The 57,671-nt window shown below is 47.7% G+C and carries 46 protein-coding genes (2 of these 46 cut by a window edge); 2 read left to right on the top strand and 44 right to left on the bottom strand.

The window, feature by feature from the left end:
• Window positions 1-1,687, bottom strand: the 5' portion of a protein-coding gene (locus tag HB364_RS20175; protein WP_167290131.1) for a S9 family peptidase. 629 nt of this gene lie to the left of the window's left edge; the window shows 1,687 of its 2,316 coding nt (coding positions 1-1,687); the start codon lies at window positions 1,685-1,687; its stop codon lies off the left edge, out of view.
• Between the two features lie 220 nt (window positions 1,688-1,907).
• On the opposite strand from HB364_RS20175, the gene HB364_RS20170 reads away from it, so the two are divergent.
• A complete protein-coding gene (locus HB364_RS20170) occupies window positions 1,908-2,804 on the top strand; it encodes an alpha/beta fold hydrolase (RefSeq protein WP_208420028.1) in 897 nt (298 codons plus the stop codon).
• Window positions 2,805-2,834: 30 nt separating this feature from the next.
• On the opposite strand, the gene HB364_RS20165 is transcribed toward HB364_RS20170, so the two are convergent.
• The 40 genes from HB364_RS20165 to HB364_RS19970 all read right to left on the bottom strand — a co-directional run bounded on the left by HB364_RS20165 (window position 2,835) and on the right by HB364_RS19970 (window position 51,701).
• Window positions 2,835-4,964, bottom strand: coding sequence for a family 43 glycosylhydrolase (locus HB364_RS20165; RefSeq protein WP_167290130.1), 2,130 nt, complete (start codon window positions 4,962-4,964; stop codon window positions 2,835-2,837).
• Window positions 4,965-5,190: 226 nt separating this feature from the next.
• Window positions 5,191-6,384 (bottom strand): DUF3570 domain-containing protein, encoded by a 1,194-nt coding sequence (locus tag HB364_RS20160; RefSeq protein ID WP_167290129.1) that lies wholly within the window; start codon window positions 6,382-6,384, stop codon window positions 5,191-5,193.
• A 29-nt stretch (window positions 6,385-6,413) separates the two neighbouring features.
• A complete protein-coding gene (locus HB364_RS20155) occupies window positions 6,414-6,635 on the bottom strand; it encodes a DUF4266 domain-containing protein (RefSeq protein ID WP_167290128.1) in 222 nt (73 codons plus the stop codon).
• Window positions 6,632-7,579, bottom strand: a complete 948-nt coding sequence (locus HB364_RS20150; RefSeq protein WP_167290127.1) for an FAD:protein FMN transferase — start codon at window positions 7,577-7,579, stop codon at window positions 6,632-6,634. Before HB364_RS20150 ends, HB364_RS20155 begins: the two co-directional genes overlap by 4 nt.
• Window positions 7,563-8,003 (bottom strand): thioredoxin family protein, encoded by a 441-nt coding sequence (locus tag HB364_RS20145; RefSeq protein WP_167290126.1) that lies wholly within the window; start codon window positions 8,001-8,003, stop codon window positions 7,563-7,565. Before HB364_RS20145 ends, HB364_RS20150 begins: the two co-directional genes overlap by 17 nt.
• A 114-nt stretch (window positions 8,004-8,117) precedes the next feature.
• A complete protein-coding gene (locus tag HB364_RS20140) occupies window positions 8,118-11,861 on the bottom strand; it encodes a PKD domain-containing protein (RefSeq protein ID WP_167290125.1) in 3,744 nt (1,247 codons plus the stop codon).
• A 457-nt stretch (window positions 11,862-12,318) separates the two neighbouring features.
• Entirely contained in the window at window positions 12,319-14,892 is a 2,574-nt protein-coding gene (locus HB364_RS20135; RefSeq protein WP_167290124.1) for a PA14 domain-containing protein, read from the bottom strand.
• 18 nt (window positions 14,893-14,910) lie between these two features.
• The gene (locus HB364_RS20130) at window positions 14,911-17,340 is read right to left on the bottom strand and encodes a T9SS type B sorting domain-containing protein (RefSeq protein ID WP_167290123.1); all 2,430 of its coding nucleotides are present in this window, start codon (window positions 17,338-17,340) and stop codon (window positions 14,911-14,913) included.
• Between the two features lie 53 nt (window positions 17,341-17,393).
• Window positions 17,394-19,394: a polysaccharide biosynthesis protein gene (locus tag HB364_RS20125; protein WP_167290122.1), complete on the bottom strand. Its 2,001-nt coding sequence runs from the start codon at window positions 19,392-19,394 to the stop codon at window positions 17,394-17,396.
• 39 nt (window positions 19,395-19,433) lie between these two features.
• Window positions 19,434-20,591 (bottom strand): DegT/DnrJ/EryC1/StrS family aminotransferase, encoded by a 1,158-nt coding sequence (locus HB364_RS20120; RefSeq protein WP_167290121.1) that lies wholly within the window; start codon window positions 20,589-20,591, stop codon window positions 19,434-19,436.
• 5 nt (window positions 20,592-20,596) lie between these two features.
• A complete protein-coding gene (locus tag HB364_RS20115; RefSeq protein ID WP_167290120.1) occupies window positions 20,597-21,262 on the bottom strand; it encodes an HAD family hydrolase in 666 nt (221 codons plus the stop codon).
• Entirely contained in the window at window positions 21,246-22,211 is a 966-nt protein-coding gene (locus HB364_RS20110; RefSeq protein ID WP_167290119.1) for an ATP-grasp domain-containing protein, read from the bottom strand. Before HB364_RS20110 ends, HB364_RS20115 begins: the two co-directional genes overlap by 17 nt.
• Window positions 22,208-22,825 (bottom strand): sugar transferase, encoded by a 618-nt coding sequence (locus HB364_RS20105; protein ID WP_167290118.1) that lies wholly within the window; start codon window positions 22,823-22,825, stop codon window positions 22,208-22,210. The genes HB364_RS20110 and HB364_RS20105 overlap by 4 nt, the downstream gene beginning before the upstream one ends.
• The gene (locus HB364_RS20100; protein ID WP_167290117.1) at window positions 22,788-23,978 is read right to left on the bottom strand and encodes a glycosyltransferase family 4 protein; all 1,191 of its coding nucleotides are present in this window, start codon (window positions 23,976-23,978) and stop codon (window positions 22,788-22,790) included. The genes HB364_RS20105 and HB364_RS20100 overlap by 38 nt, the downstream gene beginning before the upstream one ends.
• A gap of 139 nt (window positions 23,979-24,117) precedes the next feature.
• Complete coding sequence (locus HB364_RS20095) at window positions 24,118-25,116, bottom strand: GNAT family N-acetyltransferase (RefSeq protein ID WP_167290116.1); 999 nt, start codon at window positions 25,114-25,116, stop codon at window positions 24,118-24,120.
• Entirely contained in the window at window positions 25,088-26,122 is a 1,035-nt protein-coding gene (locus tag HB364_RS20090; protein WP_167290115.1) for a polysaccharide deacetylase family protein, read from the bottom strand. The genes HB364_RS20095 and HB364_RS20090 overlap by 29 nt, the downstream gene beginning before the upstream one ends.
• A 31-nt stretch (window positions 26,123-26,153) precedes the next feature.
• Window positions 26,154-27,347: a hypothetical protein gene (locus tag HB364_RS20085; RefSeq protein WP_167290114.1), complete on the bottom strand. Its 1,194-nt coding sequence runs from the start codon at window positions 27,345-27,347 to the stop codon at window positions 26,154-26,156.
• A complete protein-coding gene (locus tag HB364_RS20080; protein WP_167290113.1) occupies window positions 27,347-28,525 on the bottom strand; it encodes a glycosyltransferase in 1,179 nt (392 codons plus the stop codon). Before HB364_RS20080 ends, HB364_RS20085 begins: the two co-directional genes overlap by 1 nt.
• 11 nt (window positions 28,526-28,536) lie before the next feature.
• On the bottom strand, window positions 28,537-29,667 hold the full coding sequence (locus HB364_RS20075; RefSeq protein WP_167290112.1) for a glycosyltransferase family 4 protein: 1,131 nt from the start codon (window positions 29,665-29,667) through the stop codon (window positions 28,537-28,539).
• Window positions 29,664-30,872, bottom strand: coding sequence for a glycosyltransferase family 4 protein (locus HB364_RS20070; protein ID WP_167290111.1), 1,209 nt, complete (start codon window positions 30,870-30,872; stop codon window positions 29,664-29,666). The genes HB364_RS20075 and HB364_RS20070 overlap by 4 nt, the downstream gene beginning before the upstream one ends.
• Window positions 30,829-31,680: an FkbM family methyltransferase gene (locus HB364_RS20065; RefSeq protein ID WP_167290110.1), complete on the bottom strand. Its 852-nt coding sequence runs from the start codon at window positions 31,678-31,680 to the stop codon at window positions 30,829-30,831. Before HB364_RS20065 ends, HB364_RS20070 begins: the two co-directional genes overlap by 44 nt.
• 35 nt (window positions 31,681-31,715) lie before the next feature.
• Complete coding sequence (locus HB364_RS20060) at window positions 31,716-32,630, bottom strand: glycosyltransferase (protein WP_167290109.1); 915 nt, start codon at window positions 32,628-32,630, stop codon at window positions 31,716-31,718.
• 42 nt (window positions 32,631-32,672) lie between these two features.
• On the bottom strand, window positions 32,673-33,521 hold the full coding sequence (locus tag HB364_RS20055; RefSeq protein WP_167290108.1) for a glycosyltransferase family 2 protein: 849 nt from the start codon (window positions 33,519-33,521) through the stop codon (window positions 32,673-32,675).
• Between the two features lie 15 nt (window positions 33,522-33,536).
• A complete protein-coding gene (locus HB364_RS20050; protein WP_167290107.1) occupies window positions 33,537-34,367 on the bottom strand; it encodes a glycosyltransferase family 2 protein in 831 nt (276 codons plus the stop codon).
• Window positions 34,330-34,920: a GNAT family N-acetyltransferase gene (locus HB364_RS20045; protein WP_167290106.1), complete on the bottom strand. Its 591-nt coding sequence runs from the start codon at window positions 34,918-34,920 to the stop codon at window positions 34,330-34,332. The genes HB364_RS20050 and HB364_RS20045 overlap by 38 nt, the downstream gene beginning before the upstream one ends.
• Before the next feature lie 14 nt (window positions 34,921-34,934).
• Window positions 34,935-35,717 (bottom strand): phytanoyl-CoA dioxygenase family protein, encoded by a 783-nt coding sequence (locus tag HB364_RS20040; protein WP_167290105.1) that lies wholly within the window; start codon window positions 35,715-35,717, stop codon window positions 34,935-34,937.
• Between the two features lie 52 nt (window positions 35,718-35,769).
• On the bottom strand, window positions 35,770-36,453 hold the full coding sequence (locus HB364_RS20035) for a WbqC family protein (protein WP_208420027.1): 684 nt from the start codon (window positions 36,451-36,453) through the stop codon (window positions 35,770-35,772).
• Window positions 36,454-36,537: 84 nt separating this feature from the next.
• The gene (locus HB364_RS20030; protein ID WP_167290103.1) at window positions 36,538-37,371 is read right to left on the bottom strand and encodes a glycosyltransferase family 2 protein; all 834 of its coding nucleotides are present in this window, start codon (window positions 37,369-37,371) and stop codon (window positions 36,538-36,540) included.
• Window positions 37,372-37,418: 47 nt separating this feature from the next.
• Window positions 37,419-37,967, bottom strand: a complete 549-nt coding sequence (locus tag HB364_RS20025; RefSeq protein ID WP_167290102.1) for a GNAT family N-acetyltransferase — start codon at window positions 37,965-37,967, stop codon at window positions 37,419-37,421.
• Window positions 37,964-38,923 carry a hypothetical protein gene (locus HB364_RS20020; protein ID WP_167290101.1) on the bottom strand — a complete coding sequence of 320 codons (960 nt, stop codon included), beginning with the start codon at window positions 38,921-38,923 and terminating at the stop codon, window positions 37,964-37,966. Before HB364_RS20020 ends, HB364_RS20025 begins: the two co-directional genes overlap by 4 nt.
• Entirely contained in the window at window positions 38,920-39,627 is a 708-nt protein-coding gene (locus HB364_RS20015) for a WbqC family protein (protein ID WP_167290100.1), read from the bottom strand. The genes HB364_RS20020 and HB364_RS20015 overlap by 4 nt, the downstream gene beginning before the upstream one ends.
• 3 nt (window positions 39,628-39,630) lie before the next feature.
• Complete coding sequence (locus HB364_RS20010; RefSeq protein WP_167290099.1) at window positions 39,631-40,710, bottom strand: DegT/DnrJ/EryC1/StrS family aminotransferase; 1,080 nt, start codon at window positions 40,708-40,710, stop codon at window positions 39,631-39,633.
• Between the two features lie 10 nt (window positions 40,711-40,720).
• On the bottom strand, window positions 40,721-42,514 hold the full coding sequence (locus tag HB364_RS20005) for an ABC transporter ATP-binding protein (RefSeq protein WP_167290098.1): 1,794 nt from the start codon (window positions 42,512-42,514) through the stop codon (window positions 40,721-40,723).
• A 48-nt stretch (window positions 42,515-42,562) separates the two neighbouring features.
• Complete coding sequence (locus tag HB364_RS20000; RefSeq protein WP_167290097.1) at window positions 42,563-44,683, bottom strand: GumC family protein; 2,121 nt, start codon at window positions 44,681-44,683, stop codon at window positions 42,563-42,565.
• Between the two features lie 14 nt (window positions 44,684-44,697).
• Window positions 44,698-45,507, bottom strand: coding sequence for a polysaccharide biosynthesis/export family protein (locus HB364_RS19995; protein WP_167290096.1), 810 nt, complete (start codon window positions 45,505-45,507; stop codon window positions 44,698-44,700).
• Between the two features lie 10 nt (window positions 45,508-45,517).
• Window positions 45,518-46,516 carry an SDR family oxidoreductase gene (locus HB364_RS19990; RefSeq protein ID WP_167290095.1) on the bottom strand — a complete coding sequence of 333 codons (999 nt, stop codon included), beginning with the start codon at window positions 46,514-46,516 and terminating at the stop codon, window positions 45,518-45,520.
• Window positions 46,517-46,528: 12 nt separating this feature from the next.
• The gene (locus HB364_RS19985; RefSeq protein WP_167290094.1) at window positions 46,529-47,815 is read right to left on the bottom strand and encodes a nucleotide sugar dehydrogenase; all 1,287 of its coding nucleotides are present in this window, start codon (window positions 47,813-47,815) and stop codon (window positions 46,529-46,531) included.
• 9 nt (window positions 47,816-47,824) lie between these two features.
• Window positions 47,825-48,319, bottom strand: coding sequence for a UpxY family transcription antiterminator (locus HB364_RS19980; RefSeq protein ID WP_167290093.1), 495 nt, complete (start codon window positions 48,317-48,319; stop codon window positions 47,825-47,827).
• 381 nt (window positions 48,320-48,700) lie between these two features.
• Entirely contained in the window at window positions 48,701-49,936 is a 1,236-nt protein-coding gene (locus HB364_RS19975) for a hypothetical protein (protein WP_167290092.1), read from the bottom strand.
• A gap of 208 nt (window positions 49,937-50,144) precedes the next feature.
• Window positions 50,145-51,701, bottom strand: a complete 1,557-nt coding sequence (locus HB364_RS19970; protein WP_167290091.1) for an MFS transporter — start codon at window positions 51,699-51,701, stop codon at window positions 50,145-50,147.
• Between the two features lie 107 nt (window positions 51,702-51,808).
• Between HB364_RS19970 and HB364_RS19965 the strand changes: the two genes are divergently transcribed.
• Entirely contained in the window at window positions 51,809-52,786 is a 978-nt protein-coding gene (locus HB364_RS19965; RefSeq protein ID WP_167290090.1) for a GlxA family transcriptional regulator, read from the top strand.
• Between the two features lie 5 nt (window positions 52,787-52,791).
• On the opposite strand, the gene HB364_RS19960 is transcribed toward HB364_RS19965, so the two are convergent.
• The 3 genes in view from HB364_RS19960 to HB364_RS19950 are tightly spaced (at most 22 nt apart) and all read right to left on the bottom strand, a layout consistent with a single transcriptional unit that may run on beyond the window.
• Complete coding sequence (locus HB364_RS19960; protein WP_167290089.1) at window positions 52,792-53,577, bottom strand: YncE family protein; 786 nt, start codon at window positions 53,575-53,577, stop codon at window positions 52,792-52,794.
• 12 nt (window positions 53,578-53,589) lie between these two features.
• Complete coding sequence (locus tag HB364_RS19955; protein WP_167290088.1) at window positions 53,590-55,077, bottom strand: SusD/RagB family nutrient-binding outer membrane lipoprotein; 1,488 nt, start codon at window positions 55,075-55,077, stop codon at window positions 53,590-53,592.
• A gap of 22 nt (window positions 55,078-55,099) precedes the next feature.
• Window positions 55,100-57,671, bottom strand: the 3' portion of a protein-coding gene (locus HB364_RS19950) for a SusC/RagA family TonB-linked outer membrane protein (RefSeq protein WP_208420026.1). It continues 884 nt past the right edge of the window; only the last 2,572 of its 3,456 coding nucleotides appear in the window; its start codon lies off the right edge, out of view; the stop codon is at window positions 55,100-55,102.

The raw sequence follows: 57,671 nt of genomic DNA, 5'->3' as shown, positions 1-57,671 counted from the left end.
TGAAACCCAGTTCTGCGAGGCTTTGCATTTCACTGTAGGGCGTGAAGTTCTTGGGTACAAAGGCATCATGCGGACCAGCATAGATGTTTTCCAGCACCGGGTATTTTTTAGCAGGATCATAATCAGAAGGTTTGCTCACAATGCCCCAGATGTCTGTAACGCCATCCCGCGCTTTCGCTACAAATACTTCGGGTGGGCTTACGCCTGCCAGCTTGTATATGGAAAGATCGGCTTCTTCCAGCAGCATGATCTCTTTGGCATCGGCTGTGCGCCCCAATACCGTTCTTGGCGCTATGTTTACCTGCGAATACGTATCGGTAAAGTAAGTTTTATCATCAGAGAAGACTACGGTATGATTGCCCGGGGCTGGCGTGAGGGATGTAAGTTTTTTGCCATCGAATCCTATGCGATAATAATGGATGTTGTAGGGATCTTCGCCGGCGTTCATACCACTGGCGCGGAACCAGATCTCTTTTTTAACTGCGTCAATGCTGTCTACCCCGCGCACCACCCAGTTGCCTGTTGTAACCGGCTGTTCTTTACCGGTGATGAGGTCAACGAGGTAGATATGGTTCCAGCCATCTTTTTCAGAAGTACGCAGCAGTTGATTGGTAGCGGTGAGGTAATGCGTATAGTTCCGGCTATTGTAGATGAAGGTGCTGGTTTGCTCATCTATTACCGTGCGGGTGGAAGCATTGGCTGCATCCACTTCTATGACGCGGAAACGCTGGTGGCCGCGGTCCATTTTTTCATAGGTGAAGTAGCGGGCATCACCCTTGCGCCAATGTGGTTCCGGCGCATTTAAGAAGTCAATGGGTTCCGCCTTTACTTTCATGGCCTTCTGCTGCTCTATATTGAACAAGAAAGGCGCGTAAAGTGTCCAGGCATCGCCGGGTTGTTTGTAGGGTTGTGAACGCAGTTGCCCGCGCATGGTGCCAGACAGCGAGGTAAGTATATAGTATACCGAAGAATCCCTGACGAGGTTGATGTGATAGCCTGCGAGGTATTTGCTGTCGGGACTCCAGTAAGCCGCTCCATAAGGTTTATCGGGCGTGCCATCGGTGGTGAATTGTATGGGCGTGCCGCCACCATTGGCGGGCTTTATAAAGAGGTTACCTTTTTCTATGTAGGCTTCCCACTGCTTATCGGGTGAGGTACTGCCGGCAGGAAATGGATTGTTGAACCCACCACGGAAACGTCCCTGCCCGCTACCAGCCGCTGGTTCGACAGGCATCGGTATCCTGGTGCAGGTATAGTTATTTAAGTTGCATTCGATACGCTGACCCTGCACGGTGAACCGCAGGAGTGGCTTGCCTGCCGGCAGTTCTATTGCAGAGAGAAAAGGCCGGAGGGAATCAATGGTAATGCCTGCCTGTTGTAACCCTTCAGCCAGCCGCTGCCGGTGGAACAAGGATTGTTTCTTTGCTTTCACCACATCCACATAGATGTATTCCTGCACACTATCTTTCAATAGATTCCGGTACCAGCATGATTTCCCACCGGGCAGCCATACGGCCGTTACGCTGGTTTTGAATACGGCATTTTTGGTGGCGCTGTCTATCCGTGACGCGCGCAGGTAGCGCTGCACCATTTCGGGGTGGGTAGGTTGAAAACGGGTAACTGTTTGCGCGGTGATGAGCTGGCTGTATAGTATTGCGGCCAGTGTGACAGAATGTATTTTATGCATAGTGAGCAACTTCTTTATCGCGATAAAATTATTACTAATGCGCCGGTAAACAGGTATTAATGTTTAACAGATCATATCCGGTTCTTAGCTGATAATAACCCGCCCGGGTCGCAAAAATCCCCCTTATTGGTCGCTTCTGCACATTATTGATGAGCCTTGTGTGATCTATGTTTGTATTGTTAATATTCACCCATTATAAACATGAAAAACAAATAAAGCAATGAAAACAATCAACACCCGTTTACAGGCAATTGCATTCATGGCATGCCTGTGTATGTTATCCATTGGCACCGTCCATGCTCAACAGGTAATGAAACCTACTTCATCGGGCTATGCGCCGGTGAATGGTTTGAAAATGTATTATGAAGTGTATGGCCAGGGGAAACCCATTGTATTGCTGCATGGCAGTTATATGACGATCGGATTGAACTGGAGCCAGCTTATCCCGGAACTCGCTAAATCACATAAAGTGATCGCGCTGGAAATACAGGGACATGGCCATACGGCCGATATTGACCGGACGCCTTCCTATAAAGCAATGGCCAGCGATGTGGCAGGTGTATTAAAGCATTTGAAGATTGACAGCGCTGATGTACTGGGCTATAGCCTGGGCGGTACAATCGCTTATCAACTGGCCATTGATAACCCTGGCCTGGTGAGTAAGCTGATCATTGTTTCCTCTGTTTATAAATACAAAGGATGGCAGCCTGAAGTGCTGAATGTGTTAAAGATGATGACCCCTGAATTTTTAGACGGTACGCCTTTGAAAACCGAGTATGAAAAGGTAGCTCCCCGTCCGGGCGACTGGCGAAAGTTCCTTGCTAAGTTTATCGCTTTCGACAAGGAAGATTTTGACCTGGGAGATGACAAGATCAAAGCCATTCAATCGCCGGTACTGCTGATCAATGGCGACAATGATGGGGTAGATAAGGAACATGTGATCCAATCGTATAAGCTATTTGGCGGAAGCGTATTTGCCGATATGAATGGTTTCCCGCGTTCCCGCCTCGCTATTGTGCCCGCTACCTCCCACGTAACCCTGATGATGGAAACGCAAAAGCTGTGGGCCATTATACAACCTTTCATTGATAATGTGCCGCCGATGACGATGCATTGAGGAAGAAGGCAACGAGGATGCCCGGGCCGGTTACTTCGTAACCGGCTTAATGCCTTTATGGGTAGGAATTGTTTGCAGGATATTACCCTGTGCATCAAATTCCAGTTTGTCTATGCATACTTCCCGGTGAAAACCTCCTGCATCTCCCATGGTTATTCCTTTAGGGAAATTGAACCGGTGGTATACAATGTACCATTCATCTTTGCCGGGGATCTGCAATACCGTATTGTGCCCGGTAGCATAGATGCCTGTTGTGGTATCTTTTGCAATAACGAGGTTATTGGCCGGAACGGTGATTGACCCATCGGGCTTATCAGCCGTACCATACCGCACGCGGTAGTTAACGCTGCGGGTATCATCTTCGGACCACAGGAAGTAGTATTTGCCATTGCGGAAGAAAACGGTGGTGCCTTCGCGGAAGGTGTTATCGGGTGTAATGACTTTGGTAGTGCCGGGCTTCAGGGAGATCATGTCATCTTCCAACTCTGCACAGGCCATGTAGCCATTGCCCCAGTAGAGGTAATTTTTCTGTGTTTGCGGATCAGTAAATACTTCGGGATCTATTTCCTGTCCGTGTTTCACTCCTTCCGGGTGTTTATCCACCAGTGGCTTATCCGTTGCACGGAATGGTCCGGCCGGATGATCACTTACCGCCACACCGATCTTTTGTGCCCCCGTAAAATAGAAATAATATTTGTAGCCGTTGCCCGTCTTCTTTTCGATGATACAGGGCGCCCAGGCATTTCTTTTGGCCCAACTCACGTCTTTCACCAGGTCGAGTATGACGCCTTCGTCTTTCCAGTTGACAAGGTCTTTTGAAGAGAATGTTTTAAAGTAGGTGCCTCCCCAATTATGGAACCCATCACTGGTTGGGTAGATGTAGTATTTCCCGGTTTCGTTGGAGTACAGCATATCGGGATCGGCATAGTAACCGTCCAATACAGGATTGCCTGCCTGTGCTGCTTCTACACGCCACACCTGTGGTTGCTGTCCTTTGATCTGCACCGTGTACGGAACAAGTCCTTTTGTAAAATCCTGCGGCGTATTGGGTTTTATGGTGACGCCGGGGATAGTTGAAAAGCCGGGATTGAATGCCCGCAGGTTGGTACCTGGTTTTACCGGCAGGTAAAGTTGCTTTTTAAGGGTGTCTATTTGCAGGTTGTATTTTTTGATGGCAGGCGCCTTTACGGAAGAGAGTATGTCTTCCGGACGTCCCCATTTGCTCATGAGCCTTTCTGCTTCTGCCTGCGTAATGGCGATTACTGTTCCATGACGGGGATGAAAGTTCATAGACACCAGGGAGTCCATTACCTTAAAATGTTTGAAGTCGCTGGTGCGGGTAAACTGGTACCTGCCCTTGGTATATACATCATACATGAGGATGTAATCCTTGCTGTTGTTGAGCTTGAACACGCCGGCCCCTTCCACCGGATCGGTGGTTTGCTGTATGTATTTCTCCTGCGGTACGTAACCGCCGGTGAGTTTATCTGATACTGCCACTTTGATACCCGGGCTTCTGTCCTCTGTTTTAAAGAAGAGGTAGCATTTACCGTCTTTCTGTATGATATCGCCATCAATACAGGCATCGTTGGTGGGGCTGAAGAAGAGTTGTTGCGGGGCGGTCTCCAGATCGGTAAAGTTGGCATTGGCATAGGCATAGTAGATCTTATCGGGGTCATTACCATGTTTCATAGACCAATAGATCATGTATTTGCCTGCTTTGGCATCATAGATGGTTTGCGGAGCCCATACCCGCAGCAGTTCTTCATTGCCGGGAAACCGTTGCTGCATGTTGACCACTGCCGACTTCCAGTTGACGAGGTCGGTTGACCGCATTAATACCATCGCCCTGTTGGAATTCCATCCATTGGCCGATACCATGTCGGTAGCCACCATGTAAAAGGATTTTCCATCGGCTCCCCGGAGTATATGCGGATCGCGGATGCCACCGGTAGAACTGATGTCCGCAGAAGGAATGACCGGCTTGTTGTTGTTGAGCGCTCTGAAAGCGTAACCGTCGGTACTGAGGGCAAAGCGGATGGCTTCTTCCTGTTTTGCGTTGCCTGTAAAGTAGGTGAACAGGTAGGCTGTCATTTTTTCCTGGGCCTTTGATACCTGTAATGATCCGGTCAGTAGTAATGCCAATACAATATTCTTCATACAGTGTGCAGCAATAAGATGTGCTAGTTTCTGGATTATCGAAAAAGTGTCTATTTTACAATTAATAGCCCAAATTAACAGCGTGAAGTTAATAGCCTAGGGGGACATTCAAACACAAAAAAGGGGATAAATTCGTATTATCCCTCCTGACCTGTTAAAAGATGTTAATTTTTTCAAGGATAATTAAACTCCCGTTGCCTATCCGGGAGCACCTTTACGCTGGTGTTTACTTAAACCTGATATTAAGCGACAGGCTGTTGGCATTCATATTGTTACTCCTGGTGTAACGTCCGTACCGCAACTCGATCATATTGAAATGCTGCATACCGAGTATACCTTTGGGCGGCGCCAGCCGGATACCGGCTCCCAGGAAGTTACTATTGAACTCCGACAGGTCGTAGTTGCTGGTAAAATATTTATCCGTGGAAGTATGCTCCTGGTAAGGCGCAAACCAGGTAGCGGCTGTTTGGGTGTAGAACCGGTAAAAAGGACTGATGGACACAAAAGGCGTGATCTTTACCGGCACTTCCAGGTTGGCTGTATGAGCGGTAATGCCCCAATCGTCATGATAAAAACGATAGTAGGTCCTGATAATAACCTTGTCGCCTAAAAAATAATTGGCCCTGAAACCCAGCGGGATTTTAAACCGGCTGCCAGGCAGTTTCTCCTGGTGTACAGTTCCATCATTAAAGTATACACGATAAAAAGGAAGGCTCAGGAAGCCCTGTTGGTGCACCAGATCGGCCAGTACCATTACCTGCAGGTTTTTATTGATCACCTGCGACCAGGAGAGTGAACCCGCCACAGTGGTCCGGTTATCGGTATCATAACCATCGCCGCCTCCCCCGCCTGCACCAGACCTTAATTCTATTGGTGTTAGCAGTTTTACCTGATCAAAGTATCCTTGCAGGCGGACGCTGAACTCCCCATTCCTGTCCCTGGTCTTTTGTGTAAAACTGATATTGGCGCCAAAAGAGTGGTAATCGAACTCAGCCGAAGACGAAAGACCGATGCCGAAGCTACGCCCTTTCTTTTCGTTCTCCACTGTCCATGTCAAAGAAGGATAAATCCTGGTGTCGGACCAGGAAGCGGATGAATTAGCTTTCAGGTCTATTTTATCGTAGGAAGCAGAGGAGAAATGATCGATGCCCACTTCCAGGCCGAAAGTATGCTTGCGCAATTTGCGATCGTATTTAGCGAGCCGGATGTCAAATACGTTGGCTATATCGGTTAGCTTTTGTGCACCCAGGCCGCCGGTAACAGCCCCATGATCGCCTGTTTGCCCATAATAGCTTGACACCAGGTTTACTTCTTCTATCTTCAGCTTCCTGTTCTCATACCCCGTTGTATCGGGCGCCTGTTGCGTGTACGACTTCAGCAGGGCGAGTATCCCCAGGGCAGTTAAAAACACCTGTTTCATACAATACCTTTAATCAATAAAATGTTACTTCAGTTACAACCGCAACCGCCGCCACTTTTACCGGCATTGGCACCGGAAGCGCCTTCCCGGTACGATTGGAAATTGAGCTCTGTTTTCTCCACCTTCCGGTTACTCAGGATCATTTCTGCATCATTGAGTTTATTTTTCTGGTACTCTTTTACTGTAGTACAGGAGACAGCTCCTATCACCAGTACTGCTGCCAGTGTCATTATACTTTTTGTGTTGCTCATGACAAATGGATGTTTTTTGAAGAATAGATCTTATTATGATCGTCTACAATGATACAGCCCAAGTGATCGATCTGGTTAAGGAGGTGAAGGCCTGCCTGCACACCCATTACCATCACCGGAGTGGCCATGGCATCGGCGATCTCCGCATAAGGGCTGATGATGGTGACGCTTTTGATACCCGATACCGGCATCCCTGTTTTTGGATGGATGGTATGCGAATATTTTTTGCCATCGATCATTACGTACTTCTCATAATTGCCGGAGGTAGCAATGGCCAGGTCAGCAATATTGAGCCAGGAAAAGGCAGCCCGTGCATCATCCGGATGGGCAATACCAATGGTCCAGGGCTTGCCATCGGCCTGCGTGCCCCAGGTGATGAGATCTCCGGAAGCATTGACAATGCCGCTTTGCACACCTTCTTTCACCAGTAATGCTTTGGCCCTGTCGGCCGCATAGCCTTTACCAATGCCGCCAAAGCCGATGCGCATGCCTTTTTCTTTCAGCATCACACTTCCTTCGACTTCGTTCAGCAATACATGGCGGTAATTGATCAGCTTTACCGCCGCTCTGGCGGTTTGCGGATCGGGCAATTGCTTCATGTTCCGGTCAAAATTCCACAGGCATTTGTCTACTGAACCGTAGGTGATATCAAAGGCACCCTCTGTAACCGCTGATATTTTGAGGGAACGCCGGATCAGTTCAAACACTTCCCGGTCTACCTGCACCGGACGGATGCCTGCGTACCGGTTTATCCTGTTGGTCTGGCTGTGCTCATCAAAGGTTGTCAGGAGCTTTTCGATCCGCCTGATCTCCGCAATGGCCAGCGCTATCTTTTCACGCGCCCAGGCCTCCTCCCGTGCTACCACGGTTATTTCGAAGGTATTGCCCATCAGCCTTTCTGACTGCCTGTACTCAACCAGGGGCGTATCAGTGATGATGAGCATCGTATACGGATTTTATCTGTTCGATAAACAGGGTGCTGTTGCCCTGGTAGCCGTCCCATGTTCTTACCACTTTCCCCTCCGCAGTCAGTAACAGGGTAAAAGGGAATTTACCTTGTGGGTTATATTGATCGGCCAGGGCATCATTGCGCTTTTGCAGATCTTCGGGCAACTGGTTCTTTTTATTACGGGGGAAATCCGCCTCGTACAGCACCAGCGAACTGTCGGACATTGTTGTGAACGCATCGCTGTCGAATACTTCTTTGTGTAACCGGATGCAGGGACCGCACCAGTCGGAGCCGGAAAAATTCAACAGTATCAACCGGTCCTTTTCTTTAGCGATCTTTTTAGCAGTCTCAAAATCTGCCTGCCATCCGGTGAACGACAGCCCCATGCCAGTCAGCAGCGAAAAAAGGATCAGTTTCATGAGCAATCCATTTAATAAAATTATCAGCCGGATCAAAAAAGCTCCTCCCGTCAGAACGGGAAGAGCTTTGTATATAAGCATGTAGGTTAAAATAAACCTGTTCAGGCCGGCAGCCTATATCTTCATCAGGGTGGCCAGCCTTCTTATACTTCCCTGTTCTACCACGATATAGTAGGTTCCCTGCTGCCAGCTTGAGCCTACACTCAAGGTGATACTGGTACCGGTCCTTTCGATACGCTCTACCAGGTTACCCCGGCTATTGTATACACCAATGACAATGGGAGTACTGCCGTTAGTGCTGGTGATCTGCAGGGTAAAAGTACTGTAGGATGGATTAGGCCCCGCCTTCAGCGTAAGGACTGTTGATCCTTCTGACGGCTGTGCTTTCACGGTGATCGTTACATCATCCTGTGCCGTTGACCCTTTGCTGTCTTTTACCTGCAGGCGGAAAACATATACGCCTTCCACGAGGTTGGAGAGCACAGGAGAAATGGCATCCGGGGTGTTCAAGGTATACTGTGAAGGGCCGCTTACTTTTGTCCAGGTATAAGATATGATCGTACCATCCGTATCCTGGGAAGCCGATCCGTTCAACACCGTTACATTGACCGGCAGGCTGATAACAACATCAGAACCAGCATTGGCTACCGGCGGCTTATTCGCCACGTCGCTAACCGTCACTGTAACATCATCCTGGTGGGTAGCGCCTTTACTATCGGTTACTTTTAAGCGGAACACATACACACCTGCCACGAGATTGGTCAGCGCCGTAGTGGCTGCTGCCGGGCTGGCAATGGTGAATTGTGTGGGGCCGCTCACTTTTGACCAGGCATAGGCTGCAATGCTGCCATCCGGGTCTTTGGAAGCCGAACCATTGAGCGTAGTACTGTTGACCGGCAGGGTAAGCGTAATATCTGTTCCTGCATTGGCCACCGGCGATTGATTAGCTGCCGCATTGACTGTTACAGTAACATCATCTTCATGGATAGCGCCTTTATCGTCTGTTACTTTCAGCCGGAATATATACGCCCCTGCCGCCAGGTTGGTCAAGGCAGTAGTAGCAGCGGCGGGATTGGAAATGGTAAACTGTGTGGGGCCGCTCACTTTTGACCAGGCATAGGATGCAATGCTACCATCCGGGTCTTTGGAAGCCGAACCATTGAGCGTAGTGCTGTTGGCAGGCAGGGTGAGCACAATATCAGTTCCTGCATTGGCTACCGGCGTTTGGTTGGCCGTTGCATTCACGGTTACAGTAACATCATCTTCATGGGTAGCGCCTTTGTTATCGGTCACTTTTAACCGGAACACATAGGTTCCTGCCACCAGGTTGGTCAAGGCAGTAGTAACTGCTGCCGGGCTGGCAATGGTGAATTGTGTGGGGCCACTCAGTTTTGACCAGGCATAGGCAGTAATGCTGCCATCGGGATCTTTGGAAGCCGAACCATTGAGCGTAGTGCTGTTGGTTGGCAGGGTGAGCACAATATCCGCTCCTGCATTGGCAATGGGCACCTGGTTGGCAGGGGCAACTACCGCATCACTGTATAACTGGCTTTGTGGTACATATTCCAGTGCCAGGCTGGGACTGGTCCACAGTAAACCCATACCTGTACCGCCACTCGTGTTAAAATACTCCAGTTTAATATCATAAAGTTGTCCTGCCACGAGTGTGATGGGAATGGATTTGAAAGAATCCGGGTAATGCTCCACCCAGCTATCCAGTATCAGTTTGCCATCTATCCAAAGCCGGTGACCACCACCGGAACCGAGGTAAAAGGTATATGCTTCTGAATACTGGGGCATTATTTTTCCTGTCCACCTTACAGAATAGGTGCTGCCTGTAATGGCATAATGCACGCCGGCGCTCCATTCGGTAAAGCTCACATTGGAGTCAATACGCGTCATGGCCGCGTTGGTGAAGCTGGCACTGTTGAAGTATTCCCCTTTTAATCCTTTGCCCGTGCCCCATATCGTAGGAGCGAAGGCAGCTATATTACTTGTTCCTGACTGGGTGATCTGGTAAGACTGTCCGGATTTGGGCTGTACCCGGATGGTTTCCCCTGCTGCTGCATCTTTGTGCAGTGAGATGGCCCCGGTGACGGTACACTGAATGAGATCGGTAGAATGCACTTCCGGCGCCGCGGAATCGAGGATAGCGGCTACCTTACATCCCTTGATGGTGAGGTTGCGCATGAATACAGGACGGTCACCAGGCAAGGGGCTATGGATAACCTGGATACCATAATCAATGATACCAGCGCCATCAATGGTAATGTTTTCCAATCTTACGCGGTTGGTATTGGCAGAGGCTGCTTTGACCTCTATACCATTACCATAAAAGTATCCTCCATTGTAGGTATAGCTATTGGCATAGGCACCATGGAACATTCCCCAATTGTTATGATAGGCAATAAAATCATCTATGACGTGGTTCCGGGTAGAGTTTTGCCATACCCGCAGGCCACAACCGCAATTGTGGGCCATGTTATTAGTAAAGATCCATACGCCTTCATTGATCACGGCCTCCCAGTTATAGGCACCTCCATCGGCATGATCACCTTCACCCCCGGCTACCACTACATTGTTCCTGGCAATATTACCATCGCCGGTATTGAGGCCAAAACCACTGGATGAAAAAGTAGGCGCGTCTTCTGCATTCATGTTTAATGAACCGCCCAGGTATTTACAGATGGCCACAATATTATGGTCATAGATCACATCATGCGTAGGATCGCCCGGATCCCACCAGAAGGCAGTCTCCATTACATTATACGCTACGTTATCTATGAATTTGATGCCGTGCGACACGTGTGGCACATAGCTGTGGTTGCCGGTATCCCTGACCACATTACCTTCTATGACAGAACCCCGGCTACCATCCATGGAGTGATGGAAGTGCATACCATACCTGCCTGCCACCAACTCCGTAGCGGTGGAACCTCCCCTATCTTTGCGGGGACCCATATACCGGATGGCAACATATTTAATGGACTGCGTTTGTGTGGACCGGATGTATATATGCCCTTTGCCAGTAGATGTTCCTTCAATCCTTACATTGCGAGTAAGGTTCATCACTTCTGCAGCCCACTGGTTATTCACTACGGGATGTGAACGGCTGGCGCCACTGCTGAGGGTAATGGAATTTCCGGATACACTTTTGATCGTTCTTTCCTCAAAACCTGTGGAGAAAGCAGCACCCACTGTAGGAGGTTCGGTAGGCGTAATGCTGATCTCATCGCCCACCTGCCAGCCTGCTGCCCCTTCTACTGCGACTGTGGTTGCACCAGCAGCCACGGCACCTGAAACCCTTGTCCAGGACGTTTTAGCAGTGCCTGCAAGGTCCAGCTTACCGGCGCCCATGACCCATAGGCCCACATCGGTAGCCAGTACATCCATACCGCCACCTATAAATTTAGTTTCATCAATGCCTGTAAAACGCAGTGTTTGAATCACTGCAGCCGTAGCAGGACGCATCTCTAACTTTCCCTGTACCACCACATTGGCCGTTGTTTGTAAGGTAGTGGATTGTGCAGGATCGAATGAAAGTACACCGCCGCTGTTGATGTTAATCCCTGCCACCGTAACTTGCGTCACATCATATATAACTGTATGTCCGGCAGCAATGAGTGGTGTATCAGTGGCAGCAGGCACCTTGCCTCCCCATGTTGCAGGGTCGGACCATTTACCTGATTGTACACTGCTCACTGTACCTGTAAGCGCGAACATTTTTTGGGGAGCACAAGCAATAGTAGAAGAACGACGGGTACTTTTTTTGTTAGCGCCAACCGGAGGGGGAAGTAGAACCATACCGGTGGCAGTCAGAGATACGCTTTGCAGAAAGCGTCTTCTGGTGTTTTTCATAAAGGTGATTAATTTATTAGGTTTTTCTCTTAAGAAATCAGTGGCTAGATTGACACAAGTATGGTGCCTGAAATGCCAACTTTTAGAAGAATCACTATCTGTAAAGGATTTTATTCACATGCACAATATGTGTAAAATTGACGCGCATCAAGCTTTTGATGGCGAGTAATAACAATTGAATAACGAATGAACGTTTGCCTGGATGGAATAGAAAGAGAAGAAATGTAAGAGATGGAAAGTGAAGATGGGCGTGCGTTTGCTTCGATAGCAGATGACAAGAGAAGAGAAAGACGTTACTGGTTCGTGAGGACACGAACCAGGGCGGGTTGGACACAAGTACGCCAGGCACATGGCTGAGCTGCATACTTGCGCCAGAGTAGGGAAATAGAATGAGAAGGAAATGTAAAGAAATGAGAAGGGAAGAACCGGCAATACATTAAAATGACAAGAGGGGGGATTACATTTTGATGAGCTTGTAGGCTTTCCTGATACCGTTTAGTTTCAGGAATAAAGCTCCCTTGCTAAAGTGAGAGACGTAAATGTAATTGGTGCCCTGTATGAGTGCGCCACGTTTCAAGAGGCGACCAAGTGGATCATAGAGTTGATAAAATGAATTATCCGGGCTTTGTATTTCTATATAATTCTGTACAATGCGGCCCACTACTATTGTTTCCTGCACGGGTGGCAGTGGTGTGGGAGATGTGATGGCCTCCGCATACAACTGGCTTTGGGGCACATATTCCAGGGGCAGGCTGGGGCTGCTCCACAGTAATCCCATACCAGTGCCTCCTGTCGTATTAAAGTATTCGAGCCTGACCGCATATTTTTCTCCTGCTACCAATGTTACCGGTGCAGCGCGGTATACATCGGGATAGTGCTCTGTCCAGCTATCTAATATGAGCTTATTACCAATCCACAAGCGGTGCCCTCCACCGGAGCCGAGGTAGAAGGTGTGGGTTTCGGAGAACTGCGCTTCGATCAGGCCTGTCCACCGCACTGAATAGGTATTGCCGGTGATGGTATAATGCACGCCAGCACTCCATTCTGTAAAGCTGATATTAGAATCAATGCGCGTCATGGCAGGATTGGTAAAATTGCTGCTGTTGAAGTATTCGCCTTTCAGCCCCTTGCCGGCGCCCCAGATCGTAGCTGCAAAAGGTGTAATGTTGGTTGTTCCGGATTTGGTGAGCTTGTAGGCTTGTCCTTCCCGGGGTTGTACCCGTATGGTCTCTCCTGCTGCTGCATCTCTATGTAAAATAATGGCGCCTTCCATGGTGCATTGAATAAGATCGGTGGAGTGTACTTCAGGTGCAGCCGAATCTACAATAGCAGCCACTTTACATCCCCGGATGGTGACGTTGCGGATGAATACAGGACGATCGCCGGGCAAAGGACTATGGATCACTTCAATGCCATGAGCAATAATGCCTGCGCCATCAATGGTCATGTTCTCTACCCGTACCCGGTTGGAGTTGGAGGAGGCTGCTTTTATGTAGAGGGCATTACCATATAATATACCACCATTGTAGGTATAGCTGTTGGCATACGCCCCATGAAAGATGCCTACACCATTATAATAAGCAATGAAGTCTTCCACTACATGGTTACGGGTGGAATTTTGCCATACCCGCAGGCCATTGCCATTGTTGTGCGCCATATTGCCTGTGAAGGTCCATATACCTTCATTGATGACCGCTTCCCAGTTGTAGGCGCCACCATCGGCATAATCGCCCTCACCGCCGGCCACCACAACATTGTTCCTGCAAATGTTGCTATCGCCGCTATTGAGGCCAAAGCCGCTGGAAGAAAAAGTGGGTGCATTCTCTGCATTCATGTTGAGGGAGTCACGGACAAACCCGCAAATGGCCACTATGTTATGATCATAGATCACATCATGGGTAGGCTCGCCGGGGTCCCACCAGAAGGCGGTCTCTAATATATTATAGGCTATGTTGTCTACGAATTTGATGCCGTTTGATACGTGCGGTACGTAACTATGGTTACCGGTATCCCTGATCACATTGCCTTCCACCAGCGAGCCGCGGCTGCCATCGAGTGAATAGTGAAAGTGCATACCATACCTGCCTGCCACCAGTTCGGTAGCATTGGACCCCCCCCTGTCTTTGCGCGGCCCCATGTACCGGATGGCTGTATACACAATGGTTTGCGGACTGGAAGAGCGGATGAAGATATGCGCTCTTCCCTTCTCTGTGCCTTCAATCCTTACATTGCGGGTGAGGTTCATGACCTCTGCCGTCCACAGGTTGTTGACCATTGGATGCGGCCGGCCGGCGCCGCTGCTGAGGGTGATGGAAGTACCGGATATGCTTTTAATTGTTCTTTCCTCGAAGCCTGTTGTGAAAGCAATACCCACCGTGGGCGGCTCAGTAGGTGTAATGCTGATCTCATCGCCCACACGCCAGCCAATAGCGCTCTCTACCGGAACTGTTGCAGCACCGGCATTGATAGGACCAGTGGCTCTTGTCCACGATGTTTTGGAAGTACCTGCCAGGTCCAGTTGACCCGCGCCCATGACCCATAAGCCCACATCGGTGGCCAATACATTCATACCACCACCTACAAATTTATTTTCATTAATGCTTGTAAAGCGCAATGTTTGAATAACAGCCGCTGCAGCAGGACGCATTACTAATTTCCCTTCCACTACTACATTGGCCGTGGTTTGTAAGGTAGCAGACATCCTATCGTCGAACAAAAGCACTGCACCACTGCTGATATTGATCCCAGCTACCGTGTCTTGTGCTATATCATATATTATGGTATGTCCTGTAGTAATAACCGGCGTATCTGCATTGCCCGGTATTTTTCCTCCCCAGGTAGCGGGGTCGGACCATTTGCCTGATTGTACACTGCTGACAGTGCCGGTGATGCCTGTAACGCTATCGGCTCCGGTGGGTGAACAACCCATGGCAAAGCGCCGCAGCTTTCTTTTCCGCGCGCCTACGCCTGGTATGAGGAAGAGGCAAACAATTGTTAGTAAAATGTTCCGGAGAAAGTTTCTTCTGTTCATAATACACGGTTAATGAACTCAGCGAATAAGTATAAAGAGTCCTTTATGCAATATTTTTTTGCCTGACGCTTCATCGAGGTAGGATACCATATATATATAGGTACCGGCAGGTTGCTGTGCACTGCCCAGGTAACCATTCCATCCTTTGGATGGATCGGTGGTTTGAAATAGTAATTGTCCCCACCGGTTGAATACCTGCAGGCTGAAGGTTTTGAGCCCTGCAGCATTGAGTACGCGGAAGGTATTGTTGCTGGTTTTGTCCGGTGTGAATGCATTGGGAATAGCGAGGCGACAGGAACCTTTCCTGATGACGACTTCATCACGTATAATGCCGCATTCACTGGTTATTGATACCGAATAAACACCAGGTTCTGTTACTGTAAAAGAAGGTTGGGTACTTCCGTTTTGCCAGGTATAGGGAATGCCGCTAATGCCGGGATCAAGCACCAATACCTGCCCCGGGCACATTTCTTTATCAGGCCCCAGGTCGGGTCTTGGCGTTATTTTATAGCTTATTGAAATGGTGTCGGACCGGCTGCAGCCAGCCTTGCTCACTGTTACATGATACATACCACTGTTATTTATGCGGTACCGGGGTTGTGTGGAACCATTCTGCCACAGGTATTGGTCGCCTGCATTACTGACATCCAATAGCAAGGTATTTCCCTCGCATAGTATGGAATCGTTGCCCAAAGAAAATACAGGCAGTGGCCGTATGGCCACCCGGATGCTATCGCGCCAGGGACATCCTGCCGGGTTAACCCCTTCACACCAATACAAGCCGCTATCTGTAACGATGATGTTATCCGACTGGCTGCCATTACTCCAGGTATAAGCCGCAAAGCCGCCGGCAATGCCAAGCGGTAACTGCTGCTGCTCACATATTGATGTATCGTTGCCCAAATTGAAAGTGGTAACGGGCCTGGTGGTTACCCGTATCGAATCCCTGGCCAAACAGTCATTGAGTGCGGCTTCCAGCCAGTAAGTGCCCTGGCCGGTGACGAGGTAATTGTTATTGACGGAACTATCCTGCCACAGGTAGGTGGCACCGGGAATGGTTTGCTGCAGCCACAAGGGATAATTATTGGCGCAGAGGGCAGTGTCTTTCCCCAGGTTGATCACTGGTTTTGGACCCCAGATGACCTGCAGGGTATCCCGGTAAATGCAGTTGTTGTGGTTAATTTCCACCCAATAGGTACCAGGCGCTGTGATGACCAGGGAATCCCTGGTTGATCCATCCTGCCATAGAAAGGTGGTGCCAGGTAAACGCACCCTGGCAACCACCCTTCCCCCTTCACAAAGCGTCGTATCCTCACTTAATAAAGTCCGTTTGTATCCTGCTACTGAAGTGGGTAATCCAACACCGCTGATCGTTCCGGGCGACAGGCCCACATATTGCCTGACATGGCCACATCCCAGGCCCTCTATATCAGGATTGGTAATAGCGCCCAGGAAAGGCTGCTGGTCATAAGCAATGTAGATCTTGCCATCGGGGCCCAGTTGCAGCGCTCCGGCAGCATTGGCATATCCCGAATCAACGGCTGTCCGGGAATCAACGATGTCCGGCGTATCAATTTTATACTGGAAAATAAAGAAGGCGCCGGAAGCATTGTTGTTGTAGGATTCACTTACGTACAAGAGTTTTGAGTTGCCGGAAAATTCAATACCATAAGGACCGGTGATGTTGTTGGGATTGGCCACAATGATACGCGGGTTGGTAATGGCGCCCGTTAATATATCAAAGTCGAATACTTCTACTACAGAAGTAAAGCCGGCCATGGCCAGTGTAGTACCATCGGGCGATGCTTTGAGGTAACCGATGGAGTTGGTTATCCTATCGGCCATATTACCAACAGCCATGATGCGGGGTGTGGTATTGAGGCCCGCACAATTGATTTCATATACATAAAACTCATTGGTGCCGAACTTATGTGTGATGACCCATATATCATTGGCGTTGCCGTGCTTTACGGCAGTGACTTTTTCACATACCGGGGTGAGCAGCGGTATATTCTTTTGTGCTACCACCACATCGCCCAGCCCACCGTTGAGCTTCCTGTTAACAAGCGTGTACTGAAGTCCTTTCGGTTCGGTCTCTTTCGCTACCGTAAAGATATAGAAGAGGGAATCATTGCCCGGATAACCGGTAATGAGCGCCGATTGTGTGCAAAGGGTATCTCCTGAGAGGTTAGCACCATTGGGCATTACCTGGTGCAGCTTATCCCATACGGCAATACCATCTGTATAGAACAGCAGGTTGCCATTCCTGTCACTAATTGACGAGCATCCTTCCCAGCTCCGTAAGCTACCGGGTGTTGCTACCGGAGCGCCGCTGCTAAAGTTCAATCCGCCATTGTATCCAAAAAACCAGTTGTTAATTTCCTGCTGTGCATAGGCCGCCTGAATGACACACATCTTCATGATCAAAAAAAGCAGGCACGCTTTCATGATATGGTTATTGGCTTGACATCAGTATAATGATTTTGAATGCATTTCAACCATTAATAAGCGGCTTCCCGTCGTATGTAGCCTCTTTTTAATGGTATATGGTCCAGTTCTTCAAATTCGGAGTTGTTGCTCATAAATTCCGGCACCAGCTCTTTCATCTTTTTCACGAGCGCATAATCATCTCCATGCCTGCTGATGCTGATAAGTTCTTCTATTTCTATCACCGCCTCATCACAACAGGGTACTACCCGCGCAATTTTTATTTTATCGTGATGGGTAGGCAATGTTTTTTCTTCCCTGTTGAGTAATTCTTCGTAGAGTTTTTCGCCGGGCCTCAAACCTGTATATACGATCTTTATATCTTCCTCCGGCACCAGACCGGCCAGCCGGATCATTTTCTTTGCCAGGTCAACAATTTTAACCGGCCGCCCCATGTCAAATACAAAGATCTCTGACCCTTTGCCCATGGTAGCCGCTTCCAGCACCAATTGTACTGCTTCGGGAATGGTCATGAAAAAGCGGGTGATCATGGGGTGGGTAACAGTGACCGGTCCGCCTGCTTCAATCTGCGCATGGAACCGGGGAATGACAGAGCCGTTCGACCCGAGCACATTACCAAAGCGGGTGGTGATGAATTTTGTTTGGGAGTGCATGGCATTAAAAACGAATTGCCGGCTCCAGGAGTTATGAATGTGAACGATATCATCGGCCGATTTATTCTGTACCATGTTGCTGAGCGATTGCACATACATTTCAGCAATACGTTTGGAGGTGCCCATTACGTTGGAAGGGTTCACGGCCTTATCGGTAGAGATCATCACAAATTTATGCACGTTGAAGAAGACGGCCAGGTCGGCCACGATCTTGGTGCCCATCACATTGGTCAGGATAGCTTCTGCCGGATGTTTTTCCATCATGGGCACATGTTTATAAGCCGCTGCATGGAATACGATATCGGGATGGTATTCCCGGAAAGGGATCTCCATGCGGTTGCGGTCCCTGATGCTGGCAATAAATATTTTGATGTTGACATCAGGATATTTCCCTTCCACTTCCAGTTGCATTTCATGCAGGTCCGATTCGGCCTGGTCACAAAGGATGACTGTATGCGGCTGATAAGACAATACCTGGTGCACAATCTCGGCCCCGATAGAACCGGCAGCTCCTGTGATCAGGATACGTTTGCCACACAGGTCACTGCTTATGTTCTGGTCATTGATGACAATGGGCTCACGTTGCAGCAGGTCTTCAATGCTCAGTTCCTGGATCTGCCGTATGCTTAGCCTGCCATACACCCATTGATCGGCAGGCGGCACGGTGAGCACTTTGATTCCCACCTGCAGGCATCTTTCAATAACGGCTTTTTTATCCTGGCTGGTCAGTTGATTGTTCATCAGGATGAGCTTATCCACGTTCTTTTTGATTTTCAGGAGACCCAGTGCCCGGATATGGAAGATCTTTACCTGCTGAATATAAGAGTTAATACGGTCGGGATTGGTATCGATAAAGCCTGCTATTACAAATTTATTGGTGGGACTGGATTCTATGGCCTGCTTAATAAGGATAGCTTCTGTATCCGTTCCATAGACCAGCACATTTTCCCTGTGCGTATTGGATATTCTTTTCACATAGTAATAGAAACCTCTCACCACCGTACGCAACAGGATGAGCAGGGAAGAGGCGATGAAGAAGTTGACGATGAGTACGCCGGCTATGTTCAAAGAACGTATGTTGTACCGCCTGGCCACAAAAAACTCAATAGCTACCGGGTACAGGAGGCTTACCAGCAGCACCGCCAGGAATATGCGCATCATATCATGGATGTTGGAATACCGGATGATGCCTGTATGGATACGCATACCATAAAAGATCAACAGGGTCATGATGCAATACACGCCTGTGTAGATAAAGAAATGCCCGCGCAGTATGATGGGGAATTCGAATTGCTTAACAATAAAGTAAGACAGTGAGAAAGAGGCGCCGCTGATGACTATGTCCACCATCAATACAACCCACCTGGGGACTGATCTGGCAGTAAAGAATAATTTTTTCATGATTGGCAGTAGCTTTAAGTGAATGATTGCCGTGAGTGGTCAGTGGTGATCGGTGAGTACGTTTGCTTCGATAGCGGCGGCAGCGCGTACACGCCCCACTACCCTGTTCAGGTCGTTTTCTGTAAGGTTGGAACCGGAGGGTAAGCATAGCCCTGCTTCAAAAAGCCGGTCGCTGGTATTGTTGCCATAATAAGGCGTGCCGGCAAATACCGGTTGCAGGTGCATGGGTTTCCAGAGGGGTCTGCAATCAATGTTATCGCGAATAAGCGCCAGGCGTATTTGCTCGCGCGTAAACTGGCTCCCTTCTATGAGTACTGTAGTTAACCAATGATTGGAATAATAAGCCGGGCCTGGTTCTTCCATACACCGTATGCCGGGTATGTCACCAAAGGCCTTTTTGTAAAAGTTAAAGTTGTTGCGGCGCTGGAGAATACGTTGCGGCAGTACTTCCATCTGGCCCCGGCCTATGCCCGCACACACATTGCTCATACGGTAATTGTAACCTATTTGTGAATGCTGATAATGCGGCGCTGTATCAAGGGCCTGGGTGGCCAGGAACCTGGCCTTGCTGACATATTCCGCATTGCGGGATACCAGCGCACCACCACCGGAAGTGGTAATGATCTTATTGCCATTAAAAGAAAAGATGCCTATATCCCCGAATGTACCTGCCTGTTGGCCATTATAAACAGAGCCCAGCGCTTCAGCAGCATCTTCTATCAACGGTATTTCATATTGCCGCGCAATAGACAGGATAGTGTCCATTTGGGCCGGCATACCATACAGGTGCACTACAATAATGGCTTTCGGCTTTTTACCCAGCCGTATACGGTCATGAATAGCCAGTTCGAGCAATTCAGGCGACATGTTCCAGGTAGCTTCTTCACTGTCCACAAATACCGGAACAGCTCCCTGGTATACGATGGGATTGGCTGATGCTGCAAATGTCATCGACTGACAAATGACCTCATCTCCTGCTTTTACGCCCAGCAGCACCAGGGCCAGGTGTAAAGCTGCCGTACCTGAGCTTAACGCTGCTACTTCTACTTCCTCCTGTAAAAATGCCCTCAGGTCCTGCTCAAATCCATTGACATGCGGTCCCAATGGCGCAATCCAGTTGGTATCAAAAGCCTCCTTCACATAGCCTGATTCCCTGCCTCCCATGTGGGGAGATGACAACCATATTTTTTCCTCCATGCTGTTTACTGTATAAGCTGTACGTCATCGAAAGAAGTGATCACCCAGGCAGGACAAGGGGATGCAGTGAATGTTTGTGGATGAATATTCGTGCCCCTGTCTTTGAGACAAACAGTGACCCAGCCAAGCCGGGCCGGCGCAACAAAATCCTTTCCGGTATTATCACCGAAGTAATAGAATTCATGACCAGGATATTTGTCCTCGAAATACCGGTAATTCCTTTCATCGGGTTTTGCTGAACCAAATTCTTCGGAAATGATAACATCTCGGAAGTAGTTTTCCAGTTGCAATGCTTTCAGCTTGTTCCTTTGTGTAATGCTTCTGCCGTCGGTGATGAGACCGGCCGGAATAGAAAGCGTCGCCAAACGCTGTAATAAGCCGGCAGCATCCCGGCTCAAGGTGATATGCGGTACATGTTCCCGGTATTCCTGTAATAAGCAATCCATCGTAAGGTCTGGCAGTAATGCATGGTATTGATCAATGATCCATTGAAATACATGCTCTCCGTTATGATACCGCTGCATCATTTCTTCATAAATACCTATCCCGCTCACGGGAACCAGTTTTGCAGCAATGGCCTTAAACCCTGACCTGAGGAAGTCTATCTCAGGGAATAATGTATCATCCAGGTCGAAGATGAAAAAGTGGCCGGGCTTAATTGGTATATCCATGTATGATCACTTCATCATCATAACGAAGCATTAATAACTGGTCTTCCCAATCTTCTGTATAAGCAATTGCTCCACCCTTAAAGTATTCTTCGATGAGCCAGCCGGGGTAATTGGCCCCTGCCTGGTAGCTGAGGGGGAAACCGCCGCCAAACCGTGCATTGATCTCGATGGCAATGATCCTGGCTGACAATCTGTGCAGGAAGAACTGCGCTGTGAGACAGCCGGCAGCGCCTTCAATCCAGGCCAGCTTTTCTTTGAGGTAAGTAAGCAAACCGTTCTTGCTGGTGATGCCTTTATTGATCTCACCGGCCCTTACCAGCATGCGTTTGCGTGGTACGATGCATTTAACATGACCTGTTCTGTCGTAATACATATCCACGGTATACTCATCATGGTACTCCCTGGACAGGTATTCCATAAAAAGAAAACGCTCACTGGTCAGGTGGTATTCAGACAGATCAGCTTCCCGGTGAACAACATAGGTGTCTACGCTGAGGCTTCCGTTGTAAGGTTTAATAAACAAGGGGAACCGGGGATGTTGTTTATCAATAGCCGCGGGTATGTCAATACCTCTTTGCTGAAAGAATACATGGGTCTTCCGCTTGTCCCTGCATTGCTCTATAAAGGAAGGGGAAGATATAATGATATGAATGCCTTCCCTGCTGAATATTTCTTTCTGAAATGCCAGCACCATCAGCTCTGTATCAATGGTGGGCACCACCATTTTAATGTTGTTGTTGCGGCAAAGCTCCAGTAGTTCGTCTATATACGCCGGGTCGGTAACTTTACGTACACGAAAATATCCGTCAGATACATTGCAGGCAGCACTTAATTCAGGACACATATCGGTAGTAAATACCTGGCACCCGGGGTAGGCTTTTGTTAATTCCTTTTTAAAGGCCCTTACGAGGGAAACCCTTTGTCCGGCAGATGTGATAAGAATGTTCATGAATTGTCTGCGCCTTTAAACCAGGGCATCGTAGCATGTCCCTGCTGGCTGATGCCTTCTGTTTTAAATACTTTTTTTATGGTAAGCCATAGTATCTTATTATCCAATTGCCAGCTTAGGTGATCAACATACCATATATCCAGTTCAAACTTCTGTTCCCAACTGATGGCATTGCGCCCGTTGACCTGCGCCCAGCCGGTGATGCCCGGCCGTATTTCATGCCGCCTGTTTTGCCTGGCCGAATACAAAGGCAGGTACTCTATCAATAAAGGCCGCGGACCGATCAGGCTCATTTCGCCTTTGATCACATTGATGAGTTGCAGCAACTCATCCAGGGAGGTTTTACGAATGAACTTTCCAAAACCGGTAAGGCGTGCTTCATCGGGCAGGAGGTTGCCTGCTGCATCTTTCCTGTTGTTCATGGTCCTGAATTTCAACAGCCGGAATATCCGCCCATTCCTGCCGGGCCTGTGCTGAAAGAAGAAAGGATCTCCCCTGTTCACCAGGCAAAGCAGCACGGTGATGAGCACAATAACCGGCAGCAGCAGCCCGAAAGCAATGCAGCTAACGACGAGGTCAATGAACCGCTTGCCATAGTGGCGATACAGGTACATGTTTGCTTAGTTGATCGGTGTATTCATGCAACAAGAGACTCCAGAAATGTTTTTGTTCATACCGCTCCACAATCATTTGCCGGGCCTGCCTTTTCAATTGGGCATACAGCACCTGGTTGACCATCAATATTTCCATAGCATCCCGGAGCGCCTCCCTGTTCTTTACAGGGATCACCCATCCATTGCGCTCCTGTTCTATGATCTCATTACAACCGTTGATATCGGTAACAATGGCCGGCAGGTGAAAGCAACCGGCCTGCATGGGTACGTTGGGAAAACCTTCCCGGTAGGAAGGAAATACCAATAGATGGCTTATCGCCAGCCAGGGACGTATATCCTGCTGGAAGCCGGCGTGAATAATATCTTTATCAGACGCAATGGTGGCGGCAGTATGCTGCGGCAGCGGATCAAGATCGGGTTCAAAGGGGCCTACCAGCAAAAGTTTTATACCCGTATATTTTTTCTTCAATGCCATAAAAGCATCTACCAGCTCTTCAATGCCTTTATCCCTGACGAGCCTGCCAATAAAAACAAACACAAAATCGCCGGTACCCAATGACAGCTCTTTTCGTAATTGACTGGCCGTTACTCCCAGTTCTTCGGTCAACCGGAAGAAATCCGTATCAATGCCATTGCTGCTGCCATTGCCTATTACCTGTATTTTACCAGCCTTACAGAACCTGTGCTGCAGCAGGAAGCCGGCCAGGTTACGGGAGTTGGGATATACTTTGGTAGCGCATAGATAGGTTACACGTTCGGTATATTGCAGTATTTTTCTTCTGAAGCCTTTTTGTTCCATGAGCGGAAGTCCTGCCACCGTGTGCAGCCGTATGGGTACGCCGGCTATGCGCGCCGCTATCATTCCCAGCAGCCCGGCTTTGGGCGTATGGGTGTGTACTATGTCTGGCTTTTCTTTTTTGAATAACCGGTATAAGCGCCATAAAGCCTTCAGGTCTTTCAGTGGTGTAATGGACCGCGTCATAGCAACAGGCACAGTTCTTACGCCTTCATTCCCGCCTGCTTCTTCCAGCTCCTTACCGGGCGATGAAACGGCCAGTATTTCAAAATGGTCCGACATGAATTGGAGCTGCTGCCGCAACAATACTTTCAATGAAACAGGTACTGTAGTGATGCGGATGAGTTTTGGCTTCATTTTGGCAAGTGGTGAGTGGTGAATGGCAAGTGGGCGTTTGCTTCGACTTTCTTTTGCTTCGTTGGTGCGGTACTCATTCCTCACATGGAGCGCGCGGCAGCGCAGCTCCCGGAGGAATGAGCATCCGCTGTATAAGTTGTTAAAACAACTCCAGGTCACCGATGGAATAACACCAGTTTTTGGTGTTTAATAAATACTTAAAATTCTCCTGCATGTTAAGGTCCTTCAGCGTAATTACAGGCCCCAATTGCCGTACCGGCAATAAGCCCATCCACCGGAAGCAGCGCCGGTAAGCCCGGTACTGGTAACCGGAGAAGGAGATAAAATCTATCTGGTGCTGCTCACAAAATGACAGTACCTGCTTTTTAATGGCCTTGCGTAAGTAAGACTCATCGGCGCGTAGGTCGAACTGCACAAAATCAACCAGCCGCAGCTCTTTGGCATAAGCATGCCGCTTGATACGGCCGATGAGCAGGAACTGCTCCTGATCGGTAAAATAATTGTAGGTGTACAGTGGATTATTAGCATACCGCCAGGATATGTACTGCGGTGAAAGCACCGTTGATAACTGTCCCTCCTGCTGAACGTAATCATCCGGGATATTCAATACATCAAATGTCCACTTCTGGAAAGGAGTCGGATCTCCTTCCTGGCGGGCATATTTTTTTTTGTCAAAAAGCCGGACCCGGACTATGGAGAAAGGCCGCAGAAGTTTGCACTTGAGCGGCATTCTGCCCTGTACTATCCATCCCATTTTCAAATAGCCGGGCCGGCTTTGCCCGTTGGGTGTATTGAATACAAACAATACACCCTGTTGGCGGCAACTCTCCGCTTGCTGCAGTGTAAGTTTTTTAAAGATCCCTTTTCCCTGGAAATCCGGATGGGTGGCTGTATCCACCGCACGGACAGCCCTGTATATTTTTCCATTGCGCACCCACTCCCATTGCATAAAGGCCCTGACCCCAATGAGCTGCCCCTCTTCTTCCGCCACCAATATGTAAGAGGGTCCAAACGGATTTTGCTCATGTTTCCACTGCCATAAAGCTTCTGATTTGGGAATAGACGATTCACCCAGTGATTTACGGAGCAGGTCTATGATCGCCGTCCTGTCATTGGGGGTAGCTGGTCGCACCAACATGGCTTTGTATACAATTTTGCTGACTTACTCCAAACAGATGGGTGGCATACTCTCCCATGTTCCAGCTTTTCATACCATATTGCTCCCTGCATGTTGTGTATTGCTGTAACAGGATGCGAAGGCTTTCCATGTTTTCTTCCGGATGATCGCCAAAGTTTTCCGGGTGCCACCAAAGGTGATAGCATTCTTTCCGGATGGCAGCCGTACGCAGTTCCTGGCATAGCCGCCTTAAACGCCATTTGTTGGCAAACCTGTATTCAGATCGCCAGGGGCGCAGAAAGCGGCTGGCAGGTAAACGTAATGGCTCACCTGGTATTACCTGGACACTGCTCAACGGGTAAGAGGTCCTGGTACCACCTACCTGTATATACGCATCTGCTGTGCGCATTATTTTACGGAGAATGCCCGCCCCCCTGTTGCTCACGGGGCTCCAGAACCAGTGAACCGGATTGGTACGTATAGTAGTAATGCCTTGTTCGAAGCATGTTTTGAGATAAGCCGGGTTGAATTGATTCCTGGGGAATACCAGGGAGGTAAGTTTTGTATTGAACAAGGCAGCCGCCCTTTGTGCTGCCCGGCAATCAGCTTCAAAAGCCATTGGCTCGTGCTGTTGTTCCAGGCAATAGAAATGACTGAAGGTATGTGAACCCAGTTCCTGTCCGGGATAACGGAGGATTTCTTTAATGGTTTGCGGGGCAAAATGCGCCCAGTGGTATTGCGGAGAAAGTCCATGCTGCGCTACCCACCGGTAAGCTGAATATTGCTCCAGGCTGTAGCCGGGCTCAATGGCCGGCTTCAACAATTCCCACTCCTGCTGGTCTTTTGCAAATAAACTTCCTACCGTAGCCCAGGTTACATGTACGTTGGCGGCAGCAAACTGCTCCAGCATACGGGGTATTAACTGCAGGGTATTCCGGTAACAGGCTGCTCTTTTCTGCCGGTCCTTTTTATCAAAGACGCCCCAGTGGAGTTCAAAATCGAGTGATATAGTAAAGATGCCTTCCATATTGCAAGGATTTTCTTAGATGTAGCACTTCTTACAGAGCAGGGGCCTGTGACAGCCTCCTTTCCATAGCCTTTTTCTTTTTATTGACTACGATGCCTTTTTTATAATCCATGAAGGCGAGCAGGATGAAGAGAAAAAAATACATGACCATACTTTTTTGCCGGATGATGATGCCGAGGTTGGATAGGGCGCCGGATAAAGCAAAGGAAGTGGCCAGGAAAACAACTGCACTGGTTTTTACCAGTGCCGGACTTTTTCGCATGAACCCGGTAAAGTTACCGTTGAACACGCCGGCAGCCATCCATAAGTAGAACAGGTTTTCAAAAGATACAATGAAGCCAATGGGACCGGGTGCATCCACAAACAGCGGGCGGAACCAAAAGGTAAATAGCTTCAATGGCAGTGGATAACCCGAAATATCAATTCCGGAACCGGCTTTGGCCAGCTCCACAGAACGTTGAGCGGCAAGCTGATCAAAACTCTCCAGCAGGTTCTCACTGTCCAGGTTGGCAAAGGCCATGACATCATCATACAAAAAGAAGACAGCTACTCCCACCCCTGCAAATACGAGGAGCTTTTGATACCACGGTACTCTTGCCCTCGCTGTTATCAATCCTGCCAGGATACCGAGGCCCATCAGGAAAAACACGTGGGGGCGTACATGATAGATGATCAGTAACCCAATGAGCAAAGCGATCTTCCTGCTCTTCAACCGGCTGAGGCCATACATGGCCATGCCAAGAGCGAGAAATATAACAGACCCCTTGCCCAGTGAGGCTGTCCAATAGTGCATATTGGGCAAAAAGATGATGAGGCTTACCAGGTCAATGCCCTGCAGGGAATGTTTAAAGCGAATGTTTTCCCGGAATACAATGTAGAAAAAAACAAATCCCCAGTAACCGAGCCAGGCAAATAATACCATCATCATTTCATAAGAGAACCCGAGATAGTTGATAAATGGCCATGCCAGGAAATCAATAAAAGGCGTGCCGGTGCCATAGGCTGCTGCCCAGCTTTCATACTCCGTTTGTGAACGCTCGTAATAAGCCACGGAATCCGAGGCAGAAGATTGTACATAGATGTAGTAAATGGCAGCAAACAGGATATGGTACCAATAGAGTTTTCTCATAAGCCCCGCCGGCAATGCCGTAAAATGTGCTTTCACCGCCTGGAGCAATGGCAGGGTAATACCAAACAGTCCTAATATTAAGAACAATGCACCCATCACCGCCTGGGATTGTTTTGTATTACCCGGTTATAGATGGTCTCCAACCAGGCTACCATTTTCTTCATGCTAAAATGCTGTACTACTGTTTGGCGGGCGGCTCTTTTCATAAGGGCTAATCTTTTCGGCTGGAATAACAAGGCCGACAGCCGGTGCGCCAGTTGCCAGGGATCGGATACCGGCACCAGCAAACCATTCACCTCATCCCGTATCACTTCGGGTATACCACCGGCATCAGTACAGGCCGGCACACACTCCATACTCATGGCTTCCAGCAAAGCAATGGGCAGCCCTTCAAATTCAGAGCACATCATAAAAATGTCCATGGCTTTGAGCCAGGGCCGCATCTCCGTTTGAAGGCCGGCAAAGTATACATGTGATTCCATATCCAGTTCCCGGGCCTTTTGATGCACTTCATTTCTTAATATACCATCTCCCACTATGATGAACCGGATACCAGGGTGTTTTTTCTGTAACCGGCTGGCTATTTCCAGCCATATTGTAAGACGCTTTTGCACACGGAATACGCAGGCAATGCCAATAACGGTGGCGTTTGCCGGGATGTTCAATTCCCTGCGTATATCCCGTTCCATGTGCCGGCAGCGGGTGAATTTGCCGGTATCAATACCATTCTGCACCACCTGTATACGGGGTCTCTCTCTATGGTAATGTGTTTGAATAGACCTGGCTACCTCGCCCGAAACGGCGATCACCTGTTGCTGGCTGGCAAAGCTTAGTTTGTTCATCCAATAAGTGAGCTTGTGGTATCGCTCCCATTTATTATGTTCCGTGTATACCACCGGTATACCGGTGAGGCGGCCTACGATGCGGCCAACAATACCGGCCCAGGGCAGGTGACAATGGATGAGCTGTATATTATGTGCTCTTACATAGGCAGCGATCTTCCCCGCTTTCATGATGATTTCAACATTGTTCTTTGCCGGGAAACATACCACCGTTCCTCCTTCCTGTTCTATTTCATGAACTACCTGGTTTTTCCAGGGCAGGAAGTACAGGTAGTGAAAGTCAAACTTTTCTTTGTCATGCGTACTCAATGATGCAGGCAACAGCAATTCTGCGCCTCCCCGGCCCAGTGATTTTATGATATGCAGGATGGCTACCCGAGGTGGTTGCAGGATATATTCCTTTTTCGAAACGGGTGTTGTTGCTGTTGTCATGTTACAGGCGCCTAGATTACTTTTTGAATATGGTATATTTCTTTCCAATGCCGTACCACTGATTCGTAAATGCTGATAAACCTCCTGGCGATCCATTTATTGAGGTATCCCGATATAACTAACTGGTAAGCATTTTGCACCAGGAAAATTGCTTCCTCTTTATTTTCGATCACTTCCCGGATAGCATTGACAAAGGCGGTTTCATCGCCTTTTTGTACAAGAAGACCGGTATCATTATTCACCAGTATTTCTTTTATCCCTCCCACATCATAAGCCACTACAGGTATTTTGCAATAAAAGGCTTCCAGGATGACGCCGGGCAGCCCTTCAATGATGCTGGGCAGGAGCAGCGCATCAGCCGCTGCAATGATGGGCATCACTTCTTTCTGTATGCCATAAAACCTGATGCTGGCGCTTAATCCTTTTTGCCGTACAATTTCTTCCATCTCTTTTTTCAGGGGGCCATCACCCACCAGGTGAAGGCGGGCATGGGGATAGATGGTTAACAGTTCCTGGAAAATAGCAATAAGCCGTATATGATTCTTTTCATAGGTAAACCCGCCTACATGCACCAATACAGGCGCCACACCGCTGCCATTGTGCCTGGCAGTATCTTTTTTTTCTATTACCGGTGTTTCTTCAATGCCTATTGGAACCACCATGATCTTGTCCCTGCAACCGGGAAACAGCACCACAAAATCAGCAGCCGATGTTTTACTGACGGAGATGATCTTATCGGCATACCGGAAAAGAAAGCCGTTCCATATTCTGGCGGGCCAGGTTTTAATATACAGGCTGATGGTGCTGGCATTCCGGAAAACAATGGGTTGTTTCCAGCCAAAGACAAGTTTGGAAAATACAGCGTATTTCAGGGTATCGCCGGCATTAGCCTGGATCACATCAGGCCGTTCTTCCCGGATGATGCGGGCCAGCCTGCGCCATGCCCGGATATTCCATAAGCGATGGCCTGGTTTTCCGCCGAGGTTGAGTGTTTTTCCATCAAATGGCAATTGAACATTACCGGGGAATACAGCCACTAAAATGACTTTATGACCATGCCGGTGTGTATGGGCGGCCAATTGCGCTGCAAAGATCTCAGCGCCCCGCATTTGAGGCTTTTGAACCAGGTGAAGGATGGTCATGTTTTTCCGGTAGTTACCTTATTCAAATAATTTTCCCATTTGCGGGCTATCGCGTCCAGTTCAAAATGCTGCAGTGCCTGTTCATGTGCTTTAGCGGCCATTTCTCCTGCCATTTGCCTGTTGCCGGTGAACCATGCCAGGGCGCCGGTAATGCCAGCTACTGAGCCGGTCTCAAACAGGTAACCGGTTTCGAGGTGCCTGATCATTTCTTTATTGGCGGGTATGTTGCTGGCCAGTACAGGTAGCCCCGACAGCATGGCTTCTACCAGGGCGCCGCTGAAGCCTTCACTCCGGGAAGGGAACACAAAACAATCATACTCCCGGATAAGCGTGGCCACATCATTCCTGTTTCCCAACAGCGTCACCTGCTCTGTTAGTTGCAGCTCCCTTATCAAGGCCGACAGGGAGGCCCGTTCGGGCCCTTCGCCGGCAATATGCAGCGTGGCGCCGGGATGAAGCTGCAGAAAGGCCTGGAAGGCCAGAATGAGATCACGCTGGCCCTTAACCAATACCAGTCTTCCAATGCTAAGGAAACGGACCGGTTTTCCCGGAAGTATGCTATGCGGCCGGAAGGTGAACTGCCGGCTGTCCCTGCCCCGATGGATCACCTCAATTTTCTCTGGCGGAATCCCCAATTGAATAGCATTCGTTTTTTTGATCGCCGCAGAGTTAGCTATAAATCCTTTACAGAACCGGGCCGTTGTTTTGTTCAGCAACCTGAATAGTGCAACCCCTATTTTTGCTTTCCCTGATAAGAACTGGTTATAGGCCTTTCCATACAGGTCACTTACCAATGTACCCACTACCGGTATATGGCAGGCGTATGCTACTATCCTCGCTACCAGCTCGGACCGTGTTAAACAGGCTACTACCAGGTCCGGCTGTTCTGTTCTGACCACTGTTTTTAATTTTTTGCAGGCACTGTAAAAGCCATATTTCTTCCGCAGGTTTATGGAGTGTACAGTAACCCCCTTGTCAATAAACTGTTGCTTTAACAGATCACCTGCGTAAAGATGGCAAACAACCGGCTGTAGCTCCTGGAAGCGGGTAACGATGTCCAGCAGGCTTTGTTCGGCGCCACCTGGCTGTAAGGTGTCAATCACAAACAAGACCTTTTTTGCTGCAGCCGGCTGTCTCCCGACCAGGAGTCTGGCGCCTTGCTTATTGTTCAGCCCTGTAGTTGTAGTGGTCGCCAATGGTTCCATTGCTTTTATTTTCTTCTATAGCAATTTTGTCTGCCGGCGAATGCTGCCCGGTATCTCCAAACAGGATAGTAATATTTTCTCCTTTAAATGACAGGGTATAATCCATATTGCTGATAGCCCGGAAAAAGGCAGCGGCACAGCCAGGCCTGAACCAATCATGTACTTCTATCACGATGCAACCCACTTTGTGCAGCCATGCGTAGTTATCAGAAAAAAGCTCTTTTTCAGATCCTTCAATATCAATTTTCAACAGGTCAATTTTCCGGAGCTGGTATATCTCTATAATGTCATTGATCGTAACGGACTGCACGACTGCTTTCTCTTCCTTACTTTCTTCTTTTACCTGGTAACTATACGCACCACCGCCATTATCAAATACCCCCAGGTTTTTATGGGAGTGCCAGATGGCATTGTTCATACAATGAACGGCTGGCAAGCCGGCAACGTTCTTCACCAGCAAATCGTAGTTGGCTTTTTCCGGTTCTACGGCAATGATCTGCGCCTGTGGATACCTGTTTTTGAAATAAATAACCGAGAGGCCGATATTGGCGCCCAGATCTACAATCACATTCACCCTTTCAGGCTTCAGTGCTTTTATATTATACTGCTCAAAAGCCAGCACCTGCCGGAATACACAAAAGTCAGTGGTGCCTTTTCGGAGATGCACATGGCGCCCTTTCCATCTGGCTTTATACTCTTCAGCCGCTGCAAAAATGCTGATACTAAGCAGTAGTGTCTTGATAAGACCCATCCTGTAAATGAACCTCAGCGTAGTTACCACCTGCTTGTTGAATTTTTGTCCTTTCACTGTGTAAGATTTAAGATGTAGGGGGGATCGTCAGGTTAATTTGTCGAAGCCGCCTTCGACAGGCTCAGGCTGACATTGGATTTTGACCTATTGAATTTCAATGTATGCGGATCAAGCGTTTTCCCTCCTATGCCCCTCATGCCGTGCCATATACCCAACAGCCTCAGTTTTATCCGCTGAAACCTGTCGGGCGCCCACAGCGCAGCCGCGATCAGGAGCTTTGCCTGCAGGAAAATATAGCCCAGTAGGTTGATCCATGAGAAGTATTGCTTTAGAATGAGCAGGTGATTCCTGGAAGAATAATATCCTCTCCACAAGGTGGCGCGCGTAAACCTGCCTTGCCCGCCCAGGTAAAGTCTGTTATCCGACCCGTTCTGTAATACGCCAATGGTAAAGCCGTGCTTCCTCAACCTCATGCAATATTCATGATCATCACACATCATAAAGAACTTTTCATTGACTACACCTACCGCCCGGATAGCCGCTGTTCTTATCAGGGCGCCGTCTATCAATGCATAATCAGCTTGCTGCAACTGAAGACCAGGGGTCAGCGGTATCTTCTTTCCAAACCGGATGCGTGCACCGTGCAGGCCAAGCAGGGAAAATTCAGTGGTTTTGATATGATCTATTAATTCCCTGAGTGCATGCTTTTCATAAAAGGTATCATCATCCAGTATCCAGAAATAATCGTAGGCGCTAAGCGTAAGCCCATAGCTCATAGCCCTGGCAATAGCCCCGGCCGACCCGATATTGGCATCGAGATACAGGCAGTGTATGTTTTCCCGGTCCTGCAGGGTGTACAGAAAATCCCGGGTGCCGTCGGTGCTGTTATTATCCGCAATGAGGATGGTGGCAGGTGGAACAGTTTGCGCCAGGATGTGCTCAAGCGCCGTTCTTAACGTTTCAAGCCGGTTATAAGTGACGATTACAGCACAAACTTTTTCAGACATGTTGTACGTTTTATTAAGCTGATGTAACAGCAGGCAGGCTGATCATAAAAATGCATATTTAAATACCCGCATGTAGTTGATCCACCGAACGGGATTATGCCGGATAGCCTTGAATAAGTATGCCACCGATTCGCTTCTCTTCCTGAGTTTATAGCTTGAAAAAGCAATGGTGGAATAAACGTTGGCTATTTCCTTCCTGTCGTTTTCATACATAAACCGGTAGTGCTTTTGTATAAACTGGATACCGCCCTCCCTTCTTCTTTTCCAGTTGGTACGGATGCGCTCGCCCTCGTGTACATTGATCTGAACGAGGTATTCATTGATCACCACCGCCTTCAGGGGGGTATTCCTCAGGTAAGCCAGCAGCCTGTAGCCAAGATCGGTTTGAATGTTGGACCTGAGGGATGCATCATACCCACCAATATCCTCAAAGACCAATCGTTTAATAAATAAAGAACCGCAGGTGAACTTGAGGTAGTATGTTTTACCAAAAAAGTGGAACTCATTCATGCCTTCCTTTGCCAGCAATCCATCCGGGTATTTGCGGATGGCGCCTGCACAAAGAATGCCGGTATCCTCTTTAATATGTTCCTGCACTGTTTGCAGCCAGCCCGGGTAGGCTTCATCATCACTGTCCAGGAAAGTAATGTAATCGCCGGTGGCGTGTGCAGCTCCTTTGTTCAGGCTATCTGCCTGCCCGGAATTAGGTTTCTTAATGTATTTAATCCTGCCATCCGACAGGTAAGGTTGTATCACCTGCTCCGTATTGTCCGTTGAGCCATCATCTACAATGATCAACTCCCAGTTACGGTAGGTTTGATCCAGTATACTCCGGATGGTGTTTTGCACCAACACTTCCCGGTTATAAGTAGGTGTAATAATAGTGATCATAAAACGGTCGGGTTGTCAGGTGAATATTATTTTCAGGCAATTGGCCAACTGTTTCTTCTTAATGAAATGTTTGATGTACCTTTTTTTTCTCCTGTTTATTTCTTTCCTGATCTCAACAGCCTGCTCCCTGTTGAAAAAGGCGGAGCGCTGCATGAGTTTCCTCGTATGTATGGTTTGCCGGTATTGCTCTACCTGGCTTTTACCGGAATAGGTGCCTCCCGCATGTATGCGATAATGAGCGCCTACAAAGCCCAGATCGGCCGCGCCGCCATAGCGGGAAAGCATGCCGAATAAAAAGGTATCCCCGCTTTTTACCTCGAATATTTCCCGGGGAAACCGGTCAATGCAGTTCCTGAATACGACTGCCAGGGTGGGGATACTGATGTGCAGAATATCCTTCCAGCTATAGAAAATGGGAACTTCTGCCGGTTCCTGCTGCTGTATGATCCTGTTATCCTGGTCGACCGAGTTGATCCGGTGAAAGCACAAAACACATTCAGGATGCTGTTCCAGGAAATCCACCTGCTTCTGTAATTTATCCGGATCCGTCCAGTAATCGTCTCCATCACAAATAGCAATGTACGGGCTGGTGATCTTTGCAAAACAATATTCAAAATGGTTCCGTGCAGCGCCTACATTCCGGTTGTGATAGATGGGCCTGATAATGTCCGGATACTTTTCTTCAAAAGACCGGATAATGTTCCGGGTATTATCAGTAGAACAATCCTCCCCGATCACGACCTCAAAAGGGAAGCTGGTTTTTTGCATCAATAACCCTTCCAGGCACTGACCAATGTATTTCTCATGGTTATAGGTGATGGTGCAAACCGATACGAGCGGAGGCATTGGGTTCAGGTATTTGCCGCAGGTTCGCTGCGGAGGATGAAAAATACTCTTCTTTCAGTATTGACATGATCACCTGGTCTTCAAATACGCCCTGCTTATAAACAGATCCTCTTAAAACCCCTTCCCGCACAAAACCGATCTTTTCGTATAGATGGATGGCCCTTGTATTCCTGACCAGCACAGTAAGGTAAATGCGGTACAGGTTAAGGTCGCAGAAGCCGTGGGCAAGCACCAGCCGGGAAGCGATCTGTCCAGCCCCTTTATTCCAATATCTCCTTTCGCCAATGGCAATAGAAAATTCAGCGGACTGATTGATGGCATGAATACCGGTTAATTGGGTAGTGCCTATCATACATTCATTGGCCTCCTCTATAATGGCAAAACGTTTTGCCTTATCCCTGTTCTGCAGGTATTGTTCAAACCAGGCATCATCCACATCGCGTGAAATATACAGGAAGTTATTGCCCAGCAGGCTGATGATCTCCGGGTCATTGCGCCACCGGTTGATCAATGGCAGGTCGTCATGACGGATCTCTCTTAATATAAATGACATATCATCGGTTTTGCTTATCCCTGCCCTGGCTTATAAAATCTTTTGGCAGGAGGTTGGTACCATTCATCCAGGTCAACCGGCACCCGGGCATTATAGCCAATTACCTGGCGCACCTCTTCTGAAAACTCCTCATCGTTGTTACGGTCGTAGCCAATCAGGCGGGGGTAATCGAGTTGCTGCTTCATAAAAGGCCGGGAAAAGGTGAGTGTAAGCGCCCTTCTAGCTTTATCGGTTGTATTTTTTCCAGCGGCATGCCACACCAGTGAATCGAACAGGATAATATCACCGGCTTTCCCTATGGCCCTGTCGGCATGCTCATAAAAATATATTTCATCAGGTCTTTCATCGTATTTGTTAGAACCTGACAAAAAATAGGTTGCCCCATTTTCCAATGTAAAATCATCCAGCATCACCAGCATGTTCATCATCATGGGAATATTATAAAAGGTGCGGATATCGCGGTGCATGTTGCATACGTAGGAAGCTTTATGCGGCAAATTAATAACCCCTCCAAAAGAATTCAGGATATAAGGAACACTAAAAAACGATTTTATATAATCATGTAACTCCAGCCTTTTAATAAATTGCAGAAAGACCGGTTGTTGACCAAGCACATGATGTACAGTACCATCTGTATTCCCGGCCAGCCCATTTCTAAGCTGTATATTCCGGCAGATCTCATAGGTTGTTACCAGTGCGCTGTTTAGTTCGTCTACAAAAGCGGGTTCGAGACATTGTTTAAAGTGTACCCAGCCATTTTCTTTAATAGCAGTAAGAAAATCTGTTATCGGCATCATAATATAATATTTTGTAACTAAAAAGCAATATTGATGATCAATCACAATATGCTTAGGCCAACCGATACTTATCCAGCATATTAATAACCTGTTCTTTGGGATTAAACATCAAGACGTCTATTATTGAAAGATGAGGAACAAAGTATCTCTTAAACTGAGGATAAGTAACAATTCCGCTATCAATAAAAAAGAGATCAACCCCATGTTCTTTGAACAGTTCTTTGTTGTACAAGCTTCTTCCGCCGATAAGGTTTATATATTCTGTTGAGTTACTCTGCCTGCAGATATCCAGTATTCTTTCTATTGATTTAAGGTGAGCGTTATTGTATATTTTTGAGCTCTCCACAAAATCTTTTTTAATTTCAAGATAAGCCATTACTTCTTCAATACTCTTTCTCGAATAATCTACCAGTCTGTTACTTTTAATATACACAACAGAGGCTACCAACGGGAATACCTCTTTTAAGAAGGGCGCCTTCGCATAGTTCAATCGTATCGACTTCAGTAATTTGTCCTTCCATTGGATCCTGTCATTTACTATTATTTCATCGATATGCTTAAAGGGACTGGCATTTTTCATTATTACATTGATATAGGAAGGAATACCGTTTATTAAAATACGGTTACGATTGATCCATCCCCCCTTGATATAATTGACATCATCATAAAAAACGAACCTGTCAACAGCCTTTACCATTTGGTAATAGGCGATATAAGGGAAAAAATAGGGTTGCATGATAGCAAGCTTCACGGATGCTTAATTTTTGAGTTAAGGGGAAATAAACAACATCAATAATTTCAGGTATCATACTTATCGGATCTATGCTATAAATATTTTAAAGGAATTCAGCAGTTCGTACTTTTTAATAAAATACTTGATGTACAATATTTTCCTCTTCCTGATCTCCTTGTGAATTTCTGTTTTTTGCTCTTTGGCAAATAGGGAGCACTGTTTCATCAATTTCCTCGTTTCAATAGTCTGTTTAAACTGGTCCACCAGTTTTTTAGGACTGTATACACCGCCACTGTGCTTACGGTACCTGGCACCGACAAATCCCAGGTCGGCCGCCTTTCCATATCCCGACAGCAAACCAAACAGGAAAGTGTCGCCGCTTTTTGCTTTGAACATCTCAGGGGGTATCACCTCAAAGCATTTCCTGAATACCACAGACAGGGTGGGAATACTGATATGAAAGATTTCCCGTGGATCGTAAGAGGCTATACTGTTCAATGCTTCCTGTCCATTGAGCAGCTTATCATTTTCATCCACGCTTTGTACGCGGTGGAAACACATTACATACGCCGGATGCCGTTCCAGGAAGTCAACCTGTTTCTGCAATTTGCAGTTGTCGGTCCAGTAATCATCTCCTTCACATATAGCTATATACTTACCGGTTAACCGGGGATAACAAAACTCGTACCCATTCCTGGCGCCTCCCACGTTGGCTGTATGGTATACCGGCTTGATGATGCCTGGATACCTGGCTTCAAATTCCGCAACAATACGCCGGGTATTGTCGGTAGAGCAATCCTCCCCAATGACCACTTCAAAGGGAAAATCGGTTTGTTGCATTACCACCCCTTCCAGGCACTGCCTGATGTAATTTTCGTGGTTGAACGTGATAATACATACCGAGACCAATGGCCTTGTCATCTGATTGTGTTTTTTGTATACTGTTTCAGGCAGGGGGTATCTGTTTATTAAAGCTGGTCCGCTTCTTTGTTGGCATTATCCCGGTGGGCCTGCAAATCATACATGTGCCGTGTAAAGATCATTTTCTCCAGCATCATTTCTTTATTGGTATCGTAGTACTCTGATATCTTCCGGAAGCCAACTGATTGACCCAATATGATCGCCGCAGCATTCCTGGAGTTGATCTGTACGTAGATCGTATCCAGCATTAATTCATTAAACCCATGGTCAAATATTAAACAGATGGCCTCGTAAGCCCTTCGTTTGCCCCAGTACTCCATTTCACCGATAAAAATGTGCATTTGCCCTTCCCTGTCGAGGATGTCCGTCAGGAAAATGTTCCCTATGTATCTATTATCTCCTTGCAGGCATATCGCAAACCGCCTTTCGTTCTCCCGCTGAAGCACCTCCATAAGCCAGGCAGTTTCTATTTCGGGGGTAATGTATTTATCGGGTCTTGCGCCGGTAAACCGCCATATCCGGGGGTTATTACGCCATTGGTAGGACACCAGTGCATCCTGAATGACGAGGGGTCGTATGTACACTGAGTAGTTCATGTCAGGTTTTTTATCAGCTTTACCATCCTTTCCATATCTACCTGGTTATACCGGTGGTCAATGGGAAGCGGCAATAAATGATCCGAGACTAATTTTTCAATTTCAAAACCAGGGTAATCCCGTTCCCGCACATCTGTCCAATAGGTGGGAATAAATACCTGGTGATCGCCAAACAACTTTCTGCTTACCGGCTTATTCAACAGTACCGGGTATACCATGGGCACACAATCGTCACGGCCCTCCGGTGGAAATAAATGCTGCTCCCGGAAAACAGTATCGAGGTAACTGTAGTTGCTATACCGTTTGCCGATCACCATTTCATAATTAATGTTGGAAAGCAGGTATTCACTCAATTTGGACATACCGGTAATTTCAGTGCCGCACAGCACCTCATTTTCAAGAAAGGCCCGGTATCCTTCCTGTACATGATCGTTGAACCTGGTGATCAGGTGGGAAACGAGGTATTGTTCATTCCTGCCGGAATAGCCAGACAGGTTGATGTGTTGCGGGGCATACAGGAATGATCCGTCGGGTACGCCAAAGTATTTACGGCATGAATTAAAGAACCATGACCAGCCATTGCCTTTCATAAAGAAGGCCTGCGTACAATCAACAATGAGCCTATCCCTGTATTTATCGGAAAGACGCTGTACAAATTGTCGCTTAACATCAAAATAGTTGATGTACAGGAAATATTCATGTGGCCCCAGTTCCGGCAATTCATCAGGCTCCAGCAGGTGATTGATCTCATAGAACAGGTAATGGGTTTGGGCAGCCTCAAAAGATTCCAGCAAACCATTGCAGGTATAGAAGGGAACGTATACCAGCGACGGCTTTACCAACTGAAGAATGTAATGAAGCGCCGACCGGCCGCTCTTAAAGGTATAAGGGGTGGTATGATAACGATGTGCCCCCCTGGTCAGTTCCAGCTCGTAATACCCACCTATGGGAGTCATAATAACTGATAATCATTTAACATTTCATGAATCTCAACAGGATGATTGAACATCATAATATCAATAATAGACAGGCCAGGCAAAAATCCATTATTGTATTGATTGTATTCCCTGAGATTGGGTTTTACGAAATGCAGCTCAATATTGCTTTTTCCGAACACCTCCTTTTCGTAAAGCTCCCTTCCGCCGGGCGGATTAAAATAGGCAGTAGCGCCCAGTTGTTCGCAGATCTTCAAAGCCCAGTCGCCGGTAACCTGTACCTCTGAATAATTAAGACCCAGTTCTGATGAGATAGCCATGTTGTATTGAATGCCGATATAGTTACAGGTTGCCTGCAGGCAGCGGCTGTTCAATTTGGTGATGTTTGTTTCTTCCTGCTGCAGGCAATCGTGTATCAATTGCCTGACCTGTTCATAGTAAGGCGCTTTTTTCCGGTAATATTCCACCTGCCGGAGTATCGTACGCTTCCAGGTACCCCCTTCCACCACCCGGATGTCCTTAATGGGATCATGACTTTTATGTTTCGATACCGGTACGATGATGTATTGATAACCCTCTCCCGGACTGAGTATCCTGTTCCTGTTGATCCATCCATGCCGGATGTACTGAACATCATCGCATAATATAAACCGGTCAACAACATGAATAAGCTGAAACTGCCCAAGATAAGGGAAGAAATACGGTTGCATGATGGCCATCTTCATCGTTCAATAGTTCTGTGCTCTGAACAATATCCTTATTACAAAGTTTACCTCCTCTGTGGTCAACTTATGATGCATGGGCAGGCACATAACCCGTTTGGAAATACAAAGACTCACCGGGCATTCGTATTGGTCTACAAATTTCAATGTATGCAGGGATGGGTAAAAATACCTTCTTGGGTAAATCAGGTTGGCATTGAGGTACATTTCAATTTTTTTGATCAGTTCCTCAGAAGGCAGCAGGATAGGTAAATAGGAATAATTGTATACCGTGTTCTTCTGGATTAGCTGCAGCTCTTTATCCAGCCGCTCCAGGTTCTCTGTATAATATAGATACAGCTCTTTTCTTTTGGACAGAATTTCATCCACATATTTCAGGTTCGCCAGCCCCATGGCCGCATGGAATTCAGAGTTCTTGGCATTGATGCCCACACAGGCAAAATTCTCAGGCCCGTCAAAGCCAAAGTTGCGCATATAGGCCATTTTCTTCAGCAGTTCGGGATCCTGGGTGAATACAGCGCCTCCTTCCACCGTATGAAAAATTTTGGTGGCATGAAAGCTGGTGGTGCTGATATCGCCATAGGCATATACCGACCGGCCATTGTATTTCGTACCAAAGCAATGGGAAGCGTCATAGATCACTTTCAGGTTATGCGCTTTGGCAATGTCATCAATGGCAGCGATGTCGCAGGGATTTCCAAATACATGGGTGGCCAGTATGGCCGAGGTGCGGGGAGTGATGGCCGCTTCAATCCTGTCAGGATCTATATTGAGCGTGGCAGGATGTATGTCTACAAATACCGGTTTACAATTCTCCCACATAGCACTGCTGGTAGTGGCTATGAAGGAAAAGGGCGTAGTGATCACTTCACCTGTTAATTCCAGCGCCCGGATGGCCAGTTGTAACGCAATGGTTCCATTGGCCACGTACAACATGTGGGGCACATCGAGGTACATTTTTATCCTCAACTCAAATTCATTGACCAGGGGGCCATTATTGGTCAGCCATTGGCGCTGCCAGATATCCCTGATGTAGGATTCATATTCCTCCACCGGTGGCAGGAAGGGTTTAGTAACAGGTATCATGAGTCGTGGGTTAAAACGCCTGAAGCGCTACTAATTTTTTAAACCTGGAGGACTTATGGATCATTTCATCGAAAGAGCCGGAGGCAGCCACTTTACCTTGTTCGATGAGGTAGATGGTATCGGCCCTTTTAATGGTAGATAAGCGATGGGCAATCAGGATCATCGTAAGGTTTCCGTATAGCTTTTCAATATTCTCCCGGATAATTTTTTCTGTTTCGGTGTCAAGGGCGGAGGTCGCTTCATCAAAGATCAGTATCTCGGTATTCTTATACAGCTCACGTGCAATGGAAATACGCTGCTTTTGTCCGCCGGAGATCAGTATGCCATTATCACCCAGCACGGTATGTTCCTGTTGGGGCCTGGAACGTACAAATGCGGTGAGGGAAGCCATTTCAATTACCTCGTCAAACCGCTTTTTATTGCCGGGTGTGGGTTCTGCCCAGAAAGTAACATTATTGAAAATAGAATCATTGAAGATGACCGATTCCTGGGAGATATAACCGATCCGGTCGCGGTAGCTGTCGAGGTCTATTTCGCGGATAGGGACAGCATCAATGAGCAGTTCACCGCCGGCAGGATAGATCAGTCCCGCGATCATATTGGCAATGGTGGTTTTCCCCGCGCCGCTTTCACCCACAAGCGCTACTGTATTTTTTTTCGGGATGGTAATATTGATGCCATCCAATACAGGCTTACTATCATACTGGAAAGTTACCTGTTGCAAACTGATCTGCTTTTCAATGGCCGTAAACGGTGTAGAGCCTTTTACTTCATGCAGCAGGCTCATTTCGTCCAGCATACAGGCCACGGCATTCATGCCGCCTATATTCTCTATGAAGCCCTGCCAATGGTTTTGTACGGTTACCAGGAAGCTCAATGCCCGGTAGAAAAGCAAGAGGCTTAAAATAATGGTGCTTAAGCTGGCGCCCATCCAGTTCAGTTGTAATAATATGACCGCCGTTACGACCAGAATGATCATGGGCTCTTTGACGCTGGTGGTAATGGCATTCATGTTACCGATCCTCCGGTTGAGGTATTCCGCGTCATTGATCACCTGCTTTAGTTTCCGGGCATAGCGGCTAAAGGTATTGGTGGATTTCAGGTATTTAAAGTACAGCGTGGTCTGCGACAGGAAGCCATTAAAGTCACTTCCTTTTTTGGACAGCTCCACCGACATCCGTTTGGTAGCCTTATAGATCCTCCGGTAAATAAAGTTGGATGAAGCCGCACCTATACACACCAGGAAAGCAAACTGGTAATTGGCCAGGAAGGCCAGCACCATATAAGTACTCAGCATCACAAAGGCCTGGGCCGCATCAAAATAAAATCTCATGGTCTGGAACAGCCGCTGCACATCTACCGTCAACGTGTTCTGTATCCTGCCGGCATCCAGCTTTGAAAAAGCGCTGTAGGACAATGCCTGCAAGTTATTAACCAGGCTGAACCGTATTTTTTTGATGAAGACCTGCCTTAGTTTGGCATAATAGCTAAGCTGCGCAAACCGCATGAGCCCTTTTAATGTAAACAAAGCCACCAGGGTCATTAAAATGGTGGTAACGGTCAGGTCCCATCCAAGCAGCCGGATAAAGTGGGTAAAATACCGGAGCTGTCCCAATGCATCCTCACTCCCGGCATTGCTTCCTTCTGATACTACCTGCAGCAAGGGAATGAACATAGCCAGTCCAATGCCGTCGAGACAACTGATCAGTACACTTAATCCCAGGAACAGCAGTAACCTGTTGCCAATGATCTGGTAGTAAAATTTGAGATACCCCCAAAAACCGTTCTTATATTTTAGCTGCACAGGCGGTAGTGATGTATGATTTTCATAAAGAAGCGTTTACCTGTTGTTTCAGGCAATTTTTAGATTAGTGCGATCTTTATTCTTTTTCCGCTTCATCCTGGTCATATCTCCATATCCATAACCATAGCCATGTACATTGTTGAATCCTTCACCGGGCTTAATGCCATTTACGATCAGGCCGGGACGTGGGATCTTCTGGTCTTCATACAACCGGTTCATACGCACCAGGGACGACCGTAAAGAATATTTATGGCGGATAACAAAGAAGGAGCAGTCGGCCCATTTGCCAAGCGCCAGCGCATCAGATACCGCTTCAATAGGCGGCGTATCCAGGATGATAAAATCAAATTCCTTTTTCAGGGTATCAAACAACAATTGCATCCTGTTATTGAGAATGATCTCGCCCGGATTGGCCGGCAAGGGATTGCCTGAACTGATAAAGAACAGGTTTTCGTATTCTGTCACCGGTTGAATGATGGACGCTACATCTGTTTCTTCGGCCAGGAAATTAGCAATACCAGTGGTATTGGCAGCGCCAAGGCTGGCCGATAAACCTGGATTGCGCAGGTCAAATTCTACCAATACCACTTTCCTGTTGCTAATGGCCAATGTATTAGCCAAGTTCAAACTGATAAAGCTTTTCCCCTCGCCACTGATACCGGAAGTGATCAATACCACTTTGGCCGAGGCGCCCTTGTTGACGTATAACATATTTGTACGGAGGGTCCTGAACTGTTCGGCCACCGGTGATACATTGTCTTTTTTCATCACCATCTCCTGTTCGAGACGTGACACCAGGGCAATTTCCCCTGCAATGGGCAGCGTGGTCGTTTTGTAGATGTCTGCCGGTGTTTCAATGCGCTTATTCAGCAGGAACCTTATCAATATCACCATCACCGGCAACAGGAGCCCTGCAAGAAAAGCTGCGGCATAGACGATGGAAGGCTTGGGGTCCTGTACGCCATTCACCCCCCAGTCAACGATGCGTGATCCCGATATACCTGATGAAGCGAATTCAATATTCTTGTCTTCTTTTTTTTGCAGCAGGAAGACGTACAATGATTGCTTGATATTCAGCAGGCGGTTTACCTGTATATAATCTTTTTCCTTTTCCGGCAATGTTACAAACCTGCCGGTGGTACTGCGTTCCTGGCTGGCCAGGAAATTATTGCTTGTAGCCAGCTCCTGCCGGATGCTGGCAATGCGGTTTACAATATGCACCCTGGTACTCTCCAGTTTTACATTGATAGGCGGTAACCGCAGGTCCTTGGGCGCGCCCTGTTCCAGTATATTGCTCTTCTGCGAAACGAGGTCATTGTATTTGGCTACCAGGTTGGCCAGGTCTACATCCTGCAAACCGGGTACATTGATCCTTTCTTCCCTGCCCCCCGCTGCCTGGATATTCGCTTCTATCAGCTTCAACAAGCTTTCCTTATAATCATTGTCGCTCTTTTTGGAATCAATACTGGTAAGGCTGCTCAGCAATTGGTTGGCCGAAGAGGATACATCATTGATCTTGTTGCTGGCTTTAAAATTGCGCACATAATTTTCCTGGGTATTCAGTTCTTCATTAACAGTAGCCAGCCTGTTGTCGAGAAATGCTATTTCTGAACGCAGGGCCTTATTCTTAAAAATATAATTGGCAAGATCATATTTATAGATCAATACATTAACGATCTGTTGAGCCCGTTCGGGTTTTTCATCCCGCATCACTACCTGCAACATGCCCATCCCTCCTTTGGGAACAGGCGCCACGATCAGTCGCCGGGCAATGCCCGCTATGGCAGCTTCCCTGTTTACCTGCACTTTCCCCTTTGGGGTTATTTTTATATCCAGCTTCAACGAATCCACCACCTCCCCGATCAATGCTGCAGATTGCAGTTTAAATATTTCACCATTTACATCAGGATAGTTCCTGGCATTGGCATTGCCGGTAGAAGAAAAGGGAGAACCGCCCAATATATTAGCAGCTTCATTGGGTGGTTGTACCTGGATAAAAGCTGCCACCTGGTACAAGGGTACCGTAACCCGTAACCAGGTATAAGCCGCGGCCATACAAAGAACAACGGCAGCAATACACCAGCCGTAATTCTTCCCTACTTTAGTCAGGAACCGCTTTACATCAAAGCTACTGCTGCTTTCTCTTTCATCAACATAAGACTGTTCCATGTCTTTTGTTTTTACTAATTAGAAATAGCGAACCCGAGGGTGACCACGCTCACCACCAGCGTAACAATAGAAGCCACCAAACTAAAGTCTTCCCTGAAAATTGACCCACGCCTGGTTTGTACGTATAGTACGTCATTGGGCTTCATCTGGAACGTTTGCTGGTTATACAGCAGGCTCTTATTGGTAAGGTCTATCTGAGTAACGGAACGTTCCCCGTTATAATCCCGGTAAAGATGAACATTGTATTTTTTAGCCGTATGCGGCAGATCGCCTGCAGCAGCCAATGCCTCGAGTACAGTGGTCCGTTGCGCCCCGGACAGGTTAAAGGTGCCAGGCGTTCGTACTTCTCCCAAGACAGTAACACTGAAGGAAGTGAATTTCACTTCTACTATCGGGTCTTTCAGGTAAGGACTTACCATGGCAGTCAACTTGCTCTTCAGTTGCCGGGAGGTCAGGCCCTTTACCTCAATCGTTCCCAATACCGGCATTTCTATTTTACCGGATGGATCAACTGTATAAGCCTGAGAAGGTATACTGGCCGGCTGTGCACCAGGCGTACCCGTGAGCACAGCCGTACTGGCCTGTTTGTTAAACGGGCTTACGGCGTCCTGGTCTTTTGCATTGAATACAATATCCAGGTTATCGCCTTTTTCAATGACCCGTTCTTCTTCTTTGACCTGCGGCAGACGCACGAAGGTTGAATCGGGCAGGTTATTGAAATAATTCAATTTCCTGGAAGCCGTGCACGATACAGCACTTAGCGCCAGCGCGAGGAAGAAGCAAGCCATCCCCGGTTGAATGGCCGGTGAATGATTTTTTTTCATGGAAATATATTTATGTGTACAGAATGCGGTTTGATCTTTTATACCACTCTACTGCCATCTCCAACCCTTTGCGTACATTAATGTAAGGCTGGTAGCCTATCAGCCGGTGTGCTTTGCTGATATCGGCCAGGCTATGCTTTACGTCGCCTTTTCTTTCATTCCTGAATACGGGCAGCAATTCTGTATCCAGGATGTCACAGATATGGTCCCATAGCTGGTTGAGCGTAGTAGATTCGCCTACAGCAATATTTATTACTTCATGTTGTGTAAGCCCGGCAGTGAACAAAGCCCTGATATTGGCCTGTACCGCATTTTCAACGAAGGTGAAATCGCGGCTGGTGGTGCCATCTCCATTAATGAACGGGCTTTCATTTTTCAAGGCTGCTTCAATAAATAGGGGTATCACAGCGGCATAAGGGCCGGCCGGGTTCTGGCGGGGGCCAAATACATTAAAGTAACGCAGGCCGATGGTATGAAAGTCATACAACGAGGAACAGACATTCGCATACAGCTCATTCACGTACTTGGTAATGGCATAGGGGGAAAGCGGCCTGCCGATCACGTCTTCCACCTTGGGCAGGTCCGGATGATCGCCATAGGTGCTGGAGCTGGCCGCATATACCATTCTTTTAACAGCAGCATTACGGGCGGCCATTAATATGTTGAGGAAGCCGCCTATGTTCACTTCGTTGGTGGTGACTGGGTCATTAATGGAGCGGGGCACTGATCCCAACGCCGCCTGGTGTGAACAATAATCCACTCCTTCAAGCGCTTTTTGGCAGGTATGCGGATCGCGGATATCGCCTCTCATTAATTCAAAATTGGGAAGACTCATGAACGGTTCTATATTTTTCAGGGAGCCGGTGGAAAAGTTATCCAGCACCCGGACATGGCCCGCCTGGTATTGCACCAGGTATTCAACAATATTGGACCCAATAAACCCGGCGCCTCCTGTAACAAGGAAACTGTGACCGTTGAGATCAATCGTATGGAACTGCTGGTAATGCATATACAGGTAGTATTATAAGCGTGCGTCTACCAATTCTTTATCCAACACTGATTTCACATCGAACAGGATGTTCCGGCCATTGGATATTTTCCTGATCATTTCGTAGGTGAACTGCTGGTGGGCCACTGTTACAATGACTGCATCATAGTTATTGCCGGCGGGCAGTTCGCGCAGGGTGCTGATGCAATATTCATGTTGCACTTCTATGGGATCGGCCCAGGGATCATAAACATCCACATGAATATGGTATCCCTTCAGGTACTTTATAATATCAATCACTTTGGTATTTCTTACATCCGGACAATTTTCTTTAAACGTGATACCCATCACCAATGCCTTACTGCCTGCCACTGGTATGCCTTTTCTGACCATCATTTTTATCACTTCGCTTGCTACATAGGCGCCCATGCCATCGTTGAGCCTGCGGCCGGCCAGGATGATTTCCGGATGATAGCCTGCTTCGAGGGCTTTTTGCGCCAGGTAATAAGGATCTACGCCTATACAATGCCCGCCTACCAGGCCCGGCTTAAAGGGAAGGAAATTCCATTTGGTAGCTGCTGCGGCCAGCACATCGCCGGTATCAATGTTCAGGCAATTGAATATCTTGGCCAGTTCATTGATGAAAGCAATGTTGATATCGCGCTGGGCATTCTCTATGACTTTCGCGGCTTCCGCCACTTTTATAGAAGGGGCCAGGTGGGTGCCGGCAGTAATGATGCTGGCATAGAGCTCGTTGATGACCTGGGCAGACTCGGGCGTGGAGCCGGAAGTAACCTTTTTTATTTTGGTAACGGTATGCTCTTTATCGCCGGGATTAATACGTTCGGGGGAATAGCCTACATAAAAATCCTTGTTGAAGATAAGGCCCGACACATTTTCCAGCACCGGCACACACTCTTCCTCGGTAACGCCCGGGTATACAGTAGACTCATACACCACTATATCGCCTTTTCTTAACACTCTGCCAACCGTGGCGCTCGACTTTCTTAAAGGAGTAAGGTCGGGCCTGTTATATTTATCAACAGGTGTGGGCACGGTAACGATGTATATATTGACGCTCCATAGCATTTCAGGCTGACAGGTAACAAACAGGCCCGGCAGATCATCATTCTCTTCTTTTAATACTTCCTGCAGCTCATCAGGGCTGGTTTCCAGTGTACAATCATTCCCCCCGCGCAGGTCCTCTATCCGTTTTTCTTTGATATCAAAACCAACCACCGGGTATTTCTTTGCAAATTCCACAGCCAGTGGAAGGCCTACATAGCCCAGGCCGATGATGGCAATTTTATGCTCTTTCATATTGATTGACTATTTCGCCAGGTTTGCTTTTTCTATTTCAGCGGTCATTGCAAATCCGAGGGATGGCAATAATACTTTTACAGTTTTATGTTTTACTTCCACCACATCCCCTTCCATCATCATCAAGGGGCCGCTCACGATCCTCACATGGTCATTCACATTGAACTCGATCCGTTCCAGCCTGATATTCCTGTATTCGTTCAGGAACTGTTTAATGGTGTCAATCTCTTCGTCGCGGATAACAGCGGGTTTTCCGAGGTAATGCACGAAGTTGAGGACTCCATTCACCTGCCTTACGGCCAATTGTTCTTTTTCCCTGACATGCACAAATACATACGATTTGAACAATGGCTCCATAATAATTTTCTTCCTGTCGCTCCATCGTCGTTGTATCCTTTGCAGAGGGCAATAATGCTCTATTCCATACATGACCATCAATCCGGCCACTTTTTTTTCCCAGCAGGGTTTGGTATATACGGCATACCATTGTATTCCCATTTGCATAATGTAAATAGATTAGTCAGGATGTATGTTGCAGGCAAGAGCTTCGCTATCCCCTGTCACAGCGGGGTGTTATTGATCGGTAATAGCGGTGTGTTAATCCAAGAGCCCTTTCAATCCCATTTAAGCGGGATTGAAAACAAATGCTGGATAAGTAATTGCGTTACTGCCACTGCAGCAGGTTGCAATTGATAGGAATGTGCGGCAAGAAAGTGGTGTGCGGAAACCGGGCTATTCACAAGGAACAGGATGGATCAACTTGAAGGAATACAAAGGAAAAAACTTAGGAGGACATTGAGAGGATAATTGGCGTAGCAATCGTGAGCGTAAAGGTGCATTGTTTTTTTTCGTATTTTTTTTCCATTAATATCCATTAATTATTATTTATAATGATATTGACTCTGATTTAGTCAACTGCAGGTCGAATTCCCGGAAGTAAACGAAGCCTGTTTTTTTAACCAGGTACTGTACCTGCTCATTCACTTCCTTCCGCACAATAGCCTTGGGAAATAAGCTGCGTTTCAGGAAGAGCAGGTAAAAGGAAAGGTAATCGTGTAAGAGAACAGGCAGCGGCTTATCGTTCAATTCGGCATACAGCGACAAGGCCCTTTTGGTGCTGATATGATTGGAAAAGAAGCCGCTCATTAATTTTAAGATATTCAGGTGCGTAACAAATTCATCCCGGAGGCAGCCTGTAAGGAAGGAAGGCTTTATTTCATCACTGTTCAATACCTCCCATGACCGGCCAAACTCACCCGCCAGCAATAATGCCTCCCCTACCAGGTAACCTGCACAATAACATGATTTGGCATGTGATGACCAGATATCAAAATCGGCCAGTTCGTTCATGCTATCGAGGCTGTTAATTTCCTTTTTCTGCATGATCTGGTTAAAGACCAATACGGCATAATACCGGTCCACCAGCAAGGGGTGGAAATTCATTATTTCCGATTGCCGGAATACATTGAGCAGGTTAAAATATTTCTGGAATAAGGTGGCATTCGCTGTTAAAAAATACCGGTAGCAGTAAAGCACATAGGCAAAGAATTTCTGTTCCCTGTTGTGCGCGTTCAGCAGGTAATACTGCAATCCATCGCCATAAACACTATCAAGGGCATCTATATTTACAAACTGTTCAAAAAAGAATTTCCGCCCGAATACACTGGGCGCCATGGCACAATATACATCGGCCGCCAGTTGACGGTCATCCGCCATTAATGTAGCGATGTTTTTTATTACCTGCAGAATGCCGGGCTCTATTTTGTCTTCCGTATCTATTTGTGAGAAAACATCTACGATAAACTTTGAGGAGAAAGTAGCGTTGATCTGTTCCGCTTTCTTGCCGGCATTCAGTGTTTCAAACTCGGAAAAAGATTTATAACCCACATACCGGGCAAGGGTGTCGAGCGTATGAACAGAGGGATTAAAGCCGGTGCGAATGATACCGAAAAAACGGTTTAATGTTTGAGCGCTCAGGGATTCACCAGTTACCAGTTGAACATCATGTTGTAGTTGTTGTATATGAGAGGAGGTACTGCAATCGAGGTTCAACTTAATTTTTATCAGGCGCTTCAACAGTTGCAAAGCATTTTCATTGACAGCAGTTCGTTTCCTGGCCATATCATACCATTTAAATCTTGTAACTATTTGATTGAGATCATAGCATTCCTGCCTGCTCAATCAATCCTGTCAAGGGATAACAGATACTACACATTACATGGTTAAAAGGTCATCCAGAGGAAAGAATTCAGACTGTCGTATATGAAAAGTAAATAAATTCCGGGATTAAATAAAATATTTTTATAATAGAACAGGTACCGATGCATGATTATGCGGAATGTGTGGCGGGTTGTACACGGCCAAGTTTAAAGAACGCAAGGATCACCAGCCCGGTGATAATAACCACACTGCTGCCGGCCGCTATTTGCAGTCCGGCCACAAAGGCATCGTGTGCTGCGTTGAGCAATGCATCGCCTGAAGGCCCTGTCAACTGGCCTGCTTCCACCACTGCACTACCCAGGGTTTGTTTGGCCGCCTCCGCCGCCCCGGCTGGTATACCATCGGGAACGGTTATATTCATTTTACTGCGGTAAACGGCTGTACCCACACTACCCAGGACGGCCATTCCCAAAGCGCCGCCAAATTCAGCACTTGTTTCTGAGATGGCCCCAGCCGCTCCTGCACGTTCTGGTGGCGCCGCCCCAATGATGAGATCGGTAGCCATGGTAACCACCGGTGCAAAGCCGAGCGAAGAACAAAGCAATCCCACGATCAGCAGGCCAATACCTGTATCAGCCGTTACCTGGGTAAGGATAACAAAACCAATCGCTGCCAGCACCAGTGCGCTGGCCATGAATTTCCCTGGCGTAAGATAACGGAGAAAGAAAGGCCCCGCCATGGAGCCAACTATAAAGCCGGCAAAAGAAGGCAATGACCAGAGGCCCGCCTTAATGGGTGATAATCCCAGCACCAGTTGCAGGTATTGAAAGGTAAAGAAGAAAGAACCAAACATCACAAAGCATCCCATTCCGTAGATCATTAAGGAAGCGCTAAAAGCTGGTATTTTAAACAAGCGGACATCTATGAGCGGATCGGCCAGCTTTGCCTGCCTTTGCAGGAAAAGGATACCTATGCCTATGCCCGCCACGATAAAGATTACCGGCACCCAGCCAACACCTTCGGCAGCAATTTGCTTAAGTCCATAGATGATGCACAATACAGCGGTAAGCGATAGCACGGCGCTAAAGAAATCCAACCGGCCGGCCTGGGGATCTTTGAACTCAGGCAACAGAACAGGCCCCAGGGTGAGCAGCAGGATCATAACAGGAATAGCCAGCAGGAATACAGAACCCCACCAGAAATGTTCCAGCATCAATCCGCCTATCAGCGGACCAATAGCGCCACCGGCTGAATAACTGGCAGCCCATACACCGATGGCCATGGTACGCTGACCAGGGTCCAGGAACATATTGCGGATGAGGGATAGTGTAGACGGCGCGAGTGTGGCGCCGGCAATACCCAAAATAGCGCGGGCGGCAATGAGCATACCGGCGGTATTAGCGAACGCCGCCAATATGGAAGCCACCCCAAATGCAGCAGCACCTATCATCAACAGTTTACGCCGCCCGATCCGGTCGCCCAGGGTGCCCATGGTGATGAGGAAACCTGCTACCAGGAATCCATAAATATCCATGATCCACAAGAGTTGTGTGCTGGAGGGTTTAAGGCTGGCGCTCAATTGCGGCACGGCGAGGTTCAGCACCGTAAGGTCCATGGAATACAGTACGCAGGGAAGGGCTATAACAGCCAGTCCCATCCATTCTTTACGGGTAGCTTTTGGTGGCGCCGTTGCAGCCGCCGTTGTTTCCTGCTCAGTGTTTATCATGGCTATACTTTATCTACAAACCTACCCGTATTCCGGCATATACAGGGGGTGCAATTACGGCATTGTACGGGGTTGATTGCGACAGTGTTTCTCCTTAATTTTAGGATATGAAACATTTATCCATACTGGTCCCGGAAGGCGCCATGCTGGGCGCCGTTGAAGGACCGCATAAGCTGTTTACAGAGGTGAACGGTATATTGGCCAATATGGGCAGGGAACCCCTGTTCAAGGTACAACTGGTGGGCCTTACGCCGGCTACCAAACTGAATAACGGGTTATTCACCGTACATCCGGAACTGACGATCAGGGAGGATTTTAAAACAGACCTGATCATTGTGCCGGCTGTAGCGGGCAACCTGGAAAAAGCAGTGGCCATCAACCAGGATTTCATTCCCTGGATCCAATACCAGTACAAGATGGGCGCAGAAGTAGCAAGCCTTTGCCTGGGCGCTTTCCTGCTGGCTTCTACCGGCCTGCTGAAAGGAAAGAAATGCGCTACCCATTGGCTGAGCGCGAATGATTTCCGGAGAATGTTCCCCGAAGTAGATCTGGTGATCGATAAGATCATTACCGATGAGCAGGGCATTTATTCCAGTGGCGGCGCTTATTCTTACCTCAACCTGGTATTGTACATTATTGAAAAATATGCAGGTCGTGATGTGGCCATCCTGTGCTCCAAAGTATTCGGGATAGAAATTGACCGGGGCACACAGTCACCCTTCATCATGTTCAACGGACAGAAAGAACACGAAGATGAGCCAATCAAACAGGCACAGGTATTTATTGAAAAGAACTTCCAGGAAAAGATCACGGTGGAACAACTGGCCGGGATGTTTGCCATGGGACGCCGGAACCTGGAGCGCCGCTTCAAGAAAGCCACTTCCAATACAGTCGTAGAATATATACAGCGCGTAAAGATCGAAGCCGCCAAACTCAGCCTGGAATCCTCCCGCGAGAATGTGAATGAAGTGATGTACAAAGTAGGTTATTCAGATACCAAGGCATTCCGTACTACTTTTAAAAAGCTCACGGGGTTATCGCCGGTGCAGTACAGGAATAAGTACAATCGTCCCGTTACAGCGTGACCGGGTCATTGCAGCTCAAATTTAATAACGGTGTTATTGCCCCTGCTAAGCCCGTAAAATACAGGATTCCTTTTCGCGGAAGGGTCTAACGCAATGCCCTGGCCATACACGGGAACAGGTATTGTTTTTATATGTTTAAGGGTATAACCCATCTCCGGTAGCTGCATCACATACAATTCAGGGTTATCATGCCCGGTGATGTACAATAAACCGTCTTTACCCCATACGCCGCCTGAATTGCTTTTGGTACCAAATTTTTCTATGATGCCGGCAGGATAGATCCAGGATTGCACCATCTGCCAGCTTTTGGTAAACTGCACCAGACAACTCCAGCGGTTGTCTTTTCCCTCTGCAGCGCCACGGCCGGTATAATGGGCAAATGCTACCCACCAATGCCCGTCATGTTCATCTATCCAGGTTACAGAACCATAGCCAATACCAAAGCTATGATTACCGGTATGCTGCATAGTAGCCACATCAAATATTTCTATGGAACCGGCCATGGGCGATTGAGGATAGTTGGAATTGGCGCAATACAGCTTTCCTTTTATCACAACGCCACTGTTGAGGTGCTTCACACTATCCTTTGTGCCATCCCAGACAGCTATTTGTTCACCGGTCGCTTTCCGGTGTTTGGTAATGGTGCTGTTATTGATCACATAGAAATGATCTTTATCTACTGCCACGGCCTGCTTGGCCTCCTTTACAGGAAACTGCTGTACATTAATCACTGTTTGACTAAACACATAACAGGGTAAGAACAGGAAAACAAGTTTAATGATCAATCGCATAATTTTAAATTATTATTTCTCCCACCATCCTTTTACCGTGCTTATATCTTTTCCACCGAGAGCCTGTATGGCCTTCTGCAGGTTATCGGGGTTTAGTGACTGCAGGTAACCGGGATAGAGGAAGCGGGAAGGGAACTGGTTTTCTGCAGGAATACCACTGCCTCTTGGCAGTATAGGATAACCTGTTCTCCTTTTTTCAAACCATGCCTGGCAGTCAACAAAATAATACGCATAATATTTCTGCAGCATGATCTGTTCCAACTGGCTTTCCGTGCTTCCTGCCTCGTTGTATACAACGCCTGGTTGTTGCAGATAGCCGGCAGGCATTACAGCTCCCCACTGCGCCATAGAAGCAGTGATGCCGTTCTCATAATGCTTCTTTGCTGTATTACCGGTAGCAAAGCCCTTCAGAGCCAGTTCTGCTTTGATAAATTCCAGTTCGGCGCAGGTCATCATCACCCCCAGCAGCGGAGAAGTTTTTAAAGCATCTTTATAACTGGAATTTTTATCGGTTACGTATACGGTGGTACTTGGGTAGCCGCTTTCAATACCGGTATAGGTATCCACCCCATTTACTTTTACGGTGGTGGCCCACACTCCCCGCCGGGGGTCGTCGTCGGTATTCATTTTATTCATGAAGAACAAGGTGTAATAATCATTTTGCCGCCAGCCCAGGTCTCTTTCATTATAATACGGGTTATAATAAGGATTGGTGCCGGGATAACGAAGAATAGCGTCATCTGTGGTAGCAGTGAACACCGGGTATTTAGCCGCATCACTTAAAATGGTATTGATCTGTCCGTTCACATCTATTTCCCCGTTACGCTTTGAGATACGCAGCAATAAACGCAGCTTTAAAGAGTTACAGAACTTCTTCCATTTAAGTACTCCCGCACCACCTGTTCCCGGACTTGGGTTCGCATTGTACACAATATCCCCGGAATAGGTCAGCGCTTTGGAAGTATTGAGCAGGTTATTGGCAGTATCGAGGTATTCCAGCAGCGTTACATAAATGTCCTTCTGACTGTCAAACGCAGGTGTTACAATGCCCTCTTTTGCCCGCGCCGTTTGTGAAAAAGGGATATCACCAAAACCATCTGTAAGTATGGAATAAGACCAGGCCTTATAGATCAGCGCAATAGCTTTGTAGTTATCTTCTTTCAGCGTAGTGGATATAGTATACAGGTCTTCCAGGTCGGTCATCCTCGAATAAAATCCATCCCATAAGCTGCTGCCGGTTTCCCCGGTTATCACGTAACGGTGAGCGCCGCCACTGGTGCTTTCACGCGGGGCGGTTACCTGCATCAGTTCATGCGTAAAGCCTTTAGCCCTCGCAATACTGGTATTCACAAAACGGTACTGCATTTGTCCCAGCAAAACGCCGGGTGTAATGGTGGTAGGACGTATGGGATCGGTATTGATCTCCTCAAAGTTTTTGGTGCAGGAAGCCAGGAAAACCCCACAGCACAAAATGATAAAGTATAGTATACGGTTACACATAAATAACTGCTTTTGCAATAAGTTAGAATTTGAATGTAAGATTGATACCCATATTCCTGGTAGAAGGGAACTGCGCCAGTTCTACACCGGGCGTAAGGGTACCGCTATTGAGGTTGCCACCTTCCGGATCAAAGGCCGGGAATTTGGTGAAGTTGAACAGCTCCCTTCCGTACACCGCAATGGTGGTTTGTTTAAACCTTATTTTACTCAATAATTTTGGGGGCAGGTTGTATTCAATACGTGCTTCCCTGATCTTGAGGAAGGAGGCATCGAAAATATTCATCTCTGCATTGCTTCTCGCATATACGTTCTCATAATAGGCCCTTGCATTCACCTTCACCGTATTGGGCTGATATTTTCCATCAGCGCCCAATACCACCCCATCGCCCACAATACCGCCATCACGGCCAGGCAAGGTGACTTTGGTATTGCCAAACTCGTTGTTCTTGTGGTTGGTCTGTGAAAACATATCACCACCTTTCTGTCCATCCACCAGGAGGCTTATTCTGAAATTTTTAATGGTAAATTCATTCAGCCAACCAGCCTTCCAGTCGGCAAAGGCATTGCCCCACTTTCTGGCCACAGGGTCCAATGTAGCAGGAACACCGGTAGAAGTATAGATGATCTTTCCTTCCGGTGAACGTTGAAATCCTTTACCATACAGATCGCCCATACGTCCTCCTACCCTTGCTTCGATGGTAACATCAGAACCATGCGCATAAATAACCTGGCTGGTGATGCCGTCGGCCAGTTCTTTTACGTAACTGCGGTTCAAGGACCAGGTGAGTGTAGAAGTCCAGTTAAATCGCCGCCCTTCAACAGGCTTACCGGTGAGCTTCACCTCCACACCGCGGCTATTGATCAACCCGGCATTCACCATTTTACTGTAATACCCCGAAGTCTGGTCCAGTGGTATGGCAATGATCTGGTTACGGCTGTTATTGGTGTACACTGCCACATCAAGACCCAGCCGGTTCCTGAATAAACGAAGATCAATGCCTGCCTCATAGCTGGTGGTGATCTCTGGTTTCAGGTTGGCGTTATAGAGTACGGACGGATTGGTAAAGCTATTGCCATAAATGCCATTATAGTATTTACTGGTTTGATAAGGCCTGGTATCATTGCCCACCTGCGCCCAGGACAAGCGCAGCTTGGCAAAGGAAACCGCCGCCGGAAGCGTAAACAGTTGGTCCAGCACAAAGCTGGTGCTCACAGAAGGATAAAAGAAAGAATTGTTGGAATAAGGCAGGGTGCTTGACCAGTCGTTACGGCCGGTAACATCCACAAAGATCTTTTCGTCATAGGAAATTTGCCCCAGGCCATACAGGCTGTTGATCGCTTTCCTGCTGCGCTGTGGATCGGCCACGGCAGGATCAAGGCTGTTGGATATCTGGTATACGCCGGGTTGCGATAACTGATCGGCGTACATACCGTCAAAATCATAAGACTGGCGCATGGCATTGGCGCCTGCTGAAACACTGTACTTGATCTTATGGGTAAGCTGGTCGCGCCAGGTAAGCAACGCATCTGTATTTACTTCATAGCTGAATACATCCTGTGTACGGAACATGCCCCGCGGGTATTTGGTCATGCTGAACGGACGTTGCTGGGAACGCAGTTCCATACCCATATCAATGCCCGATCGTACCATCAGCTCCAGTTTGGGAGAGAATTCATAGGTAGCAGAGATATTACCGGTTACACTGTTCTTCTTCATCTTATTCAGCATCTCATACATACCGAGGTAAGGATTATCGGGGCCAGCATAAAAAGGCCGGCGCTGTTGCACCTGTTCCAGGCCCGGCATCCAGTAAGGCTTGAACCATTCAGGTTTTACATTAGTAGTAGTACCAATGATGAGGAAGTACATCAGCGTTTGGTTATTATAGCCCGCCGCCGGCAGGTTATCACTTTGCTTGTGGGCATAATTTACCTTGGCATTGATCTTCAGCTTATCCGTCACTTTTTGCATGACCGACAAAGCAGCATTGATCCTTTCATAACCGGTATTGGGAATGATCCATTCATTTTTTAAGTGGGTAACCGATAAACGCATACTGCCTTTATCACCGGCACCTTCAATGGCTATACTGTTTGAAATGGTATGGCCCACCCGGAAATAGCCTTTGCGCGAATCTTTATAAGGCACCCAGGGCGTACGTTCGGTAGGTTTGCCATCAGGTGCATTGGGATTGTATTGAAAATATAGTTGTCCATTGTATTTAGGACCCCAGGAACGGCCCCCTCCTGCCGAAGTACTGGTATTGGCGCCATCCGGACTATCGCCATAGGAATAATAAGTATCTACACGTCCTTCTCCATATTCATATTGATAATCGGGCCAGCGGTTCACATCATCTATGCTTACATTCAGGTTATAGGTAATACCCAATCCTTTATCACGACCGCCCGATTTAGTAGTGATGATAATAGCCCCGCCGGCAGCACGGCTGCCATACAGCGCTGTAGCTCCCGGCCCTTTCAGCACCGTTATCTTTTCGATATCATCCGGGTTAATGTCCGATACATTGGAACCATAATCTACCGGGTTATCGGCCGACAGGTGTGAGCTGAAACCCGTACCGGTAATTTTG

This window comes from Paraflavitalea devenefica, from assembly GCF_011759375.1.
In the GTDB taxonomy this organism is placed as follows: Bacteria; Bacteroidota; Bacteroidia; order Chitinophagales; family Chitinophagaceae; genus Paraflavitalea; species Paraflavitalea devenefica.
Note: the sequence above shows the minus strand (reverse complement) of the source record. Positions and strands in the feature narration are given on the sequence as shown.

Coding starts and splice junctions, on each gene's coding strand:
- HB364_RS20170 (WP_208420028.1), top strand. CDS start 1,908: ATGAAAACAATCAACACCCGTTTACAGGCAATTGCATTCATGGCATGC.
- HB364_RS20165 (WP_167290130.1), bottom strand. CDS start 4,964: ATGAAGAATATTGTATTGGCATTACTACTGACCGGATCATTACAGGTA.
- HB364_RS20160 (WP_167290129.1), bottom strand. CDS start 6,384: ATGAAACAGGTGTTTTTAACTGCCCTGGGGATACTCGCCCTGCTGAAG.
- HB364_RS20155 (WP_167290128.1), bottom strand. CDS start 6,635: ATGAGCAACACAAAAAGTATAATGACACTGGCAGCAGTACTGGTGATA.
- HB364_RS20150 (WP_167290127.1), bottom strand. CDS start 7,579: ATGCTCATCATCACTGATACGCCCCTGGTTGAGTACAGGCAGTCAGAA.
- HB364_RS20145 (WP_167290126.1), bottom strand. CDS start 8,003: ATGAAACTGATCCTTTTTTCGCTGCTGACTGGCATGGGGCTGTCGTTC.
- HB364_RS20140 (WP_167290125.1), bottom strand. CDS start 11,861: ATGAAAAACACCAGAAGACGCTTTCTGCAAAGCGTATCTCTGACTGCC.
- HB364_RS20135 (WP_167290124.1), bottom strand. CDS start 14,892: ATGAACAGAAGAAACTTTCTCCGGAACATTTTACTAACAATTGTTTGC.
- HB364_RS20130 (WP_167290123.1), bottom strand. CDS start 17,340: ATGAAAGCGTGCCTGCTTTTTTTGATCATGAAGATGTGTGTCATTCAG.
- HB364_RS20125 (WP_167290122.1), bottom strand. CDS start 19,394: ATGAAAAAATTATTCTTTACTGCCAGATCAGTCCCCAGGTGGGTTGTA.
- HB364_RS20120 (WP_167290121.1), bottom strand. CDS start 20,591: ATGGAGGAAAAAATATGGTTGTCATCTCCCCACATGGGAGGCAGGGAA.
- HB364_RS20115 (WP_167290120.1), bottom strand. CDS start 21,262: ATGGATATACCAATTAAGCCCGGCCACTTTTTCATCTTCGACCTGGAT.
- HB364_RS20110 (WP_167290119.1), bottom strand. CDS start 22,211: ATGAACATTCTTATCACATCTGCCGGACAAAGGGTTTCCCTCGTAAGG.
- HB364_RS20105 (WP_167290118.1), bottom strand. CDS start 22,825: ATGTACCTGTATCGCCACTATGGCAAGCGGTTCATTGACCTCGTCGTT.
- HB364_RS20100 (WP_167290117.1), bottom strand. CDS start 23,978: ATGAAGCCAAAACTCATCCGCATCACTACAGTACCTGTTTCATTGAAA.
- HB364_RS20095 (WP_167290116.1), bottom strand. CDS start 25,116: ATGTTGGTGCGACCAGCTACCCCCAATGACAGGACGGCGATCATAGAC.
- HB364_RS20090 (WP_167290115.1), bottom strand. CDS start 26,122: ATGGAAGGCATCTTTACTATATCACTCGATTTTGAACTCCACTGGGGC.
- HB364_RS20085 (WP_167290114.1), bottom strand. CDS start 27,347: ATGGGTGCATTGTTCTTAATATTAGGACTGTTTGGTATTACCCTGCCA.
- HB364_RS20080 (WP_167290113.1), bottom strand. CDS start 28,525: ATGACAACAGCAACAACACCCGTTTCGAAAAAGGAATATATCCTGCAA.
- HB364_RS20075 (WP_167290112.1), bottom strand. CDS start 29,667: ATGACCATCCTTCACCTGGTTCAAAAGCCTCAAATGCGGGGCGCTGAG.
- HB364_RS20070 (WP_167290111.1), bottom strand. CDS start 30,872: ATGGAACCATTGGCGACCACTACAACTACAGGGCTGAACAATAAGCAA.
- HB364_RS20060 (WP_167290109.1), bottom strand. CDS start 32,630: ATGTCTGAAAAAGTTTGTGCTGTAATCGTCACTTATAACCGGCTTGAA.
- HB364_RS20055 (WP_167290108.1), bottom strand. CDS start 33,521: ATGATCACTATTATTACACCTACTTATAACCGGGAAGTGTTGGTGCAA.
- HB364_RS20050 (WP_167290107.1), bottom strand. CDS start 34,367: ATGCCTCCGCTCGTATCGGTTTGCACCATCACCTATAACCATGAGAAA.
- HB364_RS20045 (WP_167290106.1), bottom strand. CDS start 34,920: ATGTCATTTATATTAAGAGAGATCCGTCATGACGACCTGCCATTGATC.
- HB364_RS20040 (WP_167290105.1), bottom strand. CDS start 35,717: ATGATGCCGATAACAGATTTTCTTACTGCTATTAAAGAAAATGGCTGG.
- HB364_RS20035 (WP_208420027.1), bottom strand. CDS start 36,453: ATGCAACCCTATTTTTTCCCTTATATCGCCTATTACCAAATGGTAAAG.
- HB364_RS20030 (WP_167290103.1), bottom strand. CDS start 37,371: ATGACAAGGCCATTGGTCTCGGTATGTATTATCACGTTCAACCACGAA.
- HB364_RS20025 (WP_167290102.1), bottom strand. CDS start 37,967: ATGAACTACTCAGTGTACATACGACCCCTCGTCATTCAGGATGCACTG.
- HB364_RS20020 (WP_167290101.1), bottom strand. CDS start 38,923: ATGACTCCCATAGGTGGGTATTACGAGCTGGAACTGACCAGGGGGGCA.
- HB364_RS20015 (WP_167290100.1), bottom strand. CDS start 39,627: ATGAAGATGGCCATCATGCAACCGTATTTCTTCCCTTATCTTGGGCAG.
- HB364_RS20010 (WP_167290099.1), bottom strand. CDS start 40,710: ATGATACCTGTTACTAAACCCTTCCTGCCACCGGTGGAGGAATATGAA.
- HB364_RS20000 (WP_167290097.1), bottom strand. CDS start 44,683: ATGGAACAGTCTTATGTTGATGAAAGAGAAAGCAGCAGTAGCTTTGAT.
- HB364_RS19995 (WP_167290096.1), bottom strand. CDS start 45,507: ATGAAAAAAAATCATTCACCGGCCATTCAACCGGGGATGGCTTGCTTC.
- HB364_RS19990 (WP_167290095.1), bottom strand. CDS start 46,516: ATGCATTACCAGCAGTTCCATACGATTGATCTCAACGGTCACAGTTTC.
- HB364_RS19985 (WP_167290094.1), bottom strand. CDS start 47,815: ATGAAAGAGCATAAAATTGCCATCATCGGCCTGGGCTATGTAGGCCTT.
- HB364_RS19980 (WP_167290093.1), bottom strand. CDS start 48,319: ATGCAAATGGGAATACAATGGTATGCCGTATATACCAAACCCTGCTGG.
- HB364_RS19975 (WP_167290092.1), bottom strand. CDS start 49,936: ATGGCCAGGAAACGAACTGCTGTCAATGAAAATGCTTTGCAACTGTTG.
- HB364_RS19970 (WP_167290091.1), bottom strand. CDS start 51,701: ATGATAAACACTGAGCAGGAAACAACGGCGGCTGCAACGGCGCCACCA.
- HB364_RS19965 (WP_167290090.1), top strand. CDS start 51,809: ATGAAACATTTATCCATACTGGTCCCGGAAGGCGCCATGCTGGGCGCC.
- HB364_RS19960 (WP_167290089.1), bottom strand. CDS start 53,577: ATGCGATTGATCATTAAACTTGTTTTCCTGTTCTTACCCTGTTATGTG.
- HB364_RS19955 (WP_167290088.1), bottom strand. CDS start 55,077: ATGTGTAACCGTATACTATACTTTATCATTTTGTGCTGTGGGGTTTTC.